At 42.3% G+C, this 57,671-nt stretch carries 46 protein-coding genes, 4 tRNA genes, 3 rRNA genes and 1 other annotated feature (1 of these 54 running past the window's edge); of the genes, 12 read left to right on the top strand and 41 right to left on the bottom strand.

Annotation, left to right across the window (positions count from 1 at the left end; genetic code table 11):
- The 4 genes from P3L37_RS04520 to miaE all read left to right on the top strand — a co-directional run.
- Positions 1-496: the 3' end of a xanthine dehydrogenase family protein molybdopterin-binding subunit gene (locus P3L37_RS04520; protein WP_109912013.1), read on the top strand. Its footprint begins 1,781 nt before the window's first position; 496 of the gene's 2,277 nt are visible here — the last part of the coding sequence; its start codon lies beyond the left edge, outside the window; the stop codon is at positions 494-496.
- A complete protein-coding gene (locus P3L37_RS04515; RefSeq protein ID WP_272667441.1) occupies positions 489-1,787 on the top strand; it encodes a c-type cytochrome in 1,299 nt (432 codons plus the stop codon). Before P3L37_RS04520 ends, P3L37_RS04515 begins: the two co-directional genes overlap by 8 nt.
- A gap of 426 nt (positions 1,788-2,213) precedes the next feature.
- A complete protein-coding gene (gene mutS, locus P3L37_RS04510; RefSeq protein WP_117162676.1) occupies positions 2,214-4,781 on the top strand; it encodes a DNA mismatch repair protein MutS in 2,568 nt (855 codons plus the stop codon).
- Position 4,782: 1 nt separating this feature from the next.
- Complete coding sequence (miaE, locus tag P3L37_RS04505) at positions 4,783-5,547, top strand: tRNA isopentenyl-2-thiomethyl-A-37 hydroxylase MiaE (protein ID WP_117162675.1); 765 nt, start codon at positions 4,783-4,785, stop codon at positions 5,545-5,547.
- Between the two features lie 79 nt (positions 5,548-5,626).
- Here the strand turns inward: miaE and rpoS are convergent, their stop codons facing one another.
- The 15 genes from rpoS to cysJ form a co-directional block, all read right to left on the bottom strand.
- Positions 5,627-6,613 (bottom strand): RNA polymerase sigma factor RpoS, encoded by a 987-nt coding sequence (gene rpoS / locus P3L37_RS04500; protein ID WP_102140104.1) that lies wholly within the window; start codon positions 6,611-6,613, stop codon positions 5,627-5,629.
- Positions 6,614-6,667: 54 nt separating this feature from the next.
- Positions 6,668-7,738 carry a murein hydrolase activator NlpD gene (gene nlpD, locus P3L37_RS04495; RefSeq protein WP_109912008.1) on the bottom strand — a complete coding sequence of 357 codons (1,071 nt, stop codon included), beginning with the start codon at positions 7,736-7,738 and terminating at the stop codon, positions 6,668-6,670.
- A gap of 307 nt (positions 7,739-8,045) precedes the next feature.
- A complete protein-coding gene (locus P3L37_RS04490) occupies positions 8,046-8,672 on the bottom strand; it encodes a protein-L-isoaspartate(D-aspartate) O-methyltransferase (RefSeq protein WP_004913875.1) in 627 nt (208 codons plus the stop codon).
- Positions 8,669-9,430 (bottom strand): 5'/3'-nucleotidase SurE, encoded by a 762-nt coding sequence (surE, locus tag P3L37_RS04485; RefSeq protein ID WP_109912007.1) that lies wholly within the window; start codon positions 9,428-9,430, stop codon positions 8,669-8,671. The genes P3L37_RS04490 and surE overlap by 4 nt, the downstream gene beginning before the upstream one ends.
- A complete protein-coding gene (gene truD / locus P3L37_RS04480) occupies positions 9,408-10,466 on the bottom strand; it encodes a tRNA pseudouridine(13) synthase TruD (RefSeq protein ID WP_109912006.1) in 1,059 nt (352 codons plus the stop codon). Before truD ends, surE begins: the two co-directional genes overlap by 23 nt.
- Positions 10,432-10,944, bottom strand: a complete 513-nt coding sequence (gene ispF, locus P3L37_RS04475; RefSeq protein WP_272667442.1) for a 2-C-methyl-D-erythritol 2,4-cyclodiphosphate synthase — start codon at positions 10,942-10,944, stop codon at positions 10,432-10,434. Before ispF ends, truD begins: the two co-directional genes overlap by 35 nt.
- A 9-nt stretch (positions 10,945-10,953) precedes the next feature.
- Positions 10,954-11,691, bottom strand: a complete 738-nt coding sequence (ispD, locus tag P3L37_RS04470; protein WP_004913881.1) for a 2-C-methyl-D-erythritol 4-phosphate cytidylyltransferase — start codon at positions 11,689-11,691, stop codon at positions 10,954-10,956.
- Positions 11,692-11,758: 67 nt separating this feature from the next.
- The gene (gene ftsB / locus P3L37_RS04465; RefSeq protein ID WP_004260736.1) at positions 11,759-12,046 is read right to left on the bottom strand and encodes a cell division protein FtsB; all 288 of its coding nucleotides are present in this window, start codon (positions 12,044-12,046) and stop codon (positions 11,759-11,761) included.
- A 160-nt stretch (positions 12,047-12,206) separates the two neighbouring features.
- Complete coding sequence (gene cysC / locus P3L37_RS04460) at positions 12,207-12,815, bottom strand: adenylyl-sulfate kinase (RefSeq protein WP_109912005.1); 609 nt, start codon at positions 12,813-12,815, stop codon at positions 12,207-12,209.
- A gap of 5 nt (positions 12,816-12,820) precedes the next feature.
- Positions 12,821-14,263, bottom strand: a complete 1,443-nt coding sequence (gene cysN, locus P3L37_RS04455; RefSeq protein ID WP_109912004.1) for a sulfate adenylyltransferase subunit CysN — start codon at positions 14,261-14,263, stop codon at positions 12,821-12,823.
- Between the two features lie 36 nt (positions 14,264-14,299).
- Positions 14,300-15,208 carry a sulfate adenylyltransferase subunit CysD gene (gene cysD / locus P3L37_RS04450; protein ID WP_004913887.1) on the bottom strand — a complete coding sequence of 303 codons (909 nt, stop codon included), beginning with the start codon at positions 15,206-15,208 and terminating at the stop codon, positions 14,300-14,302.
- A 13-nt stretch (positions 15,209-15,221) separates the two neighbouring features.
- Positions 15,222-16,634, bottom strand: coding sequence for a siroheme synthase CysG (gene cysG, locus P3L37_RS04445; RefSeq protein WP_110732229.1), 1,413 nt, complete (start codon positions 16,632-16,634; stop codon positions 15,222-15,224).
- A gap of 497 nt (positions 16,635-17,131) precedes the next feature.
- Positions 17,132-17,866, bottom strand: a complete 735-nt coding sequence (gene cysH / locus P3L37_RS04440; RefSeq protein WP_110732230.1) for a phosphoadenosine phosphosulfate reductase — start codon at positions 17,864-17,866, stop codon at positions 17,132-17,134.
- Positions 17,863-19,596, bottom strand: coding sequence for an assimilatory sulfite reductase (NADPH) hemoprotein subunit (gene cysI, locus P3L37_RS04435; protein WP_110732231.1), 1,734 nt, complete (start codon positions 19,594-19,596; stop codon positions 17,863-17,865). Before cysI ends, cysH begins: the two co-directional genes overlap by 4 nt.
- On the bottom strand, positions 19,596-21,401 hold the full coding sequence (cysJ, locus tag P3L37_RS04430) for an NADPH-dependent assimilatory sulfite reductase flavoprotein subunit (protein ID WP_110732232.1): 1,806 nt from the start codon (positions 21,399-21,401) through the stop codon (positions 19,596-19,598). Before cysJ ends, cysI begins: the two co-directional genes overlap by 1 nt.
- Before the next feature lie 344 nt (positions 21,402-21,745).
- Here cysJ and queD point away from each other — a divergent pair, with 344 nt between their 5' ends.
- Together queD and P3L37_RS04420 are read left to right on the top strand one after the other, a co-directional pair.
- Entirely contained in the window at positions 21,746-22,111 is a 366-nt protein-coding gene (queD, locus tag P3L37_RS04425; RefSeq protein ID WP_004913900.1) for a 6-carboxytetrahydropterin synthase QueD, read from the top strand.
- A 368-nt stretch (positions 22,112-22,479) separates the two neighbouring features.
- Positions 22,480-23,097 carry a YagU family protein gene (locus P3L37_RS04420; RefSeq protein ID WP_004913904.1) on the top strand — a complete coding sequence of 206 codons (618 nt, stop codon included), beginning with the start codon at positions 22,480-22,482 and terminating at the stop codon, positions 23,095-23,097.
- 65 nt (positions 23,098-23,162) lie between these two features.
- Here the strand turns inward: P3L37_RS04420 and queE are convergent, their stop codons facing one another.
- On the bottom strand, positions 23,163-23,834 hold the full coding sequence (gene queE, locus P3L37_RS04415) for a 7-carboxy-7-deazaguanine synthase QueE (protein ID WP_109911999.1): 672 nt from the start codon (positions 23,832-23,834) through the stop codon (positions 23,163-23,165).
- A 178-nt stretch (positions 23,835-24,012) separates the two neighbouring features.
- Here queE and P3L37_RS04410 point away from each other — a divergent pair, with 178 nt between their 5' ends.
- A complete protein-coding gene (locus P3L37_RS04410) occupies positions 24,013-25,380 on the top strand; it encodes an amino acid permease (RefSeq protein ID WP_109911998.1) in 1,368 nt (455 codons plus the stop codon).
- Positions 25,381-25,456: 76 nt separating this feature from the next.
- Here P3L37_RS04410 and megL read toward each other — a convergent pair whose 3' ends face one another.
- The 13 genes from megL to rluD form a co-directional block, all read right to left on the bottom strand.
- On the bottom strand, positions 25,457-26,659 hold the full coding sequence (gene megL, locus P3L37_RS04405) for a methionine gamma-lyase (RefSeq protein WP_109911997.1): 1,203 nt from the start codon (positions 26,657-26,659) through the stop codon (positions 25,457-25,459).
- Positions 26,660-26,674: 15 nt separating this feature from the next.
- The gene (locus tag P3L37_RS04400; RefSeq protein ID WP_004913913.1) at positions 26,675-27,067 is read right to left on the bottom strand and encodes a hypothetical protein; all 393 of its coding nucleotides are present in this window, start codon (positions 27,065-27,067) and stop codon (positions 26,675-26,677) included.
- 13 nt (positions 27,068-27,080) lie between these two features.
- Positions 27,081-28,268: an FAD/NAD(P)-binding oxidoreductase gene (locus tag P3L37_RS04395; RefSeq protein ID WP_272667443.1), complete on the bottom strand. Its 1,188-nt coding sequence runs from the start codon at positions 28,266-28,268 to the stop codon at positions 27,081-27,083.
- A gap of 215 nt (positions 28,269-28,483) precedes the next feature.
- Complete coding sequence (locus P3L37_RS04390) at positions 28,484-29,029, bottom strand: DUF1287 domain-containing protein (RefSeq protein WP_375372867.1); 546 nt, start codon at positions 29,027-29,029, stop codon at positions 28,484-28,486.
- Positions 29,030-29,124: 95 nt separating this feature from the next.
- Positions 29,125-29,916 (bottom strand): endonuclease/exonuclease/phosphatase family protein, encoded by a 792-nt coding sequence (locus P3L37_RS04385; protein ID WP_004913919.1) that lies wholly within the window; start codon positions 29,914-29,916, stop codon positions 29,125-29,127.
- A gap of 384 nt (positions 29,917-30,300) precedes the next feature.
- Positions 30,301-30,416, bottom strand: a 5S ribosomal RNA gene (gene rrf, locus P3L37_RS04380).
- A gap of 143 nt (positions 30,417-30,559) precedes the next feature.
- Positions 30,560-33,690 (bottom strand): 23S ribosomal RNA (locus P3L37_RS04375).
- Positions 33,691-34,005: 315 nt separating this feature from the next.
- A tRNA-Ala gene (locus P3L37_RS04370) sits at positions 34,006-34,081 on the bottom strand.
- 132 nt (positions 34,082-34,213) lie between these two features.
- Positions 34,214-34,290 (bottom strand) — tRNA-Ile (locus P3L37_RS04365).
- Between the two features lie 65 nt (positions 34,291-34,355).
- Positions 34,356-35,895: ribosomal RNA gene (locus P3L37_RS04360) — 16S ribosomal RNA — on the bottom strand.
- Together the 16S, 23S and 5S rRNA genes with 2 tRNA genes alongside form the textbook arrangement of a ribosomal RNA operon.
- Before the next feature lie 523 nt (positions 35,896-36,418).
- Positions 36,419-38,992, bottom strand: coding sequence for an ATP-dependent chaperone ClpB (gene clpB / locus P3L37_RS04355; protein ID WP_272667444.1), 2,574 nt, complete (start codon positions 38,990-38,992; stop codon positions 36,419-36,421).
- A gap of 123 nt (positions 38,993-39,115) precedes the next feature.
- Positions 39,116-39,850 (bottom strand): purine nucleoside phosphorylase YfiH, encoded by a 735-nt coding sequence (gene yfiH / locus P3L37_RS04350; RefSeq protein WP_109911984.1) that lies wholly within the window; start codon positions 39,848-39,850, stop codon positions 39,116-39,118.
- Entirely contained in the window at positions 39,850-40,827 is a 978-nt protein-coding gene (gene rluD / locus P3L37_RS04345; protein ID WP_004913983.1) for a 23S rRNA pseudouridine(1911/1915/1917) synthase RluD, read from the bottom strand. The genes yfiH and rluD overlap by 1 nt, the downstream gene beginning before the upstream one ends.
- A gap of 137 nt (positions 40,828-40,964) precedes the next feature.
- Here rluD and bamD point away from each other — a divergent pair, with 137 nt between their 5' ends.
- The 3 genes from bamD (at position 40,965) to pheA (ending at position 43,965) form a co-directional block, all read left to right on the top strand.
- Positions 40,965-41,696: an outer membrane protein assembly factor BamD gene (bamD, locus tag P3L37_RS04340; protein ID WP_004913985.1), complete on the top strand. Its 732-nt coding sequence runs from the start codon at positions 40,965-40,967 to the stop codon at positions 41,694-41,696.
- A 478-nt stretch (positions 41,697-42,174) separates the two neighbouring features.
- Positions 42,175-42,507 carry a ribosome-associated translation inhibitor RaiA gene (raiA, locus tag P3L37_RS04335; RefSeq protein WP_004913987.1) on the top strand — a complete coding sequence of 111 codons (333 nt, stop codon included), beginning with the start codon at positions 42,175-42,177 and terminating at the stop codon, positions 42,505-42,507.
- Between the two features lie 138 nt (positions 42,508-42,645).
- Positions 42,646-42,766 (top strand) — a sequence feature (Phe leader region).
- 26 nt (positions 42,767-42,792) lie between these two features.
- On the top strand, positions 42,793-43,965 hold the full coding sequence (pheA, locus tag P3L37_RS04330; protein ID WP_004913989.1) for a bifunctional chorismate mutase/prephenate dehydratase: 1,173 nt from the start codon (positions 42,793-42,795) through the stop codon (positions 43,963-43,965).
- 50 nt (positions 43,966-44,015) lie between these two features.
- Here pheA and P3L37_RS04325 read toward each other — a convergent pair whose 3' ends face one another.
- From P3L37_RS04325 to ffh, 8 genes are all read right to left on the bottom strand, one after another.
- Complete coding sequence (locus P3L37_RS04325; RefSeq protein ID WP_109911983.1) at positions 44,016-45,584, bottom strand: methyl-accepting chemotaxis protein; 1,569 nt, start codon at positions 45,582-45,584, stop codon at positions 44,016-44,018.
- A gap of 316 nt (positions 45,585-45,900) precedes the next feature.
- On the bottom strand, positions 45,901-47,022 hold the full coding sequence (gene tyrA / locus P3L37_RS04320; RefSeq protein ID WP_109911982.1) for a bifunctional chorismate mutase/prephenate dehydrogenase: 1,122 nt from the start codon (positions 47,020-47,022) through the stop codon (positions 45,901-45,903).
- Positions 47,023-47,035: 13 nt separating this feature from the next.
- Positions 47,036-48,130 (bottom strand): 3-deoxy-7-phosphoheptulonate synthase, encoded by a 1,095-nt coding sequence (locus P3L37_RS04315; protein ID WP_123382455.1) that lies wholly within the window; start codon positions 48,128-48,130, stop codon positions 47,036-47,038.
- Positions 48,131-48,844: 714 nt separating this feature from the next.
- A complete protein-coding gene (rplS, locus tag P3L37_RS04310; RefSeq protein WP_004264827.1) occupies positions 48,845-49,198 on the bottom strand; it encodes a 50S ribosomal protein L19 in 354 nt (117 codons plus the stop codon).
- A 41-nt stretch (positions 49,199-49,239) separates the two neighbouring features.
- Positions 49,240-50,004 carry a tRNA (guanosine(37)-N1)-methyltransferase TrmD gene (gene trmD / locus P3L37_RS04305; protein WP_109911981.1) on the bottom strand — a complete coding sequence of 255 codons (765 nt, stop codon included), beginning with the start codon at positions 50,002-50,004 and terminating at the stop codon, positions 49,240-49,242.
- Positions 50,005-50,042: 38 nt separating this feature from the next.
- Positions 50,043-50,588, bottom strand: coding sequence for a ribosome maturation factor RimM (rimM, locus tag P3L37_RS04300; RefSeq protein ID WP_047757188.1), 546 nt, complete (start codon positions 50,586-50,588; stop codon positions 50,043-50,045).
- 18 nt (positions 50,589-50,606) lie between these two features.
- Positions 50,607-50,855, bottom strand: coding sequence for a 30S ribosomal protein S16 (rpsP, locus tag P3L37_RS04295; RefSeq protein ID WP_004914031.1), 249 nt, complete (start codon positions 50,853-50,855; stop codon positions 50,607-50,609).
- A 136-nt stretch (positions 50,856-50,991) separates the two neighbouring features.
- Entirely contained in the window at positions 50,992-52,353 is a 1,362-nt protein-coding gene (gene ffh, locus P3L37_RS04290) for a signal recognition particle protein (protein ID WP_004914034.1), read from the bottom strand.
- Between the two features lie 386 nt (positions 52,354-52,739).
- Here ffh and P3L37_RS04285 point away from each other — a divergent pair, with 386 nt between their 5' ends.
- Entirely contained in the window at positions 52,740-53,531 is a 792-nt protein-coding gene (locus P3L37_RS04285; RefSeq protein WP_004264820.1) for an inner membrane protein YpjD, read from the top strand.
- Positions 53,532-53,573: 42 nt separating this feature from the next.
- Positions 53,574-54,860: a CNNM domain-containing protein gene (locus P3L37_RS04280; protein WP_109911980.1), complete on the top strand. Its 1,287-nt coding sequence runs from the start codon at positions 53,574-53,576 to the stop codon at positions 54,858-54,860.
- An 86-nt stretch (positions 54,861-54,946) separates the two neighbouring features.
- On the opposite strand, the gene luxS is transcribed toward P3L37_RS04280, so the two are convergent.
- The 4 genes from luxS to P3L37_RS04260 all read right to left on the bottom strand — a co-directional run bounded on the left by luxS (position 54,947) and on the right by P3L37_RS04260 (position 57,617).
- Positions 54,947-55,462: an S-ribosylhomocysteine lyase gene (gene luxS, locus P3L37_RS04275; RefSeq protein ID WP_004914042.1), complete on the bottom strand. Its 516-nt coding sequence runs from the start codon at positions 55,460-55,462 to the stop codon at positions 54,947-54,949.
- A 153-nt stretch (positions 55,463-55,615) separates the two neighbouring features.
- Positions 55,616-57,175 carry a glutamate--cysteine ligase gene (gshA, locus tag P3L37_RS04270; protein ID WP_004914045.1) on the bottom strand — a complete coding sequence of 520 codons (1,560 nt, stop codon included), beginning with the start codon at positions 57,173-57,175 and terminating at the stop codon, positions 55,616-55,618.
- A gap of 195 nt (positions 57,176-57,370) precedes the next feature.
- Positions 57,371-57,447 (bottom strand) — tRNA-Arg (locus P3L37_RS04265).
- 93 nt (positions 57,448-57,540) lie between these two features.
- Positions 57,541-57,617 (bottom strand) — tRNA-Arg (locus tag P3L37_RS04260).
- Between the last annotated feature and the right edge of the window lie 54 nt (positions 57,618-57,671).

Genomic DNA, 57,671 nt, shown 5'->3' with positions numbered 1-57,671 from the left:
TGCCTGGGCGCGTTATTTCCACAGTAAATTTCCGGGTTTTGGTGCTGCATGGGCAGCTTGGGTCTGCGACTTAACTGTTAATCGCCGAACAGGACAAGTGCTTATCAAAAAAGTCTATGTCGCTCATGATTGTGGCCAAATGGTTAACCCAGATGGCGTTAAACACCAAGTCCATGGAAACATTATTCAATCCTGTAGCCGGGTATTAAAAGAGTTTGCCACCTTTGATAAATCAGGCACAACCTCCCTTGAATGGGGCGGATACCCTATTCTACGTTTCGATGAGTTACCCGAAATTGATATTCAATTAATGGAGTATCCCAATGAACCCCCTATGGGAGCGGGCGAATCTGCATCAGTACCAAGCGCTGCCGCGGTAGCAAATGCGCTATTTGATGCATTAGGTGTGCGTATGCGAGAAGTTCCATTTACCCCTGAACGTATTCTGCGAGCAGTAGGTATGGCAGCCAAGAACCAAGGAGTGGCTCATGAGTAAGGCAAAAAAAATATTTGGCTACAGTGCGCTTGCTATCGTTATTGTTGCGGTGGGGGGACTCGCGCTGAGTTGGCAATCTGCCATTGAGCCATTACACACTAATTCGACACAAAGTTTTACTGACGCTCAAATTGCCCGTGGTGAAAAATTAGCGGCACTAGGCGATTGTGCCGTTTGCCATACGCGGCCTGGCGGTGAAACAAATACCGGGGGCTTTGCGATGGAGATCCCCTTCGGCACGATTTACACCACAAATATAACACCTGATATAGAAACAGGCATTGGCAGCTGGTCATATGAAGCGTTTGAACGGGCTATGCGTTATGGTGTTGATCGTGAGGGGAATTATTTATACCCTGCGTTCCCTTACACGGCTTTTACTCATACTTCCGATGATGATTTATATGACCTCTATGCATGGTTAATGAGCCAAAAACCCGTTCGTTATCAACCACCAAAGACATCGTTAAACTTTCCCTTTAATATTCGCCAAGGAATTTGGGCATGGAATCAGCTGTATTTAACCGCCGGGCCAATAAAACCAAACAGTTCACAAACTGATGAATGGAACCGAGGTGCATACCTTACCGAAGGGCTCGGCCATTGCAGCGCTTGCCACTCCCCACGTGATATATTATTTGGTGAAAAAGGCGGAGATAGCCACTTGATGGGTGGAGATGCTGAAGGATGGAGTGCACCAGCGCTGCGAGGTGACCAAGCCTCACCTGTTGCTTGGAGCCATCAGGATATGGCGGAGTTTTTGCGTACGGGATTCTCGGCTAACCACGGCGTCGCAGCAGGCCCAATGGCACCAGTCATCAGAGAAGGAACCTCTCAACTAACCGAAGAAGATAGACAAGCTATTGCAACTTATTTGACTTCTGAAGTTGAGCATCCGCAGGTCACATCTCAAGCCGTAACAATCGTACAGCAAACAGAAGATAAAATTGAACCACTCTCTACTGAAGGGGCAAGGTTGTATTCAGGGGCTTGTATGGCATGCCATGCCCAAACGAAAGGTGCGCAAATGTCAGGTGTACGACCCGCTTTAGCCTTAAATACGAATCTTTATGCAGGTACCCCAGATAATGCCATTCGCGTTGTATTAAATGGAATTGAGTATGAGGCAACAGAAGGGCTCGGCAGCATGCCTGCTTTTCGTCATAATTTAAGTGATCAGCAAATAGCAGTACTCTTAAATTATCTAAGAACAACGTTTACTGACAAGTCACCATGGCCTGATTTGGAACAACAAGTTAGCCAGCTACGCGCGGAAACAGCAGCTAAATAATCCGTTCATCTTTAGCGTAAATAGCGGTCATATCTATGACTGTTATTTACGCTATTTATATCTACTCAAGAAAATGAGATATTCCATCTCAAAAAAGAAATAACTAAAAGCACGACTTATTATTTTCTGTAATGCCTAAATAACTCTCAAACTAAGCAGATATCTACCAATTATTATTTAGTGGTTATCGTGAACCTATTTTCTAGATGAGGAAAAAACATACACTCTACTTAACAATATTTCAGACTATTAATGACCAAACACGCATTGTCCCTGTGATAATCACGTCATACTATAGAGAATTGCATGGCTAACACGTTTGCCTACTCTCATTTGTTGCGATTTGTGGTATTTTAGTCTCTGAAAATAATCGTCAAATACACTCACAGAATTTAGTTAACTCAATACGTTAAAACAGACAATACTATGACTGATAAGCAAAGTTTCGAATCCCATACACCAATGATGCAGCAGTATCTAAAACTAAAAGCACAACATTCAGACATACTGCTGTTTTATCGCATGGGTGACTTCTACGAACTGTTTTTTGATGACGCTAAAAAAGCCTCTCAATTATTGGATATTTCCCTCACTAAGCGGGGGCAATCTGCAGGGCAACCGATCCCTATGGCCGGTGTTCCCCACCATGCTGCCGAGGGTTACTTAGCCAAATTAGTACAAATGGGGGAATCCGTCGCCATTTGTGAGCAAATTGGCGACCCAGCCACCAGCAAAGGGCCGGTTGAGCGCCAAGTAGTGCGTATTGTCACCCCGGGAACTATCACCGATGAAGCGCTATTAAATGAAAGGCAAGACAACCTGTTAGCCGCAGTATGGCAAGACCAACAAGGTTTTGGTTTCGCAACGTTAGATATCACCTCAGGGCGTTTTATTATTAGTGAAATCGCCGATGAAGAAGCACTGCAAGCTGAGCTGCAACGCACCCGCCCGGCTGAACTTCTGTATCCAGAAGACTTCGCCAGTATGGCATTAATTGAACACAATAAAGGCTTGCGCCGCCGCCCATTGTGGGAATATGAGCTTGATACGGCAAAACAACAGCTCGGTTTACAGTTTGGTACGAAAGATTTAATCGGCTTTGGGGTTGAAGATGCCCATAAAGCGCTCAGAGCTGCGGGTTGCTTATTACAATATGTGAAAGACACACAACGCACGTCACTGCCCCATATTCGCAGCATTGTGATGGAAAAACAAAATGATAATGTCATTTTAGATGCAGCAACTCGTCGCAATTTAGAGATCACCCAAAACCTTGCAGGTGGCACAGAAAACACACTCGCCGCCATTTTAGATAGGTGTGTGACTCCGATGGGTAGCCGTATGCTAAAACGTTGGTTACATACCCCATTACGTAACATTCAAATATTAAATAACCGCCAACAAGCTATCAGTGCACTGCAAGAATGCGGCTTTGAATTACAACCATTTTTACGTCAAATCGGCGATTTAGAACGGGTATTAGCGCGCTTAGCGCTGCGTTCAGCTCGCCCACGTGACTTAACCCGTATGCGTTACGCATTCCAGCAATACCAAGATATTCATCAAATACTGAGCCAATCGAGTAGTTCGTATTTACAAGCCCTTCAAAATCGTATTGGCCAGTTTGATGAGCTACAAGACTTACTTGAAAAAGCCATTATTGATGCACCACCCGTGTTGGTACGTGATGGCGGTGTTATCGCCCCAGGTTATAATAGTGAGCTTGATGAATGGCGCGCCCTTGCTGATGGAGCAACTGACTACCTCGATAGGCTCGAAATACGCGAAAGAGAAAAATTGGGGATCGATACCCTAAAAGTTGGTTATAACGCTGTTCATGGCTACTATATTCAAGTTAGCCGAGGCCAAAGCCATTTAACACCTATCCATTACGTCCGTCGCCAAACGTTAAAAAATGCGGAACGCTATATCATTCCTGAACTCAAAGAGTATGAAGATAAGGTATTGACATCAAAAGGAAAAGCGTTAGCCATTGAAAAAGCACTGTATGATGAGTTATTTGACATGCTATTACCTCATCTTGCTGCGCTGCAAACCAGTGCCGAAGCTCTCGCTGAGTTAGATGTCCTAGCCAACCTAGCTGAAAGAGCACAAACTCTAGGTTATGCTTGTCCACAACTCACTGAAAAACCAGGTATCCAAATTACTGAAGGTCGCCACCCTGTGGTTGAACAAGTACTCAGTGAGCCGTTTATTTCCAACCCGTTATCACTATCGCCACAACGTCGTTTATTGATCATAACAGGTCCAAATATGGGCGGTAAAAGTACCTATATGCGCCAAACAGCATTGATTACCCTGTTAGCGTACATCGGTAGTTTTGTCCCTGCAAGCAAAGCGGTGATAGGCCCAATCGACCGTATTTTTACCCGCGTCGGTGCCTCTGACGACCTTGCATCTGGCCGTTCAACCTTCATGGTCGAAATGACAGAAACCGCGAATATTCTTCATAATGCAACAGAACATAGCTTAGTACTGATGGATGAAATTGGTCGCGGAACGTCAACCTATGATGGTCTTTCCCTTGCTTGGGCTTGCGCCGAAAACTTAGTTAATAAAATCAAGGCAATGACGTTATTTGCAACGCATTATTTTGAATTAACAACACTACCTGAAAAACTCGAAGGTGCGGTCAATATTCACCTAGATGCTATTGAGCACGGTGATACCATTGCCTTTATGCATAATGTTCAAGATGGCGCCGCCAGCAAAAGCTATGGCCTTGCTGTCGCTTCTCTTGCGGGTGTACCAAAAGATGTGATTAAACGGGCAAAACAAAAGCTTAAAGAACTCGAAGTTATCTCAAACAATGCCAATGCAAGTCATGTAGATAGCGCCCAGCTTAGTTTTTTAACCACAGAAGATGCTGAACCCTCACCCGTACTCAGCGCATTGGAAGGGATTGACCCAGATAAGCTCACACCCCGCCAAGCTCTAGATTGGATTTATCGGTTAAAAGATATGGATAACTAAGATGGATGAGTATACACAATTACTCGCACCAATCAGGCAGTTTTTGCAATGTGAAACGCCTGATTTGTGGGTAGAAAAAGCCAGTTTGCCTGAGAACTTGCCCATTATTTTAAAAGATCATCTGTTATGTGAATTAAAAGCCGCGCAAAGTGCCATGTTTTTAATTCGCAAGTATGCTGTCGATAAAGAAAGTGCTGCAGTGCTACTTGAATGGTTTAAACCTTATGAATCATTTGCTTATGACAGGGTTGGTGACATCCATACATTAAGAAACAAAAATCAGGTTTCTAAACAAATATTGGCAAAAAAACAATCACCTTATAGCCAAGATTTAATTGATAAAATGGTCTTGCTGATCAAAGAAGAGCTTCATCATTTTTACCAAGTTTTAGAGATTATGCATGAACGTAATATTCCATATGATGGTATCACTGCAGGCCGTTATGCTAAAGGGTTGTTGAGCCATATCGACCCTCACGATCCAAAAACCTTAGTTGATAAACTAATTATTGGTGCTTATATCGAAGCGCGTTCTTGTGAGCGCTTTGCTAAACTAGCCCCATTTCTTGATGAACAGCTGGCAAATTTTTATATTTCGTTATTACGCTCAGAAGCTCGCCACTATCAAGATTATTTACACTTAGCGCAATTAATTAGCAAACAAGATATTACTGAGCGAGTTAATTATTTTGGTACTATTGAAGCAGAATTAATTTCGACACCTGATGATGATTTTAAATTTCATAGTGGACTCCCCATTAACTAAGTTCATTCTTTATTACTTATAAATAAAAGGCCCCTATAAACCTTAGCTTATAGGAGCCTTTAGCTATCTAATTAACACCTTACATATTAAATAGCGACTCTAGGGTCAACTCTTCACCATGTAAAATATCCTTTAATCGCTTTAAACCTTCAACTTGGATCTGGCGAACACGTTCTCTTGTTAACCCAATTTCACGGCCAACTTCTTCCAGAGTTTCAGCTTCATAGCCTAAAAGCCCAAAACGTCGTGCTAAAACCTCCCTCTGTTTTGGGTTCAATTCATATAACCACTTAACAATATTATCTTTTAAGTCATTATCTTGAATTGTATTTTCTGGACCTGAATCATTATCATCAGACAATACCTCAAGCAAAGATTTCTCTGAGTCCCCTGCAATTGGTGTATCAACAGATGTGATACGTTCATTTAAACGTAACATCCTACTGACATCTTCAACAGGTTTATCTAGCTGCTCAGCGATCTCTTCAGGGCTTGGCTCATGGTCCAACTTTTGGGCTAATTCACGTGCAGTACGAAGGTAAATATTGAGTTCTTTAACGATATGAATAGGAAGGCGAATAGTTCGAGTTTGGTTCATGATAGCGCGTTCGATCGTTTGACGGATCCACCACGTTGCATACGTTGAGAAGCGAAACCCTTTTTCAGGATCAAACTTTTCAACTGCGCGAATCAACCCAAGGTTCCCTTCTTCAATCAAATCGAGTAATGCAAGACCTCGATTATTATAACGACGTGATATTTTTACAACGAGACGGAGGTTGCTTTCTATCATACGCTGTCGTGATGCAATATCACCACGCAATGCACGTCTTGCATAGAAAACTTCTTCTTCTGCTGTAAGGAGTGGTGAGAACCCAATTTCACTAAGATAAATTTGAGTGGCATCCAGAACACGCTGATTTGTGTTCTGGAGTAAATCCATTTCGTCATCTAGCTCAGTAACCAGATCCTCTTCTTTAAACTGACTCTCGTCAAAAGTGTCATTTAAATTACTTTCATCGAGGTCATTATATAACTCGTTAACTTTCAGCGAACTTTGGCTCATCAGTGACTCCTACCCTAGATAATGCGGACAGAATGTCAAAGCACTCTGCCCAGTTTATCGTTGCGGCAAATAGCGCAACGGGTTTACTGATTTTCCCTTGTAACGAATTTCAAAGTGTAATCTAACCGAACTGGTTCCAGTACTACCCATAGTAGCTATTTTTTGACCTGCAGTGACGTCCTGCTGATCACGCACAAGCAATGTGTCATTGTGGGCATAAGCACTTAGGTAGTCATCGTTATGTTTTATAATTATTAGATTTCCGTATCCACGCAAAGCATTACCTGCGTAAACGACTTTTCCTGGCGCAGCAGCGAGCACAGCTTGACCACGAGAACCGGCTATGTCTACCCCTTTGTTCCCGCCTTGAGCGTCAGAGAAACCTTCAATCATTTTCCCATCAGCTGGCCAACGCCATTTTATTGACGAATTATTCGTGCTACTGACTGCGGTAGAAGCGGTTGTTGTCGAGGTTGTTGTTGTCGTTGAAACTTGCGTTGCAGGTTTCTTATTATTAGGCAACATTTTACCTGAGGTTTGACCACCACTATTTGCAGGATACTCATTAGTTGTTCGAAGATCAACCGCTTGCTGATGACTATTTGATGAATTTGCGGCTAATTGAGTGCTCGAGTTCACATTTGTGTTACCAATATTAATAACCTGTCCTACATTGAGGCTGTATGGTTCTGGAATATTGTTTCGCGATGCTAACTCACGGAAATCATTACCTGTTAAGTATGCAATATAGAATAGTGTGTCACCACGCTGCACCGTATAACTATTACCGCTATAACTACCTTTTGGAATACTGCCATAGTCACGGTTATAGACAATGCGCCCTTCACCATTGGTTGTTACTGGTGCTGAACTACGACTTACAGGTTGTGTATTTGAATTATTCGATATATTAGGACGAGACGACGGCATTGCCGTGCTCATACCCGTATTTGGTGACGAGGCCGGTGTCGTCCTTTGCACCGTTTGCTGGCGAGACTGACTATCATTCACACTCGAAATAGGTGCTGCTGTATGATACGGTGTAGAACAACCAGCCAATAGCGCTCCGCTAAATGAAAAGATGACGGCCCATCGAATTCTGCTTATAGGGCTAACAATTTTCATGCTTCTTCTCCCGTGAAGAAAAATCTGACGTGACAATTCAAAACAATGTCAGCAATAGAGTTATCATAAAATATTTCACTTATTAAAGCAGAAATACAAAATAGTGAACAAGTTAAATATATTAAAAATATAATAAATTGAGAGTATGACCTAACGCTTTAAGCTATTCTCTCAAATTCAGTTGGGTAAAGTATCATATTTGGAATGGTTTTACTGCTATTTGAGTTAATGAAACCTTTGCAATGATATTTTATTTAAACCCATTATAAAAATAGTCAGGCTTTTATTAAATATCATTGCAAGTAGATTAAAGAAGATCACCCGCGATCAATGGGACAAAACGAACTTTTTCGATAACATTAGTATGGTAATCATTACCTCGTCGGGTAATTAGCTTTAGTGCTTGTTCTTTATCACCGACAGGTAGAACCATTCGCCCACCATCTTTTAATTGCCCTAATAGTAGAGTTGGTATTTCTGTTGGTGCTGCAGTAACAATGATGGCATCAAAGGGGCCTTTTGATTGCCAACCTTCCCAACCATCACCATGACGAGTTGAAACATTGTGTAAATCAAGTTGCTTCAAGCGCCGTTTAGCCGCCCATTGCAAGCTCTTCACCCGCTCAACAGAAAAAACGTGCTTAACCAAGTGAGCCAATACTGCGGTTTGATACCCTGAACCAGTTCCTATCTCAAGAACGTGATCATCCGGTGCTAAAGCCAATAGCGCTGTCATTTTAGCAACAATATAGGGCTGTGAAATAGTTTGCCCATGACCAATAGGTAATGGGATATTGTCATAGGCTTTATGGGAGAGCGCTTCATCCACAAACCGTTCCCGAGGAACAAGTGAAATGGCATCTAATAGGCGCTCATCGTGAATTCCCTGTTGGCGTAATTGAGCCAAAAGTTCTTTCATGAGCCCTGTTTTCATTTTACTGACACTCCTGATTTTTCGAGCCACTCTTCCACTAGTGAGTGTGCTTTATAAGCGGTTAGGTCAACTTGTAATGGCGTAATTGAAACGTACCCATTTTGTACAGCCTCAAAATCCGTTCCCGGACTGGCATCACGGATCTCCCCAACTGGCCCTAGCCAATACAATGTATTCCCTTTTGGGTCCTCTAGGCTATACACCTCAGAAGCGGCATGACGACTGCCACAGCGAGTGACTTTGATACCTTTAATTTCTTCGTACGGGATATCCGGTACATTTATATTTAAGATATTCCCTGCACGCAATGGGTTCTTCTGTAAGAGCGCAAGAATATCGCATGTCACTTTCGCCGCACTTTCATAATGCGTTTCGCCATCTAACGATACCGCAATTGAAGGTAAACCTAAATGACGGCCTTCAGTTGCCGCTGCAACAGTACCTGAATAAATAACATCATCCCCTAAATTAGGGCCACAGTTAATACCAGAGACAACAATATCAGGACGTGGACGTACTACTTTATTAACCCCAATATAGACACAATCTGTTGGCGTTCCCTCTTGTACAGCAAGGTCACCATTAATTAGTGTTTGAATTTTAAGTGGTTTATCTAATGTTAATGCATTAGAAGCCCCACTACGATTGCGATCAGGCGCAATCACCTGAACATGATAATATTGGCGTAGCGCTGCCGCGAGGGTTTGAATCCCGGGCGCATTTACCCCATCGTCATTACTCAATAAAATCTTTAGCATCGACATTATCCTGCCCATTTTGATTAATAATTTCTCTCACAACACTGGTTGCAAAACAACCTGAGTTTAAGAAAAAATTCAGTTTTACCGTCGAGTCGTCCAACCATTCCCACTGTAAGTTTTTAGGTTTAGTTATCACCGCTCGTCTAGCTGGAGAAACTCGTTCACGCTGCATTAAAGAGATAAAGGGTTGATAATCCGCTAAACACTGAGTTTCAAATGCCAGTGCTTCATCCTGAGTTCCCAACTCCCCATCACCCGGTAATGGCGCGGTAATGCTTAATTCGTTGGACTCTAGGCGAGGTTGCAATGTAGCAAACTCATCTTGTGTCGCGACAAACCAACTTCCTCTACCGGTTAATTGCAATGCGTCTCCCAACATCACGTGTTGAGCGGTATTATTTGCAATACGTTCGCTTGCCACATGGTTAAACATTGCACTACGAGCAGCTGAAAGATAGAAGCTACGCTTGTTGCGTTCACGTACGTTGGTTTCTTGGTTTGCCCAACGTAACGCTTGCGTTAAATTTTGTCCATCACGCCCAAAACGTTGTTCACCAAAGTAATTAGGCACCCCTGTTAATGCAACTTTCTGTAAACGCTGTTCAACATCTTTTGCATCCGAAATATCACGCAACGTTATTTCAAACTGGTTTCCTTTCAAGGAACCAATACGTAATTTGCGTTTTTGCCGAGTAACAGCCAGTATTCGGCAGCCTTCGAGTTGCCAAGTCGAAAAAACAGGTGTTTCTTTACCCGGCATTTGCAGGCAAAACCACTGCTCTGTCACTGCATGCCTATCTTTTAAACCTGCGTAACTGACAGCTCTCGCTGAAATTTTAGCAAATTTTGCTAGTTGTTCAGCAACAAACACGGTATTACAGCCTGTTTTTTCCACACGAACCATAACATGTTCGCCTTCGCCATCTAGCTCAAAGCCTAAATCTTCTTTGACGATAAAATCTTCAGGGACACTTTTTAACGTGCCAGAAGATAATGGCTTACCATGCAGGTACTGAACATTCATTACTTTCATTACTATTATCTTTTATTAAAAGAACAACCGCAGCACAGGCAATGCCTTCTTTACGCCCCACAAAACCGAGTTGCTCTGTTGTGGTCGCTTTCGCATTCACATCATCCATGTGGCACTCAAGATCTTCGGCAATATTCACACGCATCTGAGCGATATGAGGCAACATTTTTGGCGCCTGAGCCATGATAGTAATATCAATGTTACCAATGCGATACCCTTTGGCACGCACATGGCAAAATGCGTCTCTCAATAAGACTCGGCTATCCGCCCCTTTATATGCAGGGTTCGTATCAGGGAATAATTTACCAATATCCCCCAGTGCAGCAGCGCCGAGAATTGCATCGGTTAACGCGTGTAAGACCACATCACCGTCAGAATGCGCGAGCAAACCTTGTTCATAAGGGATACGCACGCCACCAATGATGATAGGGCCTTCGCCACCAAATTTGTGTACGTCAAAACCGTGTCCGATTCTCATTTTTTTTCCTTAGTTGTTCATTCTTGAAAGATAAAATTCCGCTAAAGTGAGGTCTTCTGGGCGCGTCACTTTTAAATTATCAGCGCGGCCAGCAACTAACACAGGTTGGTGGCCGCAATATTCTAGCGCAGAAGCTTCATCGGTGATCACTGCGTTTTCTTTCAAGGCTTTACTTAGACAATCCCGTAATAATATTAACGGAAAAAATTGTGGTGTAAGGGCATGCCATAACGCTTCACGTTCAACGGTATGGTCAATTAATTGGTTGGCTGTTGAACTACGTTTCATGGTATCACGCACTGGGGCAGCGAGGATCCCACCACAACAATTTTGTTCCGCTGCTAATTGAATAATTTCATTTAAATCTGATTGATGAAGGCAGGGACGCGCTGCATCGTGCACTAATACCCAGCAATCTGAAAATTGGGGATTAGCAATTAAAAAATCCAGTCCCGCTAATACTGAATCGGCGCGTTCTTTGCCACCAATAACCGTCGTCACTCGAGGGTCATTAGAAATTTCAAGTTGTTGAAAATAATCATCTTCCGCACTCAACGCAACCACAATTTCTTGCACTTTATCATTTTCTAGCAATGCGCTGATGGTGTGCTCAATGATTGTTTTACCTGCAACCTGCAAGTATTGTTTTGGGCACTCTGCATTCATACGGCTACCTACCCCAGCAGCAGGAATCAGTGCAACAATTCGCGGAAGATTATTTTGTGGGGCATGGTTTGGATTTGTCATTGTTGAATTCTTACATCAGAAATTATCAGGCTAATGGGTATACTATTTTGACATCATATTATTGTGTCTATTTCTGGTTATTACTTTCTTTAACCATTCGATAAAATGACTCTCCAGGTTTGATCATCCCAAGCTCTGTTCGGGCTCGTTCTTCAATCGCATCTTGGCCATCATTTAAGTCGTTGATTTCAGCGAATAGCTGTTCATTACGCATTTTTAAGCGCGAATTTACAATTTCCTGAGCGGCGACATCATCTTTGACTTGTACGTAGTCATGTATGCCATTTTTGCCTAACCATAAGGAATACTGTAACCAAGCTAATATCGCAATTAATAGTAGCGTTAATTTACCCATCTTGCCCCCTGAAATGATTTGCTAATCATCCCATAACTCAACGATTGACGCTACTGTGATACTAAAATTGTGCTAAAAAGTCAGATTAAGTCGGGTTTGAATACGCAAAATACCGCCTTATTTTACCATCAGATAAAATAAAGGAGGTATTTAAGCTGTATTAATAATCTAGCTGAATGACATGATTGCGCAATAAAAGCGCAATGATTTGGGAAAGGGAATCCGAAATGGGTTGTTGTCCATCCAGATGCAGCTCAGGGTTTTGAGGTATTTCATAAGGGGAATCAATCCCCGTGAATTGTTTTATTTTTCCTTCCCGTGCTTGTTGATATAACCCCTTGGGGTCTCGCTGTTCACAAATACTTACGGGGGTATCCACGTACAACTCAAAAAATTGCTCAGGTTCAAATAAATCACGAACTTTTTGTCTATCCGCTTGGAAAGGCGAAATAAATGCGGTCGCAACAATTAACCCTGCATCAACCATTAACTTCGCCACCTCCCCCACTCGACGAATATTCTCTTGCCTATCGGCCTCATTAAACCCTAAATCACGGCATAAACCATGGCGAATATTATCGCCATCCAATAAATAGGTTTTCATTCCCATGGACGTCAATTGGTGCTCTATTGCCCCTGCTAATGTCGATTTCCCAGAACCTGATAACCCGGTGAACCACAACACAGCACCTTTATGGCCATTATTACTTTCACGTAATTGGCGAGTTACTTGATGTTGGTGCCAAACAATATGGTTTTCTTTTGTCATCCGTATTATTTCCCACCCAATACATCACGCGCACCCCAATGTGGGAAATGGCGGCGTACTAATTTGTTTAGCTCAATTTCAAATTCACTAAAATCACTGGGTTGATCAAAAACAGGGGCTTGTGTTTCGCGGACTAAACCCGCGCCAACCGTCACATTTGTGAGCCTATCAATAAAAATCATTCCACCAGTGTCTGCATTGCGTTGGTAGTTTTCCAGTAACAATGGCTCATCAAAGGAAAACTCGACTAAACCAATCCCATTCAACGGCAGCTCTGTCGCTACTTTCTGGGTTAAATTATTGATATCAACTTGGTATTGAATATTTTCTACTTTTGCTCGACTGCGTTTTCCCGCAATTTTAATATCAAGTTGTTGGCCTTGAACTAATGGCTGTTCAGACATCCACACGACATCGACAGAAGCATGCTGCGTCGTTTGTAAGGTTTCATCTTGTGCAACAATTAAGTCGCCACGACTAATATCAATTTCATCCTCAAGTACTAATGTAATCGCTTCCCCCGGTATAGCAAAATCTTGTTCCCCTGAAAAAGTCACAATTTCTTTAATTGCTGAAGTGGCGCCTGATGGCAACACTTTGACCTTTTGACCCACTTCCACGATCCCTGCTGATAATGTCCCGCTGTATCCGCGAAAGTCTAAATTTGGGCGGTTCACATATTGCACAGGGAAACGCAAAGCTTGCTCCGAAGCTTTTTGTTCCACTTGAACATTTTCTAATATCGATAATAGCGTATCACCTTGATACCACTTAAAATTATCGCTAGCATTTACAATATTATCGCCATCTAGGGCTGAGATCGGTACAAACCAGACCGTTAAATCCACAGGCAACTCCATTGCAAACTTTTGGTAATCCTGCTTTATTTTTTCAAAAATGGCTTCACTGTAATCCACCAGATCCATTTTATTGACGGCAACAATAAGATGGCGGATCCCAAGCAATGTACTAATAAAACTATGGCGACGCGTTTGTTCCTGTACCCCTTTTCGAGCATCGATCAACAAAATAGAAAGTGAGCAAGTTGATGCCCCTGTCGCCATATTGCGCGTATATTGCTCATGGCCGGGGGTGTCCGCAATAATAAATTTGCGCTTTTCTGTTGAAAAATAACGATAAGCCACATCGATGGTGATCCCCTGCTCACGTTCAGCAGCAAGGCCATCCACCAGCAGAGCAAGGTCAAGTTTTTCCCCTTGAGTCCCTATCCGCTTACTATCACTTTGCAAAGTTGACAGTTGGTCTTGGTAAATTTGGCGAGTATCATGCAGTAAACGGCCAATTAAGGTACTTTTACCATCATCCACATTACCGCAGGTTAAAAAGCGTAATAATCCTTTATGTTGCTGCGCCAATAAATAAGGTTCTACACCACCTTGCTGTTCAATTTGATGAGCGATTGATTCATTATAAACGGCTTGTGCCATGATTTTTCTCCTGACTTTGCGTATTAACCTTGCCCACTAAAAATAACCTTGGCGCTTTTTCAACTCCATCGAAGCGGATTGGTCGCTATCAATCAGCCGCCCCTGTCGCTCACTCGTCGTAGAAATCAACATTTCTTCTATAATCTCAGGCAGCGTTTGTGCTTCTGATGGCACAGCTCCCGTCAGTGGCCAACAACCTAATGTTCTAAAACGCACTTTTTGCTGACTAATGACTTCACCCGCTTGTAGGTCAATACGGTTATCATCCACCATTAACAAAGTACCGTCCCGCTGAATAACTGGCCGTTCTTTTGCAAAATACAGGGGAACAATATCGATGTTTTCCAAATAGATATATTGCCAAATATCGAGTTCTGTCCAATTTGATAGTGGGAAAACACGAATACTTTCCCCTTTATTGACCTGCCCATTATAGTTATGCCACAGCTCAGGCCGCTGGTTTTTAGGGTCCCAACGATGAGATCGGTCACGAAAAGAGTAGATCCGCTCTTTTGCGCGTGATTTCTCTTCATCACGACGAGCACCGCCAAATGCAGCATCAAAACCATATTTATCCAAAGCCTGCTTTAAGCCTTCAGTTTTCATAATATCGGTGTGCTTAGCACTGCCATGTACAAACGGGTTGATCCCCAGCTTTTCTCCTTCAGGGTTACGATGAACAAGTAGCTCAAAACCGTATTTTTCTGCTGTTGCATCACGAAACTCGTACATTTCACGAAATTTCCACCCCGTATCAACATGTAAGAGAGGAAATGGCAGTTTTCCCGGATAAAATGCCTTGCGTGCTAAATGGAGCATCACAGAGGAATCTTTACCAATAGAGTACAGCATGACTGGGTTAGCAAATTCGGCGGCAACTTCACGAATAATATGAATACTTTCTGCCTCTAACTGCTGTAAATGAGTCAATTTTTTGTCGTTCACGATAGCCCCTTACTTAAGCCAGTTCCAATACGGCACTGCGCCATCTGATGTCTTCGGTTTGAGAACCAAACCACGCGAGTTGTTGGTGCAATGCAGCTACTTCACCAACCACTATCAAAGCAGGAGCGGGTGCCTGCTGTGCTAATACTTCAAGCTCGTTTAATTTGCCAGTCACTACTTTTTGTTCACGCCGAGTGCCACAGCCGATAACAGCAACAGGGGTATTTTCAGCACGGCCGAATTGAATCAACTGTTCGCTGATTTTCGCGGCCTTTACGGTGCCCATATAGATAGCTAGCGTTTGGTTCCCTCGAGCAAGCGCCTGCCAATCAAGTTCCATTCCATTTTCACGACAATGACCTGTAATAAACGTAATACTCTGTGAATGCTCTCGGTGAGTCAGCGGAACCCCCGCGTAAGCGGCTGCACCAATCGCCGCTGTTACACCAGGAACCACTTGAAATGGGATCCCCGCTTGTGCCGCAACTTGTAGCTCTTCTCCCCCTCGCCCAAACACAAAAGGATCACCACCTTTCAGGCGCACCACTTTTTTACCTTGTTGAGCAAATTTCACGATCAAAGCATTGGTTTCTTCTTGGGAAACACTGTGATTTCCTGCGCGTTTCCCAACACAAATTTTGTCAGCATCGCGACGAACTAGTTCGAGTATTTCTTCACTCACCAGATGGTCATACAAAACCACCTCTGCACTTTGTAAAACTCGCAACCCTTTTAACGTCAGTAGCCCCGCATCTCCCGGACCGGCACCGACTAAGGTTAATTCGCCATGGTTATCAGGTTCATACAATTGACGTTCCAATTGTTGTTCCGCTTCACTGAATTGCCCTTTTTCAACTAGCGAAGCAAAACGTCCACTGAAACTTTTTTCCCAGAAGCGCTTCCTTTCACGCATACTCGTTAGTGTTTCTTTGACTTTATGACGCCAGCGGCCGGCTATTTCCGCCATTTTTCCCAAGGAAGTTGGTAGCATCGTTTCCAGTTTTTCTCTAAGTAAACGAGCCAAAACAGGTGCCGTCCCTCCTGAAGAGATCGCCACAATCACCGGGGAACGATCAATAATAGAAGGTACAATAAATGAACATAACGGCTGGTCATCAACCACGTTAACGAATACTTTCCGTTCATTAGCGTCATAGAAAACGGTTTCATTCAGTAATGCATCATCTGTTGCTGCGATAACTAAAAAAGCATCATCTAAATGAATGGATTGGTAATCTTCAGCTAACCAAACAAATTTATTTTGTTGGTGCTCCGCTTGTAACTGTGTACATAACGTCGGTGAGATGATCACTAAGTCAGCTTGTGCTTTTATTAGCAATTCTGCTTTTCGTGCTGCGACAACACCGCCGCCAATTAACACGACCTTTCGCGTGCGGACATCGACAAATAATGGTAAATAATCCATCTTGCTCACCCATCGTTATATAAACTGATTATAAGAAATATAAAATTGACTATATGGCTTCAAACAATAGGTTTGAAATGACAAAAAGCTCTTTCTTGTAACTGAAAGGAATAAGCCAAATAATCATCACAACCCTGATAGAAAATCGATAAATACAAATAAAAAATAAAACTTAGATTAAATTTAACAAGTTAACTAATTACTGATTTAATTTAATAATTAGCTTGAAATACTTTTTTAAATACAAAAGTATTCCTTTGTAATTAAACAAATATTTTATTTATTTAGTTATTATTTGCTTATATTCAATACCCTAAATAATTCGAGTTGCATGTAGCCAACAACGCTGCGGCTTGAATTATGACTAAATTAATACTCTAAATAATTCACGTTGCAGCTAGGCGGCAAGTAAATGAGTCACTAGGAGCATACACCAGTATGTGACTAGTGCGAATGCACGTAGCCAACAACGCTGCGGCTTGAATTATGACGAGTATTTAGTTTTCATGCAGCCCGCATTCACGCTTTAATCCAAAAAAACGAGTATCTTCTTCATTCATTCCCTCTTCCCATTTGCGAGTTGTATGGGTATCACCAACCGATAAATACCCTTGCTCCCACAGAGGATGATAGGGTAAATCATATTTTGTTAGATATTCATAAACTTGCTTATTATTCCAATCAATCACTGGTAAAACTTTAAAAATGCCTTTTCCGATACCTAGCACAGACAAATTTGCGCGGCTTGCTGATTGCTCTCGCCGTAAACCTGAAAACCAAGTTTGTGCCTGTAATTCATGTAACGCGCGCTCCATTGGCTCAACTTTATTCAATTGGTTATAACGCTCAATACCATCAAGCCCTTGCGTCCAAAGTTGACCATATAGCGCTTCTTGCCAAGCAGGTGACTGCTTTGCTCGATACACCTGTAAATTTAAATTCAACTTATCTGTTAACGCCTCAATAAATTGATAGGTCTCTGGGAACAAATAACCGGTATCCGTTAAAATAACTGGGATATTTGGCACAATTTGCGTCACCATATGCAATGTTAGTGCCGCTTGGATACCAAAGCTGGAAGACAACACAAACTCTGCGGGTAAATATTCAATCGCCCACTCAACCCGTTGCAATGCATTCATAGCTTCTAACTGGGAATTAAACTCCGCGAGATAAGCGACTTGTTGGGGCTTATCGAGTGCGGTGAGTGTTGCTAGCTCAAGTCGACTCATACCGCCTCCTTTACCTCATAAAAATCGATGGCTGAATTCAATACCGGTTTTACGACATTGGTGCGAATAAGAAAATCGCCAAACCCTTCGTCAGGCAAGCGTGCCTTTGCCCAGTCACCGATTAATTCATCTAAAATGGTTAGAATTTCCGCACTGCTAATATTTTCACGATACATGCGTGGAATACGAGTACCAATGCGATTTCCACCTAAATGTAAGTTATATCTATCAATAGCTTTACCGACCAGCCCAACCTCTGCCAACATCGCTCGCCCACAGCCATTAGGGCAACCCGTTATCCGCAAAACGATATGTTCATTGGCCACTTGATGAGAGGCCATAATACTTTCCACCTGACTAATAAATTCAGGTAAAAAGCGTTCGGCTTCCGCCATCGCGAGCGGGCAAGTTGGAAATGATACACAAGCCATGGAGTTTTCACGTTGCGCCGTTATGTCATCACTCATTAACCCATGAGATCTGGCAATCGCTTCAATTGCCGCTTTTTCACTTTCAGGCACCCCCGCGACAATTAAGTTTTGGTTTGCCGTTAAACGAAAATCACCTTGATGAATACGCGCAATTTCGGCCACACCGGTTTTTAATGGCTTATTTTCTAAATCAATTAATCGACCATTTTCAATAAACAATGTTAAGTGCCAGCGATTATCAATCCCTTTGAGCCAGCCAATTTTGTCACCACGTTCAGTGAATTGATAAGGCCGAATGGGCTCAAAAGTTACACCAGAGCGCCTTTCGACCTCTGCTTTGAAAGTATCGACTCCTACACGTTCAAGGGTATATTTGGTTTTTGCATTTTTACGTTCAGTTCGATTGCCCCAATCCCGTTGAGTGGTGACTATCGCTTCTGCAATGGCTAATGTTTTGTCTAATGGAATAAACCCAAACTCACTGGCTAAGCGAGGAAATGTTGCGGTATCCCCATGAGTCATAGCAAGGCCACCGCCCACCAGCACGTTAAAACCGATCAACTCACCGTTTTGGGCAATTGCAACAAAGTTCATATCATTTGCATGCAAGTCCACATCATTTAGTGGTGGGATCACGACTGAGGTTTTAAATTTTCGTGGCAAATAAGTTTGCCCTAAAATTGGCTCTTCATCCGTTGTCACTATCTTTTCTTTATCTAACCAAATTTCCGCGTAAGCACTAGTGCGCGGTAATAAATGTTCAGATATTTTCTTTGCCCATTCATAGGCTTGTTGGTGCAATTCGGATTGCACAGGGTTAGAAGTGCATAACACGTTACGGTTAACATCATTCGCCGTTGCAAGGGCATCTAAACCAACATGACTTAGCATTTGATGGGCAGGCTTTACATCCCCTTTGAGGATGCCATGAAACTGAAATGTTTGCCGATTCGTAATACGCACACTGCCATACAGCGTGTGCTCCGTGGCAAACTTATCAATATCAAGCCATTGCTTGGGCGTAATTATGCCGCCCGGCAAACGACAACGCAGCATCATTGCATGGCGAGGTTCGAGTTTTTGTTCCGCCCGCTCGGCACGAATATCACGGTCATCTTGTTGATACATCCCGTGAAAACGAATCAACAGGAAATTATCACCCTCAAAACCTCCCGTTAACCCATTTTTTAAGTCATCCTTAATGGTTCCACGTAAGTAATTACTGTCTTGCTTCATGCGTTCACTGTCAGCAAGTTTACCTTCGACAATTAAGGGCTTTTGTTGTTGTTCATTGCTCATTAATAAACATCCCTCTGATAACGGCGCATTACGCGCAGCTCACTTAAAAATTCATCAGCTTCTTCACTATCCATGTTCCCATATTGACTGACGATATCTAATAATACCTGTTCGACATCTTTGGCCATCCGGTTTGCATCACCACATACATAGATGTGCGCACCTTCTTGTAACCATTGCCATACTTCTTCACCTTGTTCGCGAAGTTTATCTTGTACATAGATTTTTTCTTGCTGGTCGCGGGACCATGCTAATGAAATATGGGTTAATAAACCGTCTTTGACATAGCGCTGCCATTCCACCTGGTAGAGAAAGTCGTCAACAAAATGTGGGTTACCAAAAAATAACCAGTTTTTCCCTGTCGCACCGTCATTATCACGCTGCTGTAAGAAAGCACGAAATGGCGCGATCCCGGTGCCAGGGCCAATCATGATCACAGGCGTATTTGGGTCTTGTGGAAGACGGAAGTTATCATTGTGTTCAATGAATATGCGAAGTTCATCATCCTCATTTAAGCGGTCAGCTAAGAAACCTGATGCACCACCAGTACGTGCCTTACCATCAATCTCATAGCGGACAACCCCAACCGTTGCATGAACTTCATTTTCTACCTCAGATTGGGAAGAAGAAATCGAGTACAAACGAGGGGTTAGCGGACGCAGTAGGTCAACAAATTCTTGGGCAGTAGGCTGAGATGCCGCTTGGCGTACCATATCGACGATTGGCGTATTTTGTGCGTAGTGCAAAATAGCGGCTTTATCGCTAATCAATGACAACAACGCATCATCTTTTGACAACTGAGCATATTTTTCAACAATTACTGGGGTATTTTGTGTCAGTTCTAATTGATAAATTAGTGCATCACGTAGTGAATGGCGCTGTGAACCAATAAAGACTTCTTCGTCACCTTGCAACCACAACAAAGCCACCAGCTCATCAACTAAAGCAGGGTCATTATCGAACCAAACACCTAGCGCGTCACCAGGTTGATAACGTAAACCAGAGTCACCGAGATCAATTTCAATATGGCGAACATCTTTATGCGAGTCTCGACTGGTGATCTTTTGATTACTCAGAAGAGACGCTGTTAATGGCGCAGTTTTACTATAAGGTGATGAATGAATTTCATTCACACTTCCTGTTTGAGTCGCCAATAATTGGCTATCACTTTGAGCAGGAACGCGAGCTTTTAAAATTTGTGTGAGGTTTTCAACCCACTCACTCGCAATCGCTTGATACTCAACATCGGCATCAATTCGCTCGGTTAACGATATAGCCCCTAATGATGCAAGTTGCGAATCGAAATCTTTACCCGCTTGGCAAAATTTTTCGTAAGAAGAATCTCCCAGCGCGAAAACCGCATAGCTGGTTTGTGATAAATTAGGGGCTTTTTTAGAATGAAGGTATTTATACAGTGCAACCGCTTCTTCGGCTGGTTCCCCTTCACCTTGTGTTGACGCTACAATAACCAACACTTTCTCTTGGTTGATTTGCTTGAATTTATAATCCCCTGCATTCACTAAGTTCACACTAATTTTTTCAGCAACCAAGCGCTCTCTGAGCTGCTCTGATAGGCGACGTGCATTTCCTGTCTGTGAAGCTGAGATAATTGTGATAGTGTCTTGCGTAACTGCAGGCGTACTGACCGATGCATCAACTTGCGTATTTTGATTTACCACTCCCCACAAATACCCAGAAAGCCATGCGAGTTGATGAGATGAAAAATCATCAACGGCCGTCTGTAAACGTGTTAATTGCTCAACAGATATTGGCAGCGCCGCTAATGGCGGCTGTTTTTTTGTCATTATCTTGTAACCCCAGCGTTATTCATCTTTGATTTAAAAAAACGATGCCATGTCATTACCCCAGAAAAGACCGACAACCTAATACCTGCCCATTCCCCCAAATAATTAGGGTAATAAAGCAAAAAATACCGCAGTACCTGAAACATATAGGGTATGCCGTTAGGTTATAACAACCCTAGATAATGGGATAAGAAACGATAGCCATAATTAATAACTAAAAAGCCTAAAGCAATTAACTGATGGATCATATTGATAAAAGCGGTTAACGCTATTTTAGTAATTAAAGATATTTTCACCTAAAAATGCAGTACAATACGCTGTTTATTCACAACAAGGAGCCACATATGAGCACAACAATCTATAAAGATTTCACATTCGAAGCCGCCCACAAACTTCCTCATGTGCCAGAGGGTCATAAGTGTGGTCGACTCCATGGGCATTCTTTCATGGTGCGTTTAGAAATCACCGGTGAAGTCGACTCACATAGTGGTTGGATTATTGATTTTTCCGATGTAAAAGCCGCTTTTAAGCCTATTTGGGAACGCTTAGACCATCACTATTTAAATGATATAGAAGGGTTAGAAAACCCAACTAGTGAGGTGTTAGCTCAGTGGATTTGGCAACAAACGAAGCCTTTACTACCATTATTAAGTGCGGTTACCGTAAAAGAAACCTGCAATGCAGGCTGCGTCTATCGCGGGGAAGCTTAAAAGTTAATGCGTTAAAAAAGTCACATAACATAGGGATACACGCTCCTCAGACCGCTGACTTAGCGGCAAGCCTAATAGGTTTTGAACATAAATGAGGGGCTAAATCCCTATATCCTCACTTTCGACTCATCACCCATCACTCATCACCAATATCAATGCCCAACGCTGTATAGAAAGCTTCCTGACTGCCTTTTACAGGCTAAATCCTAAAGATCCATACGTTATTAAGGTCGAGATTAAGGCAATAAATCAGTGGCTGATATTCCCCCCTTAACATTAAGGATATAAAAACATTTATTTGACATAGTGCATCAAATTATAACCTGATCTATTATTTATCATTATTTACTTTTAATAAGGCAGGGAAAATGAATCTATTTCAACAAACACCTAAGTCCAGAAGGCGCTATGGGCTGGCAGCATTTATCGGTTTAATTGCAGGTATTGTCTCTTCGTTTGTCAAGTGGGGCGCTGAAGTTCCATTACCCCCAAGAAGTCCAACGGATATGTTTAATGCCGCTTGTTCACCTGAAACACTGATTCGTGCAGCAGAACAAATTGACTGCTCACGCAATTTCCTCAATCCACCTTATATTTTCTTAAGAGATTGGTTAGGAATTGCAGATCCTAACTCTGCAGTTTATACCTTTGCTGGGCACGTTTTTAACTCTGTGGGTGTTACTCACATCATATTTTCTATCGTGTTTGCGGTCGGGTATTGCATTGTTGCTGAAATATTCCCTAAAATTAAGCTATGGCAAGGGTTGTTAGCAGGTGCACTGGCGCAATTATTTGTCCACATGATTTCATTCCCTCTAATGGGGCTCACCCCTCCACTTTTCGACCTGCCATGGTATGAGAATGTGTCAGAAATATTTGGTCATTTAATTTGGTTTTGGTCTATTGAAATTATTCGCCGTGACTTACGTAACCGTATTACTCACGAGCCAGATCCTGAAGTACCATTAAACCAACCATTTAGATAATTTAAAGACCCCCAATAAGCGTTTTCCAGTTATTGGGGGTTACTGCTAGGTTATCGCTATTTTTATTATTGAATATCCAAATACTTATGTGTCTGAATCGATAACCGCCAGTTACGTTGAATGCAGGTTGCAATACACAATTTTGTTGCTGCCGCCTTTTGGCTAATTGGCTGCAATGCCACTGATGGAGAGGGCTCGACAGTACGTAATGCTAAAATTTTCTCAAGAGCCTCAATATCTTTTTCGCGAGCAACAGGATGCTTAATTTCATTAGCACGATTTACTGCTTGGCTGATCACCTGTAACCCTCCTTTCATACCGACTTTTGGTGATACGGTAACCCATGTGTTATCTGTGCATTGAATAGGGTATGTGCCGCTAGTTTCAATTTGGCATTGATATCCGTGTTGTTCTAATATCCCAGTCAGTGGCTGTAAATCATAAATACAAGGCTCACCGCCGGTAATAACAATATGCTGTGCGCTGAAGTGTTTTTCTTTCATTAATTGAATCAATGCCTCACCGCTTGCCATGGCCCATAAATCTGAATCAATCGTTTTAAGTGCGATATCCCCTAGGGTCGATTCTTTATCTTGTTCTTTTTCCCATGTTTGTTTGGTATCACACCAGCTACATCCAACTGGGCAGCCCTGTAAACGAATAAACACAGCAGGAACACCAGTAAAAACCCCCTCTCCCTGAATGGTTTGGAAAATTTCATTAATTGGGTATTTCATATCACTCCTAAAATAGTTAGCTAAGCACGCATTATATTGCAGATATCTATCTCACGAACAAGGAAGTTTGTGATAATGTAGCCACCTTAGGGTTCAATAAAGTACGTCCGACTGAATAAACAATACCGAAAGCATATTCGGAACAACATATCGAACGAAGAAAAAGACAGGAAAAGACATGCAAAGTAGTGAACAAAATCAACTCAGAAAGGGGCTGAGTGTTCGGCACATTCGCTTTATGGCTCTAGGGTCAGCGATTGGTACCGGCTTATTTTATGGTTCTGCTTCTGCCATTCAAGCGGCAGGTCCAGCAGTTTTACTCGCTTATATGGTCGGTGGTGCCGCTGTATTTATGGTTATGCGAGCCTTAGGCGAGATGGCAGTGCATCACCCAGTACCCGGTTCATTCTCTCACTACGCTAGCCATTACATGGGCCCCCTCGCTGGTTTTTTGACTGGCTGGAACTACGTATTTGAAATGTTAGTCGTGTGCTTGGCTGATATTACCGCTTTCGGGATGTACATGGGGTTCTGGTTTCCACATGTTGACCAATGGGTATGGGTATTAAGTATCGTGCTATTTATTGGTGCGCTCAATTTATGCCATGTTAAAATTTTCGGTGAAATGGAATTTTGGCTGTCTATCGTGAAAGTCTCCGCAATCATCGCAATGATTGTTGGTGGTACCTTCTTAATGTTCTACGGTTTCGGCCAAGAAACTGACCATGCGGTAGGTATCCAAAATCTCTGGGAACACGGTGGCTTTATGCCTAACGGTATTGAAGGTGTTATTGCATCCTTAGCTATCGTAATGTTCGCCTTTGGGGGTATCGAAGTGATCGGTATTACCGCCAGTGAAGCACAAAATCCAGAAAAAACTATTCCTAAAGCAATCAATGCAGTACCCATTCGTATTTTATTATTCTATGGGTTAACACTTTTTATTCTGATGTGCATCTATCCGTGGAATCAAATTGGTCAGAATGGCAGCCCATTCGTCCAAATTTTTGATAGCTTAGGTATTCAATCAGCGGCAAATATCTTAAATATCGTGGTGATCACAGCAGCTGTCTCAGCTATCAATAGTGATATTTTTGGTGCTGGTCGTATGATGTATGGTATGGCACAAGACAAGCAGGCACCAAAAGTCTTTACCAAGTTAACGAAAAGTGGGGTGCCTTGGGTCACTGTGATGGTGATGTCCGTGGTAATGTTACTCGGCGTGTATTTGAACTACCTACTTCCAGAAAAAATCTTTGTGATTATTGCATCAATCGCAACCTTTGCAACTGTTTGGGTCTGGTTAATGATCCTACTTTCTCATGTCGCAATGCGTCGCCAAATGAGCGCTGAAGAAGTTAAAAAACTCAAATTCCCAGTTCCATTTTGGCCGATTGGTCCTGCAATTACTATTGCATTTATGGTCTTTGTTATTGCATTACTAGGATTCTTTAAAGACACCCAAGTTGCCCTTCTCGTTGGGTTTGCATGGGTCGCTATATTGAGCGTCACCTTCTTTGTAATGCGTAAATTTCAAAAATCTTAATCGACTAAAGTATTCGTAAAGTGAATTTAGGCCCTATATTTATATGATATAGGGCCTTTTGTTACCTATTGTGGTATCAAAAGAGCGCTTGCTTAATATCGGCAATCAAATCATTAGCGCTTTCTAACCCAACTGATAAACGAATAAGCCCATCACTAATCCCATACTGTTTTCGTTCCTCAGCAGTGTAAGTAGAATGGGTCATACTTGCAGGGTGCTGAGCCAATGACTCACAATCACCGAGGCTAACCGCACAAGAAAATAGCTGTAGACGGTTCAGAAACTGCTTACCCGCCTCAAGGCCCCCTTTAAGTTCAAAAGCAATCATCCCTCCAGGTAACTTCATCTGCTTTTGAGCTAATGAGTATTGCGGAAAACTCGGTAAACCTGGATACATTACCTGAGAAACTTCAGATAACGAGGCCAAATATTTTGCAACTTTCTGTGCATTTTTAACCACCCTTTCCATTCTGATTGGCAGTGTTTTCATTCCTCGCAATATCAGGTTTGCATCATGAGGGGATAAACATGCTCCAGTCATATCTTTCAGGCCAACCAATCTGATTTGCTTCGCTAATTCCTCAGTTGTTATAACAGCGCCAGCCATCACATCACCATGCCCATTCATATATTTCGTTAATGAATGAACAACGATATCCGCCCCAAGCTCAAGTGGTTTTTGAATGTAAGGAGTACAATAGGTATTATCTACTGTCACCAATATTTCTTGGTTATTTGCAAGGTTATATTGATGAACGATATTACTCACAGCATTAATATCAACTAAGCGCATATTTGGGTTTGCAGGTGACTCGAAAAATATCATCTTTGTTTTTTCAGTGAGTTCCTGTGCCACATTATTTGGGTCACTCATATCAATGTGACGAACTTTGACACCAAATTTAGCTAACCCATGATGAAAGAATGCATATGTACAGCCATAAACCGTCATATCAACTAACAGCTCATCTCCTGGGCTTAGTAAGGTCCAAAGAGTCGATGTTATTGCCCCCATCCCTGAAGAAAATACAATTGCTGCATTTCCCTCTTCTAAATCAGCAAGCCGCTTTTCCAACAAACTTAATGTTGGGTTATTTATTCGTGTATAAATATACCCATCCGATTCACCGCTAAAACAAGCGGCACCTTCTTCAACACTATCAAATACGTAAGTTGACGTTTGATAAATAGGAGAAGCGAGTGATCCTAAATTTTCGGCTGCATCATAGTAATTATGTATCACACGCGTATCAAAAGAATACAATTTATCTAATATCATACCACCTCCGAAATATTATCCCTCTTGGGGGGAAGACAATCGAGAACCCATTATTTGCAAGGTTCGTAAAACGGTACTAATTCCACGTAATGTATTTGGATCTTTTAATAAAGCATACACCGAACGAAAATTTGGATTTTTACTATTATATATTTCCTCCATTTTAGCCATATTATATGCAGTGCCGAATTCCCAGACTGGCGCTAGAGTATCCTCAAATGAGTTTGCCAGTTTTTCTACCGTGCTATTATCAGTAATGTCAATAAGGTCAGAAATTAGAGAAAGTAAATCAACAATATTATCTAAACGATTCAATTGTAATAGCGGTGCTAATTTGTCTGCGAAATGATCACCCGACTCAGAATTAAGAAGTTCAACTAGTTTACTTTGATTTTCATTATTAGACATTTTGATTTCCTCCTTAAACTAAGCCACGAATAGCAGCCCAATAAATACCTCTATTAAAGCCATTTCTTAGTAATCCCCCTAATTTAGTCGGAGGCGTAGGAATAACATCGTGTTTATAATCGTATTGTAAAGGCATCCCTGCCGTTAATCCCATTTGGGCAACAGCTTGAACTCGGCCATCATAAATAGCGGCAGGATAACCATAAATTAATTCTCCGCAAATATTATCAGCTATAATTGCAGCTTGATTATGGCAACTTCCACCTGCTTTACTGATCGGTAAATCAACGGTATCACCTATAACATAAACGCTATCAACACCATAAACTTGCATAGTTTCATGGTCGGTAGGTAACCAACCTTCACCATTATTATGCTCACTTAATCCGGTATTAATAACTGCCTCAACCGCGGTAATTGGCGGAGTACTGATCAATAAGTCGAAATTTTGCTCATCACCTTCTTTCGAATAAGCTATTTTTTTATCTGGATCAACTTTATCTAAAGTAAACCCTCTCTGAGCTTTAATATTTTTAGCAGTAAATACTTCAGGAATAACTTCACAAACAGGTTGTTGCATGAATAAACAGTTACGCAATAATTGTGAAACTGTTGGATAGGTATAAACGATTTCAATACTATCCCTAACTCGACGTTTACGTAAAAATTCATCAATCATTAAAGTTGTTTCCATCGGTGCGATACCACACTGATGGGGTACATTTGGCGTTTCAGGGAATGATACCGTAATAAAAATTCGACCTTTTTCAATCTTAGCCAATTGGTCAGCTAGCTTTCTCGATGCATCATAAGCATAAAAATGGTTATCAATATCCTTTAAACCTTCAATGCGCTCAGGTTTCGGCACGCAACCTGTCGCAATAACAAGAAAATCATAATTATATTTTTTTCCATCCTTTGAGTTTAGCGCTTTATTTTTAAAATCAAAGGACTCAATTTTATCAATGGCTAACTCTATTTCAGGTCTTAGCAATTCTCTTTCAGGGCGACTCAGTTCATCCTTAAAAAATAAATTAAAAGCAACATACATAAATGCAGGTTTATAATAATGGATTGGATTATCAGTAATTAATGTTATTTTTATTTTCTTCGAAAAAATTTCTTTACTCAATTTTCTGGCAAGTGTATTCGCTAGCATCGTTCCACCAGTCCCACCGCCTACAATAATTATATTTTTCATTACATTAACCACCGTATATATAATTAATTAAGTTTTATACGCTATGCCTACCAGTTATAAATATAGCCCATGGAAAATTAATTCCAATACAATAATTAGGGTATAGTTTAAAAAACAACAAATAAAACTAATCACTTATATATATATAACCTGACGAATAAGTTAATTATGGAAATTATAATTATGAGAATTATATTACATAAAAACAATTTCATTTAATAAGAATAATGTCCAACAATATCCCAACGAAATAAAACATCTTCAGCAACTTGGCCATATCCTATATTGTGCATAACTAAATAACTTTGTGTACTTGGTGACTTTATCGAAGTTACAACACCGATATGTGGCCGACCATTATCTAAACGCCATGAGACAATATCGCCAGGTACATAATCACTGGCACTCTTTGAAATAGGCTTATTTTTCCCTTTACGTGAAAAAAAAGCCTCTAAATTAGGCACTCGACGATGATCAATATTTGTATCTGGCTTACGTAATCCCCATATACGTTGGCTGGGATATTGGCTAAAGTTTGCTTTCATGTCTTCATGTACTAATTTTTGTAAATCAATACCAATTTTTCGGTAGCTTCGTATAACTACATCAGAACAAACACCATATTGTTCGGGCACATCACCATTTGGATAAGAAATTTGTCGATAAGATGAGTCATAAATAACTAAACGAGGCAACTGTTCAGCATGTTTTGCCAACAATAAGCTAGACCCATTAGCTATTTGTGCAAAAAAGAAAAGAATGTATAAAAACGATGATTTCAATCTGATATTCCCTATAAAAGTAGTTCATCGAATCTACAATTAAATACGAGGGAAAATAAGGGAGATAATCTTAATTACTTAGAAAGCGTAAATTTGGTCATAATAGGGTTATGATCAGAAGCATCTGTTGGTAGTACAATGCTGTTTTTAACCTTCAATCCACGATAAAATACGTAATCTAAAGGGCGCCCAAAGGCCTTAGTACGGTAATCATCATTAAATGCAATTTCTTTTAAACCAACACTACGAATAAACCGTTTTAATGCATTTACTCGTTGCCTGCTCCATGCATTAAAATCACCCGCAAGGATCACTGGGCCAACATGTTTAGCAATATGAATTCCCAGCTTACTTAATTGCCGAGTATAAACATCCACACCAAAGCTGAAGTTAATTGCATGCACATTTGCTACCATCAAATGTTTTCCATTTGGTAACGGATAAACCGTAATCAGTGCAGATTTAGCTAGCCGTAAAAGTGGCTCTTTTTCTCGTAAAGGACAGCAGTATATCGGATGTGAAGCTGCAAGAGTCATCACTCCAGCAGGGTGAGGCGAGAAAGGTAATGCAGGTACTTGATCAGCGATTAATTTATGTGATGCCGCAAAAGATATTAGCTCAGGTGACATTTGAGCCTCTTGCAGCAAGATTAGTTTTCTATCTTTCACTAATTCGTTAAGGGTGTGTTTCCAATTTGGACGTTGCTGTTTGTAAATATTCCATGTAACCACATCAAGAGTTTCACCCGCTGCAAACAGTGGTAAACCGATTGGAAGTGATTCACCTAACATATGAACAGGCATCGGCTGAATACGTTTAGCGGGCTCACCTGCAATATACCGAACAGAATAGGTTCTTTTCGCCAAATTTGAAGTCCCTATATCACAGAAAAATAATGAAAATTTTATACTTTTTGATTAGTTACTATAGGTAGTATATCAAATTTGAGATGTTATAGCTTATCAAATTTAACACAACCACTAACTTACCCATAAGGCCTTTAAGTTTTACACTAAAACTATAAAATGGATAATATTGAATTAGTGGCTATTCATACCACTTACCTTCTTTTATCCTCACCCTCTAAATAATACGTGAGTTGTTACTCACTACTTTATATCGAGAGCTGCCATTGACGGTAGTTATATTCATGACTAATGACCCTACGAAGAGGAATAATATCAACAATAAATTAGTTTCCCCCAAACGCAAAAAAGCCACCCAATGGGTGGCTTTCTCACTAATTGAATGTCTGGCAGTTCCCTACTCTCACATGGGGAGACCCCACACTACCATCGGCGCTACGGCGTTTCACTGCTGAGTTCGGCATGGGGTCAGGTGGGACCACCGCGCTATTGCCGCCAGACAAATTCTGTGTGTTCCCGTTTAATCTCACTCTCGTGCACTAAACCAGAACATCAATCTCGAACAAGCTGCTGTGTTCTTCACCTTTCGGCTTCTTACGCTTATTGAATCAACATAATCTCTCTAAAACACCTTCGGTGTTGTCAGGTTAAGCCTCACGGTTCATTAGTATTGGTTAGCTCAACGTATCGCTACGCTTACACACCCAACCTATCAACGTCTTAGTCTTAAACGTTCCTTTAGGACCCTTAAAGAGTCAGGGAAGACTCATCTCAAGGCAAGTTTCCCGCTTAGATGCTTTCAGCGGTTATCTCTTCCGCACTTAGCTACCGGGCAATGCCATTGGCATGACAACCCGAACACCAGTGGTGCGTCCACTCCGGTCCTCTCGTACTAGGAGCAGCCCCTTTCAATCTTCCAACGCCCACGGCAGATAGGGACCGAACTGTCTCACGACGTTCTAAACCCAGCTCGCGTACCACTTTAAACGGCGAACAGCCGTACCCTTGGGACCTACTTCAGCCCCAGGATGTGATGAGCCGACATCGAGGTGCCAAACACCGCCGTCGATATGAACTCTTGGGCGGTATCAGCCTGTTATCCCCGGAGTACCTTTTATCCGTTGAGCGATGGCCCTTCCATTCAGAACCACCGGATCACTAAGACCTACTTTCGTACCTGCTCGAGCCGTCACTCTCGCAGTCAAGCTGGCTTATGCCTTTGCACTAACCGCATGATGTCCGACCATGCTTAGCCAACCTTCGTGCTCCTCCGTTACTCTTTGGGAGGAGACCGCCCCAGTCAAACTACCCACCAGACACTGTCCGCACCCCGGATAACGGGGCTACGTTAGAACATCAAACATTAAAGGGTGGTATTTCAAGGTTGGCTCCATGCAGACTGGCGTCCACACTTCAAAGCCTCCCACCTATCCTACACATCAAGGCTCAATGTTCAGTGTCAAGCTATAGTAAAGGTTCACGGGGTCTTTCCGTCTTGCCGCGGGTACACTGCATCTTCACAGCGAGTTCAATTTCACTGAGTCTCGGGTGGAGACAGCCTGGCCATCATTACGCCATTCGTGCAGGTCGGAACTTACCCGACAAGGAATTTCGCTACCTTAGGACCGTTATAGTTACGGCCGCCGTTTACTGGGGCTTCGATCAAGAGCTTCTCCTTACGGATAACCCCATCAATTAACCTTCCAGCACCGGGCAGGCGTCACACCGTATACGTCCACTTTCGTGTTTGCACAGTGCTGTGTTTTTAATAAACAGTTGCAGCCAGCTGGTATCTGCGACTGGCTTCAGCTCCATCCGCGAGGGACTTCACCTAGCGCCAGCGTGCCTTCTCCCGAAGTTACGGCACCATTTTGCCTAGTTCCTTCACCCGAGTTCTCTCAAGCGCCTGAGTATTCTCTACCTGACCACCTGTGTCGGTTTGGGGTACGATTAATGATAATCTAGAGCTTAGAGGCTTTTCCTGGAAGCGGGGCATGAGCTACTTCATCACCGTAGTGACTCGTCGTCGGACCTCAGCATATAGTGAACCGGATTTGCCTAATTCACCTGCCTACATCCTTAAACCGGGACAACCGTCGCCCGGATAGCCTAGCCTTCTCCGTCCCCCCATCGCAATTATCACCAGTACGGGAATATTAACCCGTTTCCCATCGACTACGCATTTCTGCCTCGCCTTAGGGGTCGACTCACCCTGCCCCGATTAACGTTGGACAGGAACCCTTGGTCTTCCGGCGTGCGGGTTTTTCACCCGCATTATCGTTACTTATGTCAGCATTCGCACTTCTGATACCTCCAGCATACCTCGCAGTACACCTTCACAGGCTTACAGAACGCTCCCCTACCCAACGAACGTATCCTTAAACTGACTGTCTGACGTTTCCGCCTCGACTTTGTTGGACGCATTGACGTCGCGTTGCTCCGTCAATCGTTCTGATACTATTGAATATCACATAATCAGTTTAAGTGATACGTTCGCTGCCGCAGCTTCGGTGCATAGTTTAGCCCCGTTACATCTTCCGCGCAGGCCGACTCGACCAGTGAGCTATTACGCTTTCTTTAAATGATGGCTGCTTCTAAGCCAACATCCTGGCTGTCTGAGCCTTCCCACTTCGTTTCCCACTTAACTATGACTTTGGGACCTTAGCTGGCGGTCTGGGTTGTTTCCCTCTTCACGACGAACGTTAGCACCCGCCGTGTGTCTCCCGTGATAACATTCTTCGGTATTCGTAGTTTGCATCGAGTTGGTAAGTCGGGATGACCCCCTAGTCGAAACAGTGCTCTACCCCCGAAGATGAGTTCACGAGGCGCTACCTAAATAGCTTTCGGGGAGAACCAGCTATCTCCCGGTTTGATTGGCCTTTCACCCCCAGCCACAAGTCATCCGCTAATTTTTCAACATTAGTCGGTTCGGTCCTCCAGTTAGTGTTACCCAACCTTCAACCTGCCCATGGCTAGATCACCGGGTTTCGGGTCTATACCCTGCAACTCATTCGCCCAGTTAAGACTCGGTTTCCCTACGGCTCCCCTATACGGTTAACCTTGCTACAGAATATAAGTCGCTGACCCATTATACAAAAGGTACGCAGTCACCCCACCCCAAAGCACATTCACTGCTTGTTTTGTGTGTTGGGCGTCGCAAAAAACGCTCCGCCAACGCGTGTTGAATGTCACTTTAAAGTTGTCCTCAACACCAGAAAATGCTTTGGTGGTGGGGCTCCCACTGCTTGTACGTACACGGTTTCAGGTTCTATTTCACTCCCCTCGCCGGGGTTCTTTTCGCCTTTCCCTCACGGTACTGGTTCACTATCGGTCAATCAGGAGTATTTAGCCTTGGAGGATGGTCCCCCCATATTCAGACAGGATAACACGTGTCCCGCCCTACTCGTCGAGTTCACAACACTAACACCTTCGGATACGGGGCTATCACCCTTTACTGCCGGCCTTTCCAGACCGTTCTCCTGATGCTAATGCTGATTAAGACTCTGGGCTGCTCCCCGTTCGCTCGCCGCTACTAGGGGAATCTCGGTTGATTTCTTTTCCTCGGGGTACTGAGATGTTTCAGTTCCCCCGGTTCGCTTCGTTTGACTATGTATTCATCAAACGATAGTGCAACGAATTGCACTGGGTTTCCCCATTCGGAAATCGTCGGTTATCACGGTTCATATCACCTTACCGACGCTTATCGCAGATTAGCACGTCCTTCATCGCCTCTGATTGCCTAGGCATCCACCGTGTACGCTTAGTCGCTTAACCTCACAACCCGAAGGTGTCTTCTTACAACGAGTGACTGTGCTTCATGATTTCGGCGTTAGTCCGTGCGCGCAATGCTCACGTACGTTAAGTACGCTGCGCTTGCTGTGCGCGGGCTGCCTTGAACTCATGTCGCTCGTCGACTCGATAGTTTAAAGTACACTATTCAAGTTGAGATTTTTGAGAGACTCTCACATTGTTTAAGCGATAAACAATGTGCGTTGTTTTCAATTTTCAGCTTGTTCCAGATTGTTAAAGAGCATAATTATTCGCAATAGACTATTTCACTAATCTATTCTGAATAATCAGAAAAATTTATGGTGGAGCTAAGCGGGATCGAACCGCTGACCTCCTGCGTGCAAGGCAGGCGCTCTCCCAGCTGAGCTATAGCCCCATAAAGGTATTTTTCGGTATCGTTTCTTTTTATGAAAGAAATTAGTTATAAATCGAATTTAGGCAAGGCATAACATGGCGACGTTTACGCTAGGTAAACGAGCTAGGTTATAACGAAGCATCAATTCGATTTTGGTAGGCCTGAGTGGACTTGAACCACCGACCTCACCCTTATCAGGGGTGCGCTCTAACCACCTGAGCTACAAGCCTATCGATACCGCTACTCTATTTCATCAGACAATCTGTGTGAGCACTTCACAAAAACACTTCAATGGTAAGGAGGTGATCCAACCGCAGGTTCCCCTACGGTTACCTTGTTACGACTTCACCCCAGTCATGAATCACAAAGTGGTAAGCGCCCTCCCGAAGGTTAAGCTACCTACTTCTTTTGCAACCCACTCCCATGGTGTGACGGGCGGTGTGTACAAGGCCCGGGAACGTATTCACCGTAGCATTCTGATCTACGATTACTAGCGATTCCGACTTCATGGAGTCGAGTTGCAGACTCCAATCCGGACTACGACGTACTTTATGAGTTCCGCTTGCTCTCGCGAGGTCGCTTCTCTTTGTATACGCCATTGTAGCACGTGTGTAGCCCTACTCGTAAGGGCCATGATGACTTGACGTCATCCCCACCTTCCTCCGGTTTATCACCGGCAGTCTCCTTTGAGTTCCCGACCGAATCGCTGGCAACAAAGGATAAGGGTTGCGCTCGTTGCGGGACTTAACCCAACATTTCACAACACGAGCTGACGACAGCCATGCAGCACCTGTCTCAGAGTTCCCGAAGGCACCAAAGCATCTCTGCTAAGTTCTCTGGATGTCAAGAGTAGGTAAGGTTCTTCGCGTTGCATCGAATTAAACCACATGCTCCACCGCTTGTGCGGGCCCCCGTCAATTCATTTGAGTTTTAACCTTGCGGCCGTACTCCCCAGGCGGTCGATTTAACGCGTTAGCTCCGAAAGCCACTCCTCAAGGGAACAACCTTCAAATCGACATCGTTTACAGCGTGGACTACCAGGGTATCTAATCCTGTTTGCTCCCCACGCTTTCGCACCTGAGCGTCAGTCTTTGTCCAGGGGGCCGCCTTCGCCACCGGTATTCCTCCACATCTCTACGCATTTCACCGCTACACATGGAATTCTACCCCCCTCTACAAGACTCTAGCTGACCAGTCTTAGATGCCATTCCCAGGTTAAGCCCGGGGATTTCACATCTAACTTAATCAACCGCCTGCGTGCGCTTTACGCCCAGTAATTCCGATTAACGCTTGCACCCTCCGTATTACCGCGGCTGCTGGCACGGAGTTAGCCGGTGCTTCTTCTGTCGGTAACGTCAATCGCTGATGATATTAGCATCAACGCCTTCCTCCCGACTGAAAGTACTTTACAACCCTAGGGCCTTCTTCATACACGCGGCATGGCTGCATCAGGCTTGCGCCCATTGTGCAATATTCCCCACTGCTGCCTCCCGTAGGAGTCTGGGCCGTGTCTCAGTCCCAGTGTGGCTGATCATCCTCTCAGACCAGCTAGGGATCGTCGCCTAGGTGAGCCATTACCTCACCTACTAGCTAATCCCATATGGGTTCATCCGATAGCGCAAGGACCGAAGTTCCCCTGCTTTGCTCCTGAGAGATTATGCGGTATTAGCTACCGTTTCCAGTAGTTATCCCCCTCTATCGGGCAGATCCCCATACATTACTCACCCGTCCGCCGCTCGTCAGCGAGAAGCAAGCTTCCCCTGTTACCGCTCGACTTGCATGTGTTAGGCCTGCCGCCAGCGTTCAATCTGAGCCATGATCAAACTCTTCAATTAAAAAGCTTGATGCTCAAAGAATGTTTACTGTCGTTTGATTTCCGAAGAAACCAAATTACCTATTAGTTCATATATATGAATTAACGTGTTAGTCACTCTTCAAGACTTAAAATCAAATATTTTTTTGATAGTGTCCTGTGAGTGCCCACACAGATTGTCTGATAAATTGTTAAAGAGCGTTGCGACTAAATCTTTTGATTTTCGACTTCGAGGCCGTTGTCGCGAGGAGGCGTATAATACGTTTTCCTCTGTGAGAGTCAAGCAATTTTTTGCTTTTTCTTTTCAGAATCTCTCGCTGCCGTTTCAGTGTTCACCGCGCTTTGCGTTGTCTTGTTCCCGGTCATTGGTGGCGCATTATAGGGAGTCAGAAAAATCTGGCAAGTGTTTTTTTGAAAATAATTTTTAAGTGATGGTATTTTATACTTTACGTACATTTCTCAAACAAAAAAAGCGGTTTTATACGTAATTTGATATAAAAAAGGTGGCTATTATTAGCCACCTTTTGATTTCACAATAACATCAATTACTGTTTAGCAACGATTTCGTCATTTTCTACATCTAAAATGACAGGTTTACCTGGCAATAACTTACCTGACAAGATTTCTTGTGCCAGAGGGTTTTCAATTTCCTGCTGAATTGCACGTTTCAACGGCCTTGCTCCGAAGATTGGGTCAAAACCAGCCTCCCCAATTTTCTCAAGTGCCGCTGGTGTTGCACTGACTTCATAACCGTGCTCTTCAAGACGTTTATATAAACGAGCCAATTGAATATTGGCAATATTCGTAATTTGCTCTTTACCTAATGGATGGAATACAACGACTTCATCTATACGGTTAATAAATTCAGGTCTGAAACTATGGGACACCACTTCCATCACCATATCTTTCATTTCTGAGTAACCAATCATGCCAAACCTTTCTTGGATTAAGTCAGAACCCAAGTTGGATGTCATGATGATTACTGTATTACGGAAGTCTACCGTTCTACCTTGCCCATCCGTTAAACGTCCATCATCAAGCACTTGTAATAAAATGTTGAAAACATCAGGGTGTGCTTTCTCAACTTCATCCAATAAAATGACTGAGTAAGGACGACGTCGAACTGCTTCAGTTAAATACCCACCTTCTTCGTAACCAACATATCCAGGAGGTGCGCCCACTAAACGTGATACCGCATGTTTTTCCATAAATTCAGACATGTCGATACGAACCATTGCATCATCGCTATCAAACATAAAGTTTGCTAACGCTTTACATAACTCAGTTTTACCTACCCCTGTTGGCCCTAAGAACATAAACGAGCCAATTGGGCGGTTCGGATCTGATAACCCTGCACGACTACGACGAATTGCATTCGATACTGCAACTACAGCTTCATCTTGTCCAATAACACGCTGATGGAGTTGCTGTTCCATACGTAACAGTTTCTCTCTTTCGCTTTCTAGCATTCGAGATACAGGAATGCCAGTCCAACGCGCTAAGATTTCTGCAATTTCAACATCTGTTACTTTATTACGTAACAGTTTCATGCTTTTACCTTCAGCTTTCGTTGCCGCTTCAAGCTGTTTTTCCAACTCTGGAATTTTACCGTATTGCAATTCGGACATTTTTGCCAAATCACCCATACGGCGTGCTTTTTCCATCTCGATACGTGTATTTTCAAGTTCAGCTTTAATATGCTGAGTACCCGTTAATGATGCTTTTTCAGCTTTCCATTCTTCTTCTAACGCAGAATATTCACGCTCTTTCTCTGCGAGCTCTTCTTCTAACATCTCAAGGCGTTTTTTACTTGCGTCATCTGATTCTTTTTTCAGCGCTTGCTGTTCGAGTTTGAGCTGAATAACACGACGTTCCAGCCTATCTAAGGATTCAGGTTTTGAATCCATTTGCATACGTAAACTTGCACCCGCTTCATCAATTAAATCAATCGCTTTATCGGGTAACATGCGGTCAGTAATATACCGATGCGATAACGTTGCCGCTGCCACAATCGCTGGGTCAGTTATTTGCACATGGTGATGCAATTCATAACGTTCTTTTAAGCCACGTAAAATAGCAATTGTGTCTTCAACGGATGGCTCTGCGACATACACTTTTTGGAAACGACGTTCTAAAGCAGGGTCTTTCTCAATGTATTGTCGATACTCATCCAATGTGGTTGCACCAACGCAGTGTAATTCACCACGAGCCAACGCAGGTTTTAACATGTTGCCCGCATCCATCGCACCATCGGCTTTACCTGCACCAACCATAGTATGTAGCTCGTCAATAAATAGAATGACGTTACCTTCCTGTTTGGCGAGGTCATTTAGAACGGCTTTCAGACGCTCCTCAAACTCACCGCGATATTTCGCACCCGCAATCAGTGCCCCCATATCTAGGGATAATACCCGTTTATTTTTTAACCCTTCTGGAATTTCACCATTTACGATACGTTGTGCTAACCCTTCAACAATCGCTGTTTTACCAACACCTGGCTCACCAATCAGCACGGGATTATTTTTAGTACGACGTTGCAATACTTGAATGGTACGACGAATTTCTTCATCTCGGCCAATCACAGGGTCTAATTTGCCTTGCTCTGCACGTTCAGTTAAATCAACCGTATATTTTTTCAAGGCTTGGCGCTGGTCTTCAGCGCTTTGGTCATTCACTTTTTCTCCACCACGCATCTGTTCTATTGCCTTTTTTAAATTATCTTTATTAACACCTGCTGCTTTGAGCATGTCTGCTAATGTCGTATTGGCTTCTAAAGCGGCGACAAGAAATAATTCTGAGGAGATAAATTCATCTCCGTGCTTTTGTGCCAGCTGATCACATAAATTCAAATGACGCATTAAGTCACTTGATGGTTGAACATCTCCCGCTACACCTTGCACTTGAGGTAAACGACCTAGCGCATCTTCGACTTTTTGCTGAAATTGTACGGCATTCACGCCTAACGTCGTCAGCAATGGACGAACGGTACCCCCTTCTTGATTAAACAGGGCACTTAATAGATGAATAGGTTCTATAAACTGGTTTTCGCGCCCAAGGGCTAGTGATTGGGCGTCAGCGAGAGCTTGCTGGAATTTATTAGTTAAACGGTCCAGACGCATAACACCTCCAATAAATGAGATTAAATTTGCTACTGGATACTAGATGAGGTCAGTTTTTAAATATTCAAGTTTTGCAAGGAATTATTTTCATAATATCCATTAATTTAGAATAAAACACCAAGACTAGGTGTTTATCCATATTAATGAAGCCATTCTGCCAGTCTTTCCTTCCCTTCGATAGGAAAAAAATCTGTTTTCATCTGTTACGGTACAAAAATCACCGCCATACACTTTCGTTACGCCAGCAGCTTGTAGTCTTTTACGCGCTAACAAATAAATATCAGCTAGATATTTATTGTTATAAGGAATAAAAGCAGAGGCTAAATCAGACGATTGATTAACAAAAGCCTCTTTGACTTCCTTGCCGACTTCAAATTTCTTAGCACCAATAGCTGGGCCAAGCCAAGCGATAATTTCATTTGCAGGACAAATAAATTGAGCAACTGTATTTTCAAGGACTCCATGACATAACCCACGCCACCCTGCATGGGCGGCGGCTACTTCCGTTCCGGCTTGATTAGTAAATAACACAGGCAAGCAATCCGCCGTCATAATGGCACAAACTTGGCCAACCTGGTTGCTATACACTGCATCCGCTTGCCTATTGTGAATTTTATTCCCAACAAGATGTAGCACATCAGTACCATGCACTTGCTCAAGCCATACAGGCTGTTGTGGTAGCTGAGCAAGTTTTTCAAGGCGTTGACGATTTTCACTGACAGCATTGGGAACATCCCCAACATGATCACCTAAATTCAAGCTATCAAAAGGTGGTTGGCTCACACCACCTGTACGAGTTGTACTACAGCTAGCTATATTTTTAGGTTGTGGCCAATCAGGGAAAATCAATGTATTCATTACCAGTCCATATCGTCTTTATGCAGTTCAGTATCTGCTTTTAGAGCTTCAATAAGCTTAACCATATCATCAGGTAACGGTGCATGCCACTCCATTTGAATACCTGAGATTGGGTGATATAAACGCAACATGGTGGCGTGCAGTGCTTGCCTATCAAAATTACGCATGACCTCTAAAAACTCCTCTGTCGCCCCTTTTAATGGACGCGGCCGCCCACCGTATAAAGGATCACCAATTAAGGGATGATTGATATGGGCCATATGAACTCGAATTTGGTGTGTTCTACCCGTTTCCAGACGTAAACGTAAACGAGTATGAGCTCTAAAGTGTTCCATTACACGATAATGCGTTATGGCTGGTTTGCCCATTGGGTGTACAGCCATATGAGTTCGTTTAGTTGGATGGCGAGAGATAGGTTCTTCTACCATACCGCCCGCGGTCATACGACCGACCGCAACTGCTTCATATTCACGCGTAATTTCTCTACGTTGCAATGCTTCGACAAGGTGTGTTTGAGCTGGAACGGTTTTTGCGACAACCATTAAGCCTGTTGTGTCTTTATCTAAACGATGAACAATACCCGCCCTTGGCACATCTGCAATTTCAGGATAACGATATAATAACGCATTCAGAATTGTGCCATCTGGGTTTCCTGCCCCGGGGTGGACAACTAAATCACGCGGTTTATTAATAATTAGGATATCTTCATCTTCATAAATCACATTAAGTGGGATATCTTGTGGTTCCCAGCGATTATCTTCTTCAATGAGGGCATCGATTAAAATTTGTTCACTGCCGAAAACTTTTTCTTTTGGCTTATTGATAACTTTGCCATTAACCTGCACTCTATCAGCTAAAATCCATTCTTTTATGCGAGAACGTGAATAATCAGGGAACAATTCGGCCAAAGCCTGATCTAAACGTTGACCAAGCTGTGATTCAGCGATAGTTGCACTAAGTTGTACTTGTTGAGCCATAAATTAATCTACTTTTTGGTGTTTGTGTTTTGACGGCAGTGCCGTTTCATTTAAAATATATGCTATTGTAACTCGAATTTTGCCGGGAGCCTTATGGATAGACTCCCTCGAAACACTCAGAGGATAACCTACACGTGATGATACGTATGAAAAATCTGGTGGCTGCAGCCACGTTGAGCCTGATTTTAGTCGGCTGTTCCAGCACTCCTGAAGTCAGCCCTGATAGCTCCCCTGCTGAAATATATGCAACGGGTCAGCAAAAACTACAGGACGGCAATTTTAAAGCAGCGATTAAACAATTTGAAGCTCTTGATAACCGTTATCCATTTGGTCCATATGCTCAGCAGGTTCAATTAGACCTGATTTATGCATATTATAAATCAGCAGAGCTGCCAATGGCGATAGCCGCGATTGACCGTTTCATGCGTTTGAACCCAACTCATCCAAATATTGATTATGTCCTCTATATGCGAGGCTTAACCGCGATGGCCCTGGATGATAGCTTATTGCAAGGCCTCTTTGGTATTGACCGCTCAGACAGAGATCCACAGCATGCACGAGTTGCATTCAAAGATTTCAGTCAGCTAGTTCGCTACTATCCTAACAGCTTATATTCCAATGATGCGAGTAAGCGATTAGTTTACTTAAAAGACCGTTTAGCAAAATTCGATCTTTCTGTTGTCGAATACTACAACAAACGCGGTGCTTATGTCGCGGTTGTTAATCGTGTTCAACAAATGCTAAAAGACTACCCAGACACAGAAGCAACACGTAATGCCTTAGCATACATGGAAATTGCTTATAATGAGATGGGGCTAAACCAAGAAGCGAATAAAGTTGCGAGTATTATTGCTGCAAACCCACAATAATATCATCGTGAGATCGAAAACAGCGGCCAAGGCTGCTGTTTAGGTTGTTGACAAAGCGGGATAAAAGCGTGGTTTTTCCCGCTTTGTGTTATCAGCCGAAAATCAATGAATTGATTTTCCTAATTTATTTTCAATAACCGATTAAACTTGCTGCCAAACATAATATGTTTGTCCGCAGTCTGAACAGCAGCCAAGGCTGCTGTTTTCTTTGCTAACGGCGATTTAGTTGCTTGCCCATTTAGTGTGCTAATTTTAACCCAAAAAAAACTCCGGCTAATTACCGTTCCGTTAGCCAACCCAGCCAGTTTCCCTTAATCAATTCATTTTGGCAATGCTTTTTCGCCCCTTTTTTACGTGAAATCACACTTCGGATGAGCGCTACTCTTCCTCTGAATGAGATGTGATCTATATCAATTTTTTCTTAGCAAGAACGGGTATTCTGAACTCAACAAAGACGGAAACAATGAGAGGTAACTATATGATAGTGAACATTACTAGCAAACAAATGGACATTACCCCAGCGATTCGTGAGCACATTGAGAGCCGTCTAACAAAACTCGATAAGTGGCAAGCATCCTTGATAAATACGCATGTTGTTTTATCAAAAGAGCCACAAGGTTTTATGGTTGATGCCAACATAAAAACAGCGACAGGAAAATTGGTCGCAAGTGCCAAGCATGAAGATATGTACGTTGCAATTAATGAACTAATTAACAAACTCGAAAGACAACTTAATAAAGTGCAACATAAAGGAGAATCAAGAAGAGCATATAATAGTGTAAAAGAAGCGAATAATACTGTTACGTTATAATTTTATATTATCTATCAACTAATCTTGAACCTTGTAAACGCGCTCGCTATGGGCGCGTTTTTTATGTTTCTGATCCTTACCTATTGACTTCTTAGTGAGTATCGGGTTTATTTAAATTGAATCGACTAAAGGTATTCATATGAATCTTAATTTTGTTTTCTTTTTCTTCTTTTTTAGCAACTCCTAATTAGGGGCTTTTGTCGTTCGAGAAAGAAAAGAAGACAAAATTAGAAAGCCCCCTCTAGGGGGCTTTTTTTATATCATAATATTAACAGGGTAGGCAGCATGGAAAACAGCACTAATTTATTGAAAGTAAGAGAAAAAATAAGTCAACTGGATAGTGAATTACTAAATCTTTTAGCAAAGCGCCGTGGTTATGCTGTTGAAGTCGCTGAAACAAAAATTGATGATAGCCGCCCTATTCGTGATAAAGACCGTGAGCGTCAGCTTCTTGATGTTTTAATCAACAAAGGCAAACCGCTAGGGCTTGATGGTTTTTATATCACCCGCCTATTCCAAATGATTATTGAGGACTCCGTTCTTACACAACAGGCGATTTTACAAAAACATTTAAATTTAACCCCGAGTGATACTGCCCGTTTCGCATTCTTAGGGCCGAAAGGTTCTTACTCACACATTGCTGCACGCCAATATTCTGCTCGCCACTTTGACCAACTGGTTGAATGCAGTTGCCATAAATTCCAAGATATTTTTTCATTAGTTGAGAGTGGGCAAGCGGAGTATGGCATTTTGCCAATAGAAAACACCAGCTCGGGTGCAATTAATGATGTTTACGATTTACTGCAAAATACATCATTATCAATCGTTGGAGAAATTCGACTCCCAATAAACCATTGTCTCTTAACAACAGGAAATACTGATCTCAGCCAGATCAAAACCGTGTATAGCCACCCTCAGCCTTTCCAGCAATGTAGCCAATACTTAGCGCAATTCCCTCACTGGGAAATAAAATATTGTGATAGTACATCAACTGCAATGCAAATGGTCGCAGACCAAAACTCACCGAGTGTAGCGGCGCTTGGAAGTGAAGCCGGCGGCGCGTTATACAATTTAAGCGTAATAGAACACAACCTCGCTAATCAGCAAATTAATATGACTCGGTTTATTGTTGTTGCACCGCAACCAATTGAAGTCACTGAACAAGTCCCCGCTAAAACAACACTACTTCTTACCACTGGCCAACAAGCTGGAGCCTTAGTTGATGCATTAGTTATTTTGAAAAATAATAAGATAATTATGAGTAAATTAGAATCTAGGCCAATTAATGGTAAGCCCTGGGAAGAGATGTTTTATGTAGATGTTCATTCAAACTTACGTTCAGATAATATGCAGCAAGCTTTGAGAGAACTTTCAACAATTACTAGATCAATTAAAATATTAGGCTGCTACCCATCCGAAAATGTGGTTCCTGTTGAACCTGAAAAGATCACGCCTTAATAAAATATAATCTGGCTGCACTTTTATCAGTGCAGCCTATTTAGCGGAAACTATATTGCTGCTTTAGGCTGATGACTCGACGATTTAACTCTGAAATAATTCACTAACTCCTTCAAATGATATGCTTGTTCATTTAAGGAGTCCGCAGCAACAACAGATTCTTCAACTAAACTCGCATTTTGTTGTGTGGTTAAATCAAGTTGCCCTACTGCACTATTAATTTGAGAGATCCCATCGCTTTGCTCACGGCTAGCTTGCCCAATTTCACGTAGTAGCGCATTCATCTCTTTTACACTATCCACCATGCCATGTATTTGCTGAGTTGCTTTTTCAACAAGTTCCATGCCTTCTTGCGTTTGTGACGATGAGTTTTCAATCAACCCGCGAATATCACTCGCTGAAGCTGCACTTTTTTGTGCTAATAATCTCACTTCCCCAGCAACAACGGCAAAGCCTCGCCCATGTTCACCGGCTCTTGCCGCTTCAACGGATGCATTCAATGCTAAGATATTAGTTTGGAATGCAATCGAGTCTATTAGGTTAATAATTTCTGTCATCTGTGATGACGAACCGTTGATTGCTCGCATTTTGTTCGTAACTTGGCTCATCATATCGCCATTATTTTGCACAACAATCGCTGCTTGATCTGCAAGCATACTTGCTTCATGGGTGTGCTCAGTCGTATTTTGAACAGTTGAAGTTATTTGCTCCATTGAACTAGCCGTTTCTTCAACTGATGCGGCTTGTTCTTCTGTACGTGCGGCAAGGTTTTGGTTCCCTGCAACAATTTGCCCTGCTGCCGCCGAAATACTTTCAGAACCTTGCTGAACCTCTTGGACGATTTCCAGCAAGTGTTCTTTCATATCATTAAGTGCATTTAGCAACACACCCGTTTCATCTTTTGAGGTGACCTGAATATCTTTAGTCAAATCCCCATTTGCAATTGACTGAGCGAAATTAACCGCATTTTCCAATGGTCTAGTAATAATAGTCGTAATATACCAACCCATTACGCAGCCCGCAGCGATACTCAAGATTGAGAGCACAGCCAGTAATAATTTATTACTTTCATAGTCTGCATTGACTTTCCGGCCGATCTCTTGCATCTGCAAGTCTTGAATTGCCATCAATGTTTGAATGTGATCTCGATAATCCCGCTGAATACTCGAAGTTTTCGTCATCATCTCATCAATCGCCGCTTGCCGATTATTTTGTTGTAAGAATACATTCATACGTGCCAGCGATGCATGGAACTGTTGGCGGATCACGCGTAAATCTGCCAAAATTTCTTTAGAACGATCATCAGTGACACTGCTTTCTAGTTTTTCTAACAACTCTGTTATTTTCAGTGTAATTTTAGCAAGCTCTTCACGGCGCTTATCACTACCTCTGTCATCAAGTAAAATCAGCTCTTGGATCCCAATAAAAGAATAAAAGTTATCCATCATCTGCCCGGCTGTCGAAGCAATAGGATAGCTTTCATAAAGTACCTGCTTCATTCCTTCATTAGCCCGGTTCATATTCGCTAAAGAAAATATTGAACTTAAGATAATAAGCGCAACAAAACCACCAAATGCTATCGTTAACTTCATACTGATTTTGAGATTTTTAAAAAACATATATTTACCACGCTAGTCATCATTTAATGAGTAGTGTTATCGGTAAAACAGATAAGATCTTTATCATATAAATCGATCGATTTATAAATATTAATTTTAAAAATTGATTAATTTGGAATTAAATAGTGAATAAATTCAATTTTAGGCTAATTAGCACATTATTCGATAGAAATTATACATATAAGTACAATTACTTATTTTAAATAAAGATTTCAAGTGAGATTAACTAAAATGGAAGAATATGGAAGACAGCGATACATTAACAGCACAGATAAAGCCCCCTACCGCAATAAAACACGATAGAGGGCGGGGATGATTATTTTCGATTATCGTTTGCTCGTTGCAGTAATGATTGGCTTTCTTTCATAAAATGATGGGCATCTTCGCCGAACCACTGGCTAACTTGATTAAATTGGTGGATAAATTCCTCTTTATCTTTTTTCTCAAGTAGCATTATTGAGTCCCCTAACAATTGGTGATACCTCCGTATCAATTCAACGTTTTCATCAGAAGACATAATAATATCTGCATACAGTTGAGGGTCTTGTGCAAACAGCCGCCCAACCATCGCGAGCTCTAAACGATAAATAGGCGATGATAAATCAAGCAGTTGCTGTAAATCGATATTTTCCTCAGCAAGATTTCGTCCATAAGTAAATGTTGTAAAGTGCCGTAATGCCTGAATAAAGCTCATATTTTTATCATGCTCTTCAGCTGATATTTCTTTCAAGCGAGCTCCCCAAACTAATAGCTGTTCAAGGAACCACTGATAAGACTCCGAGCTACGGCCATTACAATAAGCAAATACTTGCTTTGCAACGCTACCAATATCAGGGCCAAACATCGGGTGAAGTCCAAGTACGGGCCCATCATGCGCAGCTAACATCGCTTCTATGGGCTGTTGCTTAATTGACGCGATATCCATCAAGATCGTGCTTTTATCCAATTTAGGCAGTTGGTTGATCACTTGTACTGTTAAGTGAATAGGTACACTGATGATCACAACGCTCGCACCAGCAACTATAGACTCTGCTTGCGGCCAATCACCTTCATTCAATATTTTGACTTGGTAACCTGATAAAGTCAGAAGGCGGTGGAACAACCGCCCCATTTTCCCATCACCGCCCACAATCACAATGGGTCCAGCTGATGGGTTCAATGTTTTGAACCCTTTATCATTTTCACGTGCGTAAGATTCACGCATGATCCGCCTTAGAATATCCTCAATCAGATCAGGTGGGATCCCCATACGCTCAGCTTCAGCGCGACGTGCGGCCAACATACTGGTTTCGCGCTCAGGCACATAAATCGGTAAGCCATGTAAGCTTTTCACTTCACCGACTTCAGCAACCAATTGCAACCTTTTTGCTAATAAATCGAGTAACGATTTATCAACTTCATCAATTTGTTCCCGTAAATGGGATAACTCAACAGACATACCAATACCTTGATCAGCTCACTTTGCTCAATTTTTGCGCACGTTGTTCAAGCACAGGTAGTAATGCCTGATGCAATTTACGCAATACCGTTTCCGTCGTTTGCCAGTTAATGCAGGCATCAGTTACTGAAACACCGTATTTCATTGAGTCACGGGCTTGTTCTGATGTTTGATTCCCTTCATTAATATGGCTTTCTAGCATAATACCTGTAATTGATTCATTACCATTAATAATTTGTTCAATAATAGAATCAACAACTAATGGCTGACGACGGTAATCTTTATTTGAGTTTCCATGGCTACAATCCACCATAAGTGATGGCTCTAAACCAGCTTTTTTCATTTCAGCTTCACAAGCCGCAATGTCTTCAGCGTTGTAGTTAGGTGTTTTTCCACCACGTAAAATGACATGGCCATTACTATTGCCTTTAGTATGTAATAAACAAACTTGGCCAGATTGGTTAATCCCCATAAAACGGTGTGGCATGGCAGCTGCTTTTAATGCATTAATTGCGGTAGATAAACTTCCATCCGTTCCATTTTTAAAACCAACAGGCATAGATAAACCCGATGCCATTTCGCGGTGTGTTTGTGACTCAGTGGTTCTTGCACCAATGGCAGACCAACTAAATAGATCCCCTAAGTATTGAGGATTGTTAGGATCCAGTGCTTCTGTCGCTAATGGTAACCCCATATTCACTAAATTAGTCAGCAAGTCACGAGCAATATGCAGGCCTTTTTCCATTTCAAAAGAGCCATCCATAAATGGATCACTAATCAAACCTTTCCAACCCACGGTTGTACGAGGTTTTTCAAAATACACACGCATCACAATATATAAGCTATCACTTAATTCTTCGGCTAATACTTTCAGACGCTCACCATATTCAATAGCAGCATCCACATCATGGATTGAGCAAGGGCCACATACCACGAGTAAGCGAGGGTCGCGTTGATGAATAATGTCAGCAATCACTTGGCGCGATGTCGCAATGGCATGCAGGTTGCTGCGACTCAGCGGATATTTCTCTTTCAGACTCTCAGGAGTGATTAATACCTGCTCGTCTTGAATATTCACATTGTTGAGTACATCTTTTTGCATGATCATTTTTTACCTACTTATTAGCTTATATTTGCTTAGTTTATTATTTACGTATTGTGTTTGGGTGTATGACTAATAACATACCATGCATCGTAAACAATTCAATCCATTTATGTAAAATACTTCCACACATGTAAAATATTATTTACACAACAGTAGTGAATTGATAAATATATAAATTTACATAAAATTAACATTTATAATATTTAAATTAGAGTTCAACACCAATTTTTAGTAAATATTTATTTACAGATTAAGATGTTAATCTCTCAGCTATATTCTAAATAGTTCGAGTTGTAGCAAGGCGGCAAAGTGAGGACATTGCAGGTCACATACTTATGTATGTGACCTGTGTGGCTGAGCGCAGCCAACACAGCTAGGACTTGAAATAAACTCTCTCAGCTATATTCTAAATAGTTCGGGGTGTAGCAAGGCGGCAAAGGAATGAGACGCTAGGAGCATGTGACTAGTGCGAATGAGTGCTGCCAACATAGCTACAACTTGAAATAAACTCTCTCAGCTATATTCAAAATAATTCGAGTTGTGGCTAGGCGTCAAACGAGGTTATCTCGGGGAGCATACATAAGTATGTGACCCGAGTAACCGAGAGAAGACAACAACGCCACAGCTTGAAGTATGACGAATATAGTGGTGAATGTAAAAAGGCCCGCAAATGCGGGCCTCTCTCATAACATAACTTTCGGATGTAGCGAAAGCGTATTACTTGGCGTTCAGACGCTCTTTGATACGAGCTGCCTTACCAGAACGCTCACGCAGGTAGTACAGTTTAGATCTGCGAACAGCACCACGACGTTTAACTGCAATGCTATCTACGACTGGTGAGTGAGTTTGGAATACACGCTCAACACCTTCGCCGTTAGAAATTTTACGAACAGTGAATGCAGAGTGCAGACCGCGGTTACGAATAGCGATAACCACGCCCTCGAATGCCTGCAGACGTTTTTTAGAGCCTTCTACGACCCATACCTTAACTTCCACGGTGTCACCCTGACGGAATGAAGGTACGTCCTGCTTCATTTGCTCTTGTTCAAGTTGTTTAATAATGTTGCTCATAATAACTCTCTTACCCTAGGTAAACTGATATGTTTAGACAATTAATTGTCTGGATTCATTTGTTGCTCAGACTGATATTCCCGTTGGAATTCAGCCAGCAACATCCTCTGCTCGTCAGTCAGAGCTAGGCTTTCCAGAAGCTCAGGTCTTCTAAGCCAGGTACGGCCGAGTGATTGTTTCATGCGCCAGCTATCTATTTTAGCGTGGTTTCCTGAAAGTAAAACATCAGGAACTTGCATGCCGTCTAACACTTCAGGGCGGGTATAGTGTGGACAATCTAACAAACCATCTGCAAAAGAGTCTTCTTGGGCAGAGGCTTGATGACCAAGTACCCCCGGTATAAACCGTGAAACTGAGTCAATCAACACCATCGCGGGGAGCTCCCCACCACTGAGAACGTAATCACCGATTGACCATTCTTCGTCAACTTCGGTTTGAATGATACGCTCATCAATGCCTTCATAGCGGCCACAAACAAGAATCAATTTCTCATTGGTTGCCAGCTCGCAAACACCGTCTTGACTGAGTTTGCGCCCTTGCGGTGAAAGATAAATAACCTTTGCACCAACACCAGCCTCAGTTCTTGCTGCGTTGATTGCATCCTTAAGCGGTTGCACCATCATCAGCATGCCTGGACCACCACCATAGGGGCGATCATCAACAGTTTTGTGCCTATCGTGAGTAAAGTCACGCGGATTCCAGCACTCAAATGTTAGCAGGCCATTTTTCACTGCCCGACCAGTTACCCCGTACTCGGTTATTGCGCGGAACATTTCGGGAAACAGGCTAATTACACCAATCCACATCATTTCGTCCCACTTATCAAAACCGTTCAACCGGAGATTTAAAAACCAGGATCCCAATCCACTTCAATAAGTTTGGCATCGAGATCGACTTTCTTGATAACCTGCCCATCAAGAAACGGAACTAACCGCTCCTTGATGCCAAATGCATCTTTTAAATTCGCCTTAATGACCAGTACATCATTTGAACCGGTCTCCATCATGTCAGTGATGGTACCAAGGTCATAGCCTTGTAACGTCACTACATGGCAACCCATCAGGTCTTTCCAGTAGTATTCGTTTTCTAACTCAGGAAGTTGGGTTGAATCAACCGCAATCTCAAAGTTAGTCAAAAGCGCAGCTGCATCGCGGTCATCGACCCCGTTCAGCTTGACGATGATATCCTTGTTATGATGTTTCCAATCTTCAATTTCAATGTGTTGCCATTGACCTGAGCGCTGGATAAACCAAGGCTGATACTCAAAAATACTTTCAGCATGTTCGGTGGACGAAAAAACTTTGAGCCAACCACGAATACCGTACGCTGCACCTAATTTCCCCAATACGATTGGGTTTTCAGGTGGCTGTAGTTTAGTTTGCTTGCTCATTGTTACCACCGCGACAGATTAAGCTGCTTTCTTAGCTTGTTTGACCAGTTGTGCAACACGGTCAGAAATAGTTGCGCCTAAGCCAACCCAATGCTCAATACGGTCCAGGTCTAAACGCAGTTCTTCTGCTTGACCAGCAGCGATCGGGTTGAAGAAACCGATACGCTCAATGAAACGACCGTCACGCGCATTGCGGCTATCGGTTACAACGATTTGGTAGAACGGACGTTTTTTAGCGCCGCCACGAGATAAACGAATTGTTACCATAACATCCTCATTAGTTAACAAAACAACCAGACTCCATCGAGGGATAGAGTCCGGCTGTCATATAAAAAGCCCGAAAAGTTTACTCACTTTGACGCAAAAATCAATCAAAAGTGCGTTTTCTTTGAGGCTTTATTGCTTAACGCCCCGGAAAACCCGGAGGCATCATACCCTTCATGCCGCGCATCATCTTGGCTAGACCACCTTTTTTCATTTTCTTCATCATGCGTTGCATGTCATCAAATTGTTTTAAGAGGCGGTTAACTTCTTGCACGGTAGTTCCCGAACCTGCCGCAATACGACGTTTTCGCGAACCTTTAATAATTTCAGGTTTTTCACGTTCTTTACGTGTCATGGAATTAATCATCGCTTCCATACGAACGGTGATTTTATCATCCATTTGGGACTTAACGGCATCCGGTAACTGAGACATCCCGGGCATTTTGCTCATCATGCTCGCCATACCGCCCATATTACGCATTTGCTTTAATTGACTTAAAAAGTCATTTAAATCAAAGCCATCCCCTGTTTTAAGTTTTTTAGCCAGCTTTTCAGCTTCATCGCGGTCAACTTTATGCTCAATCTCTTCAATCAGAGAAATTACATCACCCATACCGAGAATACGCGACGCGACGCGCTCTGGATGGAATGGTTCTAAGGCGTCAGTTTTTTCACCAACCCCTAGAAATTTAATGGGTTTGCCTGTAATTGCGCGAATAGAAAGCGCCGCACCGCCTCGCGCATCACCATCGACCTTGGTCAACACAACCCCAGTCAGTGGCAAGGCTTCATTAAACGCTTTCGCTGTGTTTGCCGCATCCTGTCCTGTCATCGCATCGACGACGAATAAGGTTTCAACTGGCTTAATAATGCGGTGAACTTCTTGGATTTCTTCCATCATCGCTTCGTCGACGTGCAAGCGACCCGCGGTATCTACTAACAGCACATCGTAGAATTGCAATTGTGCGTGTTTTAATGCTTTTTGAACAATAGCAGCGGGTTTTTCTTGTACTTCCGAAGGGAAAAAATCAATTCCAACACTTTCAGCTAACGTCTCTAATTGTTTAATCGCCGCGGGGCGATAAACGTCAGCAGAGACAACTAATACTTTTTTCTTTTGTTTTTCTTTTAAAAGCTTACCTAATTTTGCAACGCTGGTTGTTTTACCCGCACCTTGCAAACCCGCCATTAAAACGACCGCAGGAGGTTGTGCGGATAAATTAAGTTGGTGGTTTTCGTCCCCCATCGCGCGAGTCAGTTCATTTTGAACTATTTTGATGAACTCTTGGCCTGGTGTTAGACTTTTATTGACATCTTGCCCAACCGCATTTTCTTTAACTTTTTGAATGAATTCACGGACTACTGGCAAAGCAACGTCAGCTTCCAGCAAGGCCATGCGAACTTCGCGTAGTGTTTCTTTAATATTTTCATCAGTTAGACGCCCACGCCCACTGATATTGCGCAACGTGCGCGATAGTCTGTCAGTTAAATTATCAAACATATGTCTTAGCTCAATTCTGTTGATGGGCCGATGTCAGCCTGATCTGGTTGCTAATACAGATAATTTCAAGTGCGTGTTATCTAACAACTTGAATTATAAGCATCAATGCCTTCACAATGAGGAAGGAAAACCAACACTAAAAATAATCGCGGCAAAATAATGCCCCATTGTAACATGCCCGCAGTTTTTTCGCTGCCCCCTGTTTGAAACGGATGATACAGGTTATTATGGCTTGAATTTAATAATACGAACCAACCCCGTAGGCACATGAAGTGCTATCCGCAATGAATATATTGCGATTGGCCCGTCCAATAGTTGGAGCCTGCACTCGTACAAGTTATACTATGAAATAACTTTCCACTAAAAATGATTAACGACACTATACTATGCCCGTATTTGCAGTCATAGCAGTTTGTACATACATGGTCAGTCTGTTACTGATCGTCCCCGGCCAAGTGCGTAAACAGCCGTTTTACCGCCATCTCGCGCTTTTTCTTGCCGTTGTTGCGTTAGTAACTCACGCTATTACATTGAAATTCTTGATTTTCAGTGAAGCCGAAGGACAAAACCTCACTCTGTTGAATTTAGGCTCAACAGTGAGCTTACTCATGTGTGTGATTATGACTGTTGTCGCTTACTGGGGAAAGGCTTGGTACTTAACGCCCATAGTCTATAGTTTTGCCATCATTAACTTGATGCTGTCAACGCTAATGCCTGGTGAGTTTATTACGCATCTCGAAGCTCGCGTCCCCCTGTTTGTTCACATTGGCCTCGCTTTGTTGAGCTATGCAACACTTCTTATTGCGGCTTTATATGCATTACAAGTGGCTTTAATCGACCATCAACTAAAAAACAAAACCTTAAAATTTAGTCCCGATATGCCACCGATGATGGTGATTGAACGTAAAATGTTCCATATCACTCAAGTTGGTGTCATTTTGCTAACTCTGACCTTATGCACTGGCTTTATTTATATGGATAATATTTTTGATAAAGAAAATATTCATAAATCAGTGTTATCCGTTATCGCCTGGTTTGTTTATATCACTCTACTTTGGGGGCATTTCCATGGAGGATGGCGAGGTAAGCGCGTTCTATTTTTCCATGTTGGCGGTTCAATCATCTTAACTATGGCTTTTTTTGGTAATCGTCTAATACAGGAGTTCATGGTATTTTGACGCAAATAAAGTCACTACTTTCACCACATAAGGAAACTTGTTTTGGATGATGTGTCCACGAGTACGCTAATCATCATATTGATTGTTTTAATTTTTATGTCAGCCTATTTTTCTGCATCAGAAACTGGGATGATGACGCTAAACCGTTATCGGTTAAAACATTTAGCAAAACAAGGTAATCGCTCAGCGATACGTGTTGAGAAACTGCTTAAACATCCTGACAAGCTGTTAAGCCTAGTCCTTATCGGTAACAACTTAATCAACATAGTTGCTTCCGCATTAGCCACTATTATCGGTATGCGACTATATGGTAACGCGGGTGTAGCGATGGCAACCGGGATCCTAACTTTTGTGATACTCATTTTTGCCGAAGTTATGCCAAAAACACTGGCAGCGCTGTACCCTGAAAAAATTGCATTTCCAAGTAGCTATCTCTTAAAACCATTACAAGTAGTTATGATGCCTATTGTTTGGGCATTTAATACTATTTCAGCACTACTGTTACGTTGCATTGGGGTGAAATCACTAACCGCACGAACTGATGCGGTTAATAAGGAAGAGCTACGCACCATTGTTAACGAATCAAAGCATAAAATTAGCCGCCGAAATCAAGACATGCTGATTTCCATTTTAGACTTAGACAAAGTCACAGTTGGCGATATTATGCTACCCAGGAATGAGATTGTTGGTATTGATGTCAATGATGACTGGAAATCAATTATTCGGCAGCTTACGCACTCCCCTCATGGCCGTATTGTGCTTTATCGCGATTCACTTGATGACTCTATTGGCATTTTACGCGTCCGCGAAGCGTACCGTCTCATGATGGAAAAACGTGAATTTAATAAGCAAAATCTCATTAAAGCTGCAGATAACATTTATTTTATTCCTAACAGTACACCGTTAAATGTTCAGTTAGTTAACTTCCAGCACAATAAAGAAAAACTCGGGATTATCGTTGATGAATATGGCGAGATTCAAGGTCTTATCACTGTAGAAGATATCTTAGAAGAGATAGTTGGTGATTTCACCACCTCTATGTCACCATCCTTAGCTGAAGAAGTTTTGCCACAGAGCGATGGGAGCGTTCTTGTGGACGGTTCTGCTAATATTCGTGAGCTGAATAAGGCTTTTGATTGGAATCTCCCTGTAGATGGTCCTAGGACGGTTAATGGCATGGTTTTGGAAGTCATCGGTGATATTCCACAACTTGAAGAGCAAATCGTGGTAGGACATTACCTTATCGAAGTATTAGCGATGAATGAAAATATCGTTAAGCAGGTCAGGATCACACCTCTTACTTTTAGTTCTCAAGTCCCCGACCTTTGATTTCTTCATAAACTTGCCATTAAATTCTGCTATAAAAATAAAAAGAGCCTTAATTGGCTCTTTGCATAAAGAATATTTGATAAAAACTAAACGTGTAGCTGTTCAAGTTTCTCAGCAGGTAATGCTAACTCATCGTTCTTATTGATACCAATTTCAGATGCAAGAACATTACGTGCAATTTGCTGAGCTTCTTCCAGTGAGTGCATTTTATATGTGCCGCACTGATAGACATTCAATTCAGGAATTTTGTTTTGGTCTTTCACCTGCAAAACATCTTCCATTGCTGCCTTCCATGCATTAGCAACACGCAGTTCATCGGGCTGACCAATAAGGCTCATATAAAAACCAGTACGGCACCCCATTGGTGAAATATCAATAATTTCAACACCATTACCATTGAGGTGATCACGCATAAAGCCTGCAAAGAGGTGCTCTAAAGTATGCGTCCCTTTTTCTGTCATGGCTTCTTCATTTGGTACAGTAAAACGCAAATCAAAAACCGTGATGGTATCACCACTTGGTGTTTTCATGGTCTTTGCCACACGTACAGCAGGCGCTGACATGCGAGTATGATCGACAGTAAAGCTATCTAATAATGGCATTTTGTGACCTCCTCAAAAATAAAAAATATTTTCTAAAATAAATGAAACTATTTTGAAAATGCAGAGTCTGAATTATTGAAAGACGCGCAATTTGTTATCATCCCTAATTCTCTAAGAGATTTTTTATTTGGCCACCTAGAGTGGCCATTTCTTTTAGCGTCCTGCATGAATGCGTAGATAGTCCTCAAAGCTTTCGCTCTCACTTTGTTCCATCTTCGCTTGCTTCTCTATTGAAGCCAATCGTGCTTGCTCAAATTGCTCTTCAGTTATCACTTCATACGGTTCATTCACTAACTGTTCAAAATATTTTTCAGCTAATTCTAACCCGTAGCCACCAATGCCTTTCTCTAACATTTCATCCATAACGAGCGCTGAATATGTGAGAGTTGGGTCTTTAAACATAGCGACAAATTGGTGACAAACTTCTTGATATTTTGCATCGCAACAAGTGTCTAACACTTCAGCCACGCGGATCAAGTCATTAAATAATTGCTGTCCAACTTCAACTAACGGCTTAACTTCACTACCACAACCGAAACCAATAACTTGACCTGGCTTACGACCTTCAAGGATGACACGATTCCAGTTTTGACGGCAACAGTCTAATTCTTGTGCATTCATTTCAGGCGCATCAGCGAGTACACACCATATTAAGAATAGATCAACAAAACGAGCTTGAGTTTCATTAACGCCTATTGCACTAAATGGATTGATATCAAGTGAACGGACTTCAATGTACTCAATACCACCGCGCAATAATGCATCGGAAGGTGATTCATTGCCTTTAGGAACGCGTTTCGGGCGTATTGGGGCGTAGAGCTCATTTTCAATTTGTAGCACATTGGTATTTAGTTGAATATATTTGCCGTCTTTTTTGACACCCAGTTTTTCAAATTCAGCTGAAGGCTTATGGATAGCTTTTTTCAGGTTTTCTACATATTCATCCAATTTATTGAATGTGATATTTAAATCACTTTGTGATTTATTTGTATAACCTAAGTCACTCATACGTAGAGATGTCGCATAAGGCAAGTAATACGTACCACAGTCCGTTTTATCAAATGACAGCGACGTCTCCCTATCTTTCAAAAAAGAGCCGCAAATCGCCGGAGAGGCGCCAAATAGATAAGGAATAACCCAACCAAAGCGGTAGTAATTTCTAATCAGACGTAAATAGCCTTCAGAAATTTTTTCTTTACCGCTTTCTTCATCTTCAATACCTGCCCATGCTCGCCAAAATTCAATCGGCAAAGAGAAGTTATAATGCACGCCTGCTATCGTTTGCATCAAAGCACCATAACGATTTTTAAGGCCTTCACGGTACAGCGTTTTAAACTGCCCCACATTAGAAGAGCCATATTGCGCAAGAGTGATTTTATCTTCACTTTCAATAAAGCACGGCATACTCAACGGCCACATTCTTTCATCTTGAAGGTGACGAGCTGTATAGCGGTGTAAATCTCGCAAGAAAGCCAAATTATGGCTAATGCTTTTATCTACAGGAGTAATAAATTCGAGTAGGGACTCCGCAAAATCTGTCGTGATCCATTTATGTGTTAAAGCTTTTCCCAGCCCTTCTGGATGCAAGGTCTCTGCAATTGCGCCTGTTGGGGTTACACGCAATGTTTCACGCTCTATACCACGTTGAATACCATTTAGTGTTTCTGGGTGCGCCTCTAACCATGAGAGCGCTTTCGATACGTCCGGGATCAAGTCGACCTCCCGCCTGTGATGTTAATTTATTTTATTAAGGCAATTACTTTAGCTTAAATCACATAAATTGTCGCTGTCTAGATGTGTGGTTTATGAGGGAATAAATCAAAGATGCATGGAAAATGCGATTTAGTTAATTTTATGAATGGTAATTTTAGGCAAAAAAAACTCCTCAAATGAGGAGTTTCTTAATGATGGTGCATCCGGGAGGATTCGAACCTCCGACCGCTCGGTTCGTAGCCGAGTACTCTATCCAGCTGAGCTACGGATGCAAATTCATTCGATTTTGAATCGATATATTCTCAATAACTTATCTGAGTTAAATTAAAAGGTATTATTGATATGCTAAGTTATTAGCTAAGAGATGGTGCATCCGGGAGGATTCGAACCTCCGACCGCTCGGTTCGTAGCCGAGTACTCTATCCAGCTGAGCTACGGATGCATACTTAATGCAAAGGAGTGCTGTTCTCTCAAACTTCTTTATCAACTTCTACTT

Origin of the sequence: Providencia sp. PROV114 (genome assembly GCF_032704305.1) — a bacterium.
GTDB classification, from domain to species: domain Bacteria; phylum Pseudomonadota; class Gammaproteobacteria; order Enterobacterales; family Enterobacteriaceae; genus Providencia; species Providencia rettgeri.
The sequence above is the reverse complement of the archived record's forward strand: the minus strand, read 5'-3'. Positions and strand labels throughout refer to the sequence as shown.

Bases quoted from the DNA above. Each gene is read 5' to 3' on its own strand.
- P3L37_RS04515 (WP_272667441.1), top strand. From the start codon at position 489: ATGAGTAAGGCAAAAAAAATATTTGGCTACAGTGCGCTTGCTATCGTT.
- mutS (WP_117162676.1), top strand. From the start codon at position 2,214: ATGACTGATAAGCAAAGTTTCGAATCCCATACACCAATGATGCAGCAG.
- miaE (WP_117162675.1), top strand. From the start codon at position 4,783: ATGGATGAGTATACACAATTACTCGCACCAATCAGGCAGTTTTTGCAA.
- rpoS (WP_102140104.1), bottom strand. From the start codon at position 6,613: ATGAGCCAAAGTTCGCTGAAAGTTAACGAGTTATATAATGACCTCGAT.
- nlpD (WP_109912008.1), bottom strand. From the start codon at position 7,738: ATGAAAATTGTTAGCCCTATAAGCAGAATTCGATGGGCCGTCATCTTT.
- P3L37_RS04490 (WP_004913875.1), bottom strand. From the start codon at position 8,672: ATGAAAACAGGGCTCATGAAAGAACTTTTGGCTCAATTACGCCAACAG.
- surE (WP_109912007.1), bottom strand. From the start codon at position 9,430: ATGCTAAAGATTTTATTGAGTAATGACGATGGGGTAAATGCGCCCGGG.
- truD (WP_109912006.1), bottom strand. From the start codon at position 10,466: ATGAAAGTAATGAATGTTCAGTACCTGCATGGTAAGCCATTATCTTCT.
- ispF (WP_272667442.1), bottom strand. From the start codon at position 10,944: ATGAGAATCGGACACGGTTTTGACGTACACAAATTTGGTGGCGAAGGC.
- ispD (WP_004913881.1), bottom strand. From the start codon at position 11,691: ATGACAAATCCAAACCATGCCCCACAAAATAATCTTCCGCGAATTGTT.
- ftsB (WP_004260736.1), bottom strand. From the start codon at position 12,046: ATGGGTAAATTAACGCTACTATTAATTGCGATATTAGCTTGGTTACAG.
- cysC (WP_109912005.1), bottom strand. From the start codon at position 12,815: ATGACAAAAGAAAACCATATTGTTTGGCACCAACATCAAGTAACTCGC.
- cysN (WP_109912004.1), bottom strand. From the start codon at position 14,263: ATGGCACAAGCCGTTTATAATGAATCAATCGCTCATCAAATTGAACAG.
- cysG (WP_110732229.1), bottom strand. From the start codon at position 16,634: ATGGATTATTTACCATTATTTGTCGATGTCCGCACGCGAAAGGTCGTG.
- cysH (WP_110732230.1), bottom strand. From the start codon at position 17,866: ATGAGTCGACTTGAGCTAGCAACACTCACCGCACTCGATAAGCCCCAA.
- cysI (WP_110732231.1), bottom strand. From the start codon at position 19,596: ATGAGCAATGAACAACAACAAAAGCCCTTAATTGTCGAAGGTAAACTT.
- cysJ (WP_110732232.1), bottom strand. From the start codon at position 21,401: ATGACAAAAAAACAGCCGCCATTAGCGGCGCTGCCAATATCTGTTGAG.
- queD (WP_004913900.1), top strand. From the start codon at position 21,746: ATGAGCACAACAATCTATAAAGATTTCACATTCGAAGCCGCCCACAAA.
- P3L37_RS04420 (WP_004913904.1), top strand. From the start codon at position 22,480: ATGAATCTATTTCAACAAACACCTAAGTCCAGAAGGCGCTATGGGCTG.
- queE (WP_109911999.1), bottom strand. From the start codon at position 23,834: ATGAAATACCCAATTAATGAAATTTTCCAAACCATTCAGGGAGAGGGG.
- P3L37_RS04410 (WP_109911998.1), top strand. From the start codon at position 24,013: ATGCAAAGTAGTGAACAAAATCAACTCAGAAAGGGGCTGAGTGTTCGG.
- megL (WP_109911997.1), bottom strand. From the start codon at position 26,659: ATGATATTAGATAAATTGTATTCTTTTGATACGCGTGTGATACATAAT.
- P3L37_RS04400 (WP_004913913.1), bottom strand. From the start codon at position 27,067: ATGTCTAATAATGAAAATCAAAGTAAACTAGTTGAACTTCTTAATTCT.
- P3L37_RS04395 (WP_272667443.1), bottom strand. From the start codon at position 28,268: ATGAAAAATATAATTATTGTAGGCGGTGGGACTGGTGGAACGATGCTA.
- clpB (WP_272667444.1), bottom strand. From the start codon at position 38,992: ATGCGTCTGGACCGTTTAACTAATAAATTCCAGCAAGCTCTCGCTGAC.
- yfiH (WP_109911984.1), bottom strand. From the start codon at position 39,850: ATGAATACATTGATTTTCCCTGATTGGCCACAACCTAAAAATATAGCT.
- rluD (WP_004913983.1), bottom strand. From the start codon at position 40,827: ATGGCTCAACAAGTACAACTTAGTGCAACTATCGCTGAATCACAGCTT.
- bamD (WP_004913985.1), top strand. From the start codon at position 40,965: ATGATACGTATGAAAAATCTGGTGGCTGCAGCCACGTTGAGCCTGATT.
- raiA (WP_004913987.1), top strand. From the start codon at position 42,175: ATGATAGTGAACATTACTAGCAAACAAATGGACATTACCCCAGCGATT.
- pheA (WP_004913989.1), top strand. From the start codon at position 42,793: ATGGAAAACAGCACTAATTTATTGAAAGTAAGAGAAAAAATAAGTCAA.
- P3L37_RS04325 (WP_109911983.1), bottom strand. From the start codon at position 45,584: ATGTTTTTTAAAAATCTCAAAATCAGTATGAAGTTAACGATAGCATTT.
- tyrA (WP_109911982.1), bottom strand. From the start codon at position 47,022: ATGTCTGTTGAGTTATCCCATTTACGGGAACAAATTGATGAAGTTGAT.
- P3L37_RS04315 (WP_123382455.1), bottom strand. From the start codon at position 48,130: ATGATCATGCAAAAAGATGTACTCAACAATGTGAATATTCAAGACGAG.
- rplS (WP_004264827.1), bottom strand. From the start codon at position 49,198: ATGAGCAACATTATTAAACAACTTGAACAAGAGCAAATGAAGCAGGAC.
- trmD (WP_109911981.1), bottom strand. From the start codon at position 50,004: ATGTGGATTGGTGTAATTAGCCTGTTTCCCGAAATGTTCCGCGCAATA.
- rimM (WP_047757188.1), bottom strand. From the start codon at position 50,588: ATGAGCAAGCAAACTAAACTACAGCCACCTGAAAACCCAATCGTATTG.
- rpsP (WP_004914031.1), bottom strand. From the start codon at position 50,855: ATGGTAACAATTCGTTTATCTCGTGGCGGCGCTAAAAAACGTCCGTTC.
- ffh (WP_004914034.1), bottom strand. From the start codon at position 52,353: ATGTTTGATAATTTAACTGACAGACTATCGCGCACGTTGCGCAATATC.
- P3L37_RS04285 (WP_004264820.1), top strand. From the start codon at position 52,740: ATGCCCGTATTTGCAGTCATAGCAGTTTGTACATACATGGTCAGTCTG.
- luxS (WP_004914042.1), bottom strand. From the start codon at position 55,462: ATGCCATTATTAGATAGCTTTACTGTCGATCATACTCGCATGTCAGCG.